The sequence below is a fragment of the Frankia sp. CeD genome (assembly GCF_000732115.1).
Classification (GTDB): domain Bacteria; phylum Actinomycetota; class Actinomycetes; order Frankiales; family Frankiaceae; genus Frankia; species Frankia casuarinae.
In genome coordinates this window covers 57672-115342 of record NZ_JPGU01000007.1, presented here as the reverse complement: position 1 = coordinate 115342, position 57671 = coordinate 57672, and the positions used below count along the sequence as shown (strand labels likewise).

Genomic DNA, 57671 nt, shown 5'->3' with positions numbered 1-57671 from the left:
CCCAACGCCGTGGCACAATGCACCGTCCGCGCATGCTTCGACGGCAGGCCTGCCGTCGACCGGCGCACCGACATCGTCGTCGGCCCGGTCCGGAGGGCCGATGGACGACGGCCGGTTCCGTCGTCCTCCCACCCCTGCGTGAAGCATGCGTGGTCGAGGTCGAAGGCANGGGCTGTCGGANCNCCCGNANGGGCTGNCCCGCCGGTCCGGAGCTTCCGGGCGGTCCAGACGCCGCCAGAGCCACCAAGCCCGACATCGGATTCCTTGATTCATTTTGGTATGATGACCCTTTTGATGTTCACCGAGGAGCGTGACCCGCGTGACGCAGCAGACTTGGCTCACCCAGGAGGCATACGACCGGCTCCGCTCCGAGCTCGACTACCTGACCGGCCCGTGGCGTACGGAGATCGCGACCAAAATTGAGGCTGCCCGCGAGGAGGGCGACCTCAAGGAAAACGGCGGCTACCACGCGGCCAAGGAGGAGCAGGGCAAGCAGGAGGCCCGGATTCGCCAGCTCACGGACCTGCTGCGCGACGCCCAGGTCGGCGAGGCACCCGCGGCGACCGGCGAGGCCGGCCCCGGCACCGTCGTCGAGGTGCGCTTCTCCGGCGAACGGGAGACGGAGAAGTTCCTCATCGGCTCGCGTGAGGACCACAGCACGCCCATCGAGGTCTTCTCCCCGGCGTCCCCGCTAGGCGGCGCGGTGAGCGGGCACAAGGCGGGCGAGACCGTCTCCTACACGCTGCCCAACGGCCGTTCGGCCAAGGTCGAGATCGTCTCGGTGTCGCCCTACTCGGGCTGACTACGCCAGCAGCGGANGAGCGCCGGCCCGGCTGCACGGGTGGCGGCGTCGGCGTACCGTCANCGGGTGGAGGATCTGCCGGCACAGCCCAGTCATTCCATACCACCGACCGTGCCCCCGACCGTGGCATCTGCGGTCCACCCGCCGACGGCCGCCGCCCCGCAGTTCACCACCCTGGGTGGGCTGCGCCGCAGCGGGCACGCGCACCGCCCGGTGCGGACGGAGCTGCGCGACAACCTCGTCGCCCTGATGCAGGGCGACGGCCCCCGGTTCCCGGGCATCGTCGGTTTCGACGAGACCGTCCTTCCCCAGGTCGAGCGGGCCATCCTGGCCGGTCACGACATCGTCTTCCTCGGCGAGCGCGGGCAGGGCAAGACCCGGCTCATCCGCACTCTGGTGAGTCTGCTCGACGAGTGGTCGCCGGCCGTCGCCGGCTGTGAGATCAACGACCACCCCTACGCGCCGGTCTGCGGCCGATGCCGGGCGCTGGCGGCCGATCTCGGTGACGCGCTGCCGGTGGTCTGGCGGCACCGCGGCGAGCGGTTCAGCGAGAAGCTCGCGACCCCGGACACGAGCGTCGGCGACCTCATCGGCGACGTCGACCCGGTGAAGGTCGCCGAGGGCCGCACGCTCNGCGATCCCGAGACGGTCCACTACGGGCTGGTGCCACGCACCAACCGCGGGATCTTCAGCGTCAACGAGCTGCCCGACCTCNCCGAACGGATCCAGGTCGCGCTGCTCAACGTGCTGGAGGAGCGGGACATNCAGGTCCGCGGCTACCTGCTCCGGTTGCCGCTGGACCTGCTGCTGGTCGCCTCGGCCAACCCCGAGGACTACACCAACCGGGGGCGGATCATCACGCCGCTCAAGGACCGGTTCGGCGCCGAGGTCCGCACCCACTACCCGCTGCACCTCACCGACGAACTGGCGCTGATCCGCCAGGAGGCGGTGATGTCCTGGGCGGGGTCCCCGCTCGGCGCACCGGAGATACCCGATCACCTGGTGGAGATCGTGGCCCGGTTCACCCGGCTGGTGCGCGACGCCCCCCAGGTCGACCAGCGCTCGGGGGTGTCGGCCCGGCTGTCGGTGGCCGCGGCCGAGACGGTGGCGGCTTCGGCGGTCCGCCGCGCGGCGCTGACCGGCGAGGAGACGCCCACCGCACGGGTGGTCGACCTCGCCGCGATCGTCCCGGCGGTACGCGGCAAGGTCGAGTTCGACCAGCTGGAGGAGGGCCGGGAGGACGAGGTCCTCGCGCTGCTGTTGCGCCGCGCGGTGGCCGAGACATTCCGGGCAAGGCTGGCCGGCGCGGACCTCACCGGCCTGCAGGCCCGCTTCGACGCGGATGGCCCGGTCGAGACCGGCGACCTGGTAGCGGCGGCCGAGCTGCTGCGCCGGGTCGGGCCGGTGCCCGGGCTCGCGGCGATCCTGACCAGGCTCGGCGTGGACGGGGCGGAGTCGCCGGGGCTCGCGGCGGCCGCGCTGGAGCTGGCGATGGAGGGACTGCACCTCAACCGCCGGCTGGCCAAGGAAGAGCTTCCCGGACGGACCGTCTACGGCACCTGACCCGGCGGCACCTGGCCTCGGCACGGAAGCTTCCAGGAGGAACAGTGAATTCCGGAACATTCCGGTATGGCCCGTGGGACGGCGGACCCGACCCACTCGCCTCTCCCTTCACCGCGTCCGACGCCCTGGATGAGATGTCCCGCCAGATTCTGGAGGGACGCACCCCGCGGGAGGCTCTGGAGTCGCTGCTGCGCCGGGGCATGCCGGGCCGGCGTGGTCTGGACGACATGCGCCGGGCCGTCGAGCGGCACCGGCGGGAGGCCCGATCCCNCGGCCGGNTGGACGGGACACTCCAAGAGGTCCGCCGGCTGCTCGACACCGCCGTGGGCCAGGAACGGGCGGCGCTGTTCCCCGACCCCTCCGACGACGCCCGGCTGCGCGAAGCCGAGCTGGACGCGCTGCCCGCGGACCCCGCCCGTGCGGTGCGCTCGCTCGCCGAGTATGACTGGCGGTCCCCGCCGGCCCGCGAGACGTACGAGAAGATCTCCGAGCTGCTGCGTCGCGAGGTCCTCGATTCCCAGTTCAAGGGGATGAAGCAGGCCCTGGAGGGGGCCACGCCCGAGGACTTCGCCCGGATCCGGGAGATGGTCGGCGCGCTCAACGCCCTGCTGGAGGCGGACGCCCGCGGTGAGGACACCGACGAGGCGTTCGCCCGGTTCATGCGGGAGTTCGGCGACTTCTTTCCGGAGAACCCCGGCTCGCTGGAGGAACTGGTTGACGCGCTGGCCCGCCGGGCCGCCGCCGCCGCGCGGTTGCTGGCCGGGCTCACCCCGCAGCAGCGCTCCGAACTCGCCGATCTGATGTCCACGGCGATGGAGGACCTGGGGCTCGCCGCGGAGATGTCACGACTGGCGCAGGCGCTGCGCGCGTCCCGACCTGACCTCAACTGGGGTGGACGGCTGCGGGGGCGGGCCGGCCGGTTGGGCGACGGCCTGAGCGGCGAGGAACCGCTCGGTCTCGGCGACGCCACCACCGCGCTGGAGGAGCTCGCGGAGCTGGACGAACTGGCCGCCGCGCTGGGGCAGGACTACGCCGGGGCCTCCCTGGAAGACGTTGACCCCGAGGCGGTGGCCCGGGCGCTGGGCCGGTCCGCCGTCGACGATCTGCGAGGGCTGCAGGAGATCGAACGGGAGCTGGAGCGGCAGGGATTCCTCACCCGCCGGGCCGGGAGCCTCGAGCTCACCCCGCGGGCGGTGCGCCGGATCGGGCAGGCCGCACTGGCCCGGATCTTCCGGCAGGTCTCCGCCCGGGGCCGCGGGGATCACAGCGTGACCGACGCGGGTTCCGCCGGGGATCTGCTGGGCACCTCCCGGGCCTGGCAGTTCGGCGACACCCAGCCGATCGACGTCGTCCGCACGGTCCGCAACGCGGTGCTGCGCGGCGGTCCGCCCGGCCGGGGCCACCCGATCCGCCTGGCGGTGGCCGACTTCGAGGTCGCCGAGACGGAGCGCCGCGCCACGGCGGCGGTGTGCCTGCTCGTCGACCTGTCCTACTCGATGGCGCTGCGGGGCACCTGGGGCATCGCGAAGTCGACGGCACTCGCGCTGCACACGCTCGTCAGCACGTCGTTCCCGCAAGACAAGATCCACATTGTCGGCTTCTCGGACTACGCCCGGGAGCTGCGGCCGGTCGAGCTCGCCGGGCTCGACTCCGAGATGGTGCAGGGCACGAACCTGCAGCACGCCCTGCTCATCGCTGGCCGGTTGCTGAGCCGCTACCCGCAGTCGGAGCCGGTCATCATGGTGGTCACCGACGGTGAGCCCACCGCGCACCTGCTGCGCGACGGTACTCCCTCGTTCTCCTGGCCGCCGATGCCCGAGACCCTGGAGCTGACCCTGGCCGAGGTCGACCGGCTCACCCGGCGCGGCGTGACCGTCAACGTGTTCATGCTCGACGACGAGCCACGGCTGGTGCAGTTCGTCGAGGAGATAGCCAGACGCAACGGCGGGCGGGNTCTCTCACCCNATCCCNCCGCCCTCGGCAACTACGTCATCCGGGACTACCTGCGGGCCCGGGGCAGGCACCGCACCGCCCGCTGACCGCCGCGCCACCCCGCCCGGCTCGGCGGCGAGGCGTTCCCAGAACTCGACCGCGAGCTCCTCGTAGCCGAGCCCGAGATCGAGGGTCCGGCGCAGCGACCAGGCCAGGGCGCCCGCGGGCAGCGCGATCAGGGAGCGGTACACCTCCAGGTGAGCGCGATGCGCCGCCGCCTGGGCCCGCGCGAGCCGGCTGACATCACCCGGCCGGCCCAGATCGGCGAATGCCAGCTTGAGCAGGCCGGGATCGCGCAGCTCGGTGCGCCCGGCCTCCGGGACGGTGAGCCACGCGGCCAACCTGCTCCGGCCGGCGTCGGTCAGGCGAAAGATCCGCCGCCTGCGGCCGGACTCCTCCCGTTCCTCCGAGAGGAGTCCGGCCGCGGCAAGGCGGGGCGGCTCCTTGTAGAGCTGGGCGTGCGGAAACGACCAGAAGTTACCGATCGAGCCGGCAACCGCGACCTTGAGCTCGTACGGAGTGGCGCTGCCACGCCGCGCCACCTCCCCCAGGACCAGATACGACACCGGCGTCAGCGCGATTCCAGCCATGGTCTCGATGATATGGCTTGAATGATACGGGTTGAATGATACGGGTTTATAGGTACCGTCTCTTCCGGACTATCTAGCACCTAGCCGTCTTACCCCTACAGCCCTCTCCAACCGGCCCATGGAGAGGGGTCGACAAGGGCGGGAGGCGCGGCCCGCCGACCCACCCGTCCCACAACGCCCGCGAGCCGCCACAGAAGGCGACAGTACTGCTACTCTGCGCTGTCGTGACGTCACGGAGTGCAGACCAGGAGTCCGAGCGACGGGCGGACGCGGCACGCCTCCGCCCACTCCCGCCGGCGGATGTACCCGGCGCCACCCGGGCCCGCCCACGCCCGCCGGCGCGATCGAGGCTCACCGTCGCGATCCTGCTGACGGCGGGCGTCGCGCTGGCACCCGCGGCCCTTCCGGCCAGCCCCGCCCAGGCGGCGTCGGACACCGGGCGAGGGGGCGCGCCGATCGCCGCCACGTACCCGGGATCCACCGCGGGACAGCTCCTCTCGGCGCCGGGGGCGGTGACCCTCGCCGAGCAGCGCGAGGTCGAACGGTACTGGAGCGCGCAGCGGCGGGCCCNAGCCTTCGGGGCCCGCACGAACGACCATGCCGATGCCGCCCCCCNCAGTCCCGGGCCGGCCCCGCCTGCCGCCGGCGACTCCGAAACGGCCGCGAGCGACGCTCCCCCGCCCCCGAGCGCCGGAACGCCCTACACCCGGGGCGGGCTGGTGACCACGACCACCGGCCGGTTGTTCGCCACCATCGGCGGCAGTGACTACGCCTGCTCCGCGAGCGTCGTGTCCAGCCCCAGCCGTGACCTCGTGGTCACCGCGGGGCACTGCGTGCACGGCGGTAGCGGGGAACAGTTCGCGCGGAACGTCATCTTCATCCCCGGGTTCGACAACGGCGCGATGCCCTACGGCATCTGGACCGCCCGCCGGCTTACCGTGACGTCCGGGTGGGCCCGCCAGGACGACTTCGACGTCGACACCGGCTTCGCCCTGTTCAACCCGTCCCCGTCCCGCGGCCGTCATCTCGAGGACACGGTCGGATCCCAGGGCATAGCCTTCGATCTTCCGGGGACGTATCCGCAGTACACCTTCGGCTACCCGCGGCTGCCCCCCTACGACGGCAGCCAACTCGTCTACTGCGCCGGCCCCGGCTTCGGCGACCCCTACGGCAGCCCGTCGATCGGCGTCGCCTGCCGCATGACGGCCGGCGCCAGCGGCGGGCCACTACTCACCGGCCTCGGCCGGCTCGGTTCCGGGCACGGCTGGGNCGACGGGGNGGNCAGCTACGCCTATGCCGGGGTCAACGACAAGCTGTACGGAACTCACTTCGGCGACGTGGTGAAGTCGCTCTACTACCAGTCCTACCGGCTCTAGCGGATCGCCGTCCCCCGGGATACGGCCGACGGACGACGATCGATACCTTCTGCGCATGCCGCATTCGGGCAGCTTCGGGCTCCTCCTGACCGTGCACGTCGTTCTCGGGGTCTTCGTCATCGGTCCGCTGACGCTGATCACCGTGGTCACCCCGCGCCTGCTGCGGTTGGGGGCCGGTGCCCTGCCGATCCTGCGCCTGTGCGTGCGGATGATCCGGGCTCTCGCGCTCGCCTCACTGCTCATCGTCGTGACGGGCCTCGGGCTGGTGCATCAGGGATCATTCGGCAGCGTGCGGTCGCTGGGCGACCCCTGGCTGTCGGGTGCCCTCGTGCTGTGGGTGGTGGCCACCGGGATCTCGCTGGGCATGATCGCGCCCGGGCTCGCCCACGCCGTCAAGGAGATCGACGCGGGCGGTGACACGCGTCGGCGTACCCTTCCAATCATGGGGGGTGTCGCCGTGAGCACCGCCTGCTGGATACTGATCATCGCTTTCATGGTCATCAAGCCCGGGACCTGACGCGGCCGGGCCACCGCGACGATCCGGGCAGGCGGGTCGTCGCTCAGCTCGCCTGCGCGAGCGTCCCGCGACGATCGACTTCCCCGCGATGCACGACATCGTCAAGCTTGTCCAGGATGCGACCCCAGACCTGGCGGGGGAGCTCATGCCCCATCCCGTCGATCTCCAGCAGCTCCGCGAGCGGGATCGCCGCGGCCGTCAACCGACCACCGAGGACCGGGACGAGCGGGTCCGCGTCACCGTGGACGACGAGGGTGGGGACCGGGAGCCGCGCGAGCCCGGGGGTGCGGTCGGGCGCCGCGAGCACGGCGGCGATCTGGCGCATGACCCCGACCGGGTTCGGGCGACGGCCCCATTGGATCTCGGCCCGCCGCCGCAGCCACGCCACGTCCGGCGCGAACAACGGCGAGCCCAGGACCTCCTGCGCCTCGTGCCCGGCGAGGACGAACTCCTCCAGGTCGGCCGGCGCCGGCCGCAGGAACAGCGCGATCGCCTCGGCGGTCGGCTGCACCCGGTGGTCACCCGGATGGGACATCATCGAGGTGAGGCTGCGCACCCGCTCGGGGTTCCCGAGGGCCACGATCTGGGCGATCATGCCACCCATCGAGCTGCCCATCAGGTGCGCCGACTCGATCCCGAGGGCGGTCAGCAGGCCGACCGCGTCCGCGGCCAGGTCCTCGAGCCGGTAGGGAGCGAGGTCGAAGCGACCGCTCAGGATCGCCGCCAGGTCGGGCCGACCGAGCTGGTCGAGATGAGTGGACAGTCCCACGTCCCGGTTGTCGAAGATGATCGTTCGATAACCGCGACGACCGAGCGCGGCCAGCAGGTCCGGGTGCCAGCCGACGAGCTGCTGCCCGAGGCCGCCGATCAGGAGCAGCGGCAACCCGTCCTCGTCGCCGTGGATCTCGTAGGCGAGGTCGATGCCGTTGACTGAGACGATGCCCATGGTCGGAAGGTAGCCATCCCATGGCGCCGGCGCACGAGTTCCACCGGCAATCGGCCGGAGGCTACCCGAAAGGGCCAGGCGGATGCCGGCAGCGCGGCCGTCGAGCGGCGAACACCCCACCCATCAACTACTTTAGGTAGTCGCTCGACTTCCTAAAGCGATTATCCTGCTGGGCGACCCCACCGGACGGGCACACATGATCTTTCCGACGATCGAGTTTGCGGCGTTCCTTGTCGTGGTGCTGGCGATCTCCTGGCTGCTGATGCCCCGGCCGAGGCTGTGGAAGCCGTTCATCCTCGGGGCGTCGTATTTCTTCTACGGCTTCGCGGACGCACGCTTCGTGCTGCTGATCGTGGCCTCCACCTTGATCAACCAGGGTGCCGCCGTCGCGATCCACCGCTGGCGCGACCGCCGCGTCCTCATCGCCGCGATCGTCTGCGACCTCGGCCTGCTCGGCTGGTTCAAGTACTACAGCTTCTTCGCCCTGTCGGTGGACCGCGCGCTGGCCGAGATCGGTCTCCCCACGGCGCTGCCCCTGCTCCAGGTGGCGCTGCCGATCGGGATCTCGTTCTTCACCTTCCAGGCGCTGTCCTACGTCATCGACGTCCATCGCGGCACCAGCACACCCGCGTCGCTGCTGGACTTCGCCGTGTACGAGGCGTTCTTCCCGCATCTGGTCGCCGGTCCCATCGTGCGTGCGCGCGAGTTCATCCCCCAGCTCGCCACGCCACGGGACCCGAACCAGGTCCAGGCCACCCGGGCCGTGTTCCTGATCGTGGGCGGCCTGGTCAAGAAGGTGGTGCTCGCCGATCTGATCGCCTCACGCCTCGTCGACCCCGTCTTCGACGCACCCGGCCAGCACTCGTCGCTGGAGATCGCCACGGCCGGCTACGGCTACGCCGTGCAGATCTACTGTGACTTCTCGGCGTACTCCGACATCGCGATCGGGATCGCCCTCCTGCTCGGCTTCCGCTTCCCGGACAACTTCGACCGTCCCTACGCGGCCGTCACCCTGCAGGACTTCTGGCGCCGCTGGCACATGACCCTGTCCCGATGGCTACGGGACTACGTCTACCTACCGCTCGGAGGGAACCGGAAGGGGCAGCGGCGCACCTACCTCAACATCATGATCACCATGACTCTGGGTGGTCTCTGGCACGGCGCCGCCTGGACGTTCGTCCTGTGGGGAGCGCTGCACGGCGGTGGGCTGGTGACCGAACGCCGGATCCGGGCCCGACGGGCGGACCGGATCCGGGCGACGGAACGGGCCCGAGCCACGGGACAGGAGCAGATCCCGGGACGGGCCCGAGCCACGGGACAGGAACAGATCCCGGGACAGGCCGAATCGGCGGGGCTCTCCGCGATGCCGCTACCCCGGCCGGGATCGGAGAGCCCCGCACCGCTCCTTTCCGCTGGCGGATCCGGCGCCGTTATTGGTCCCGGTCCCGCTGCCGGCTTCGGCATCGCCGGCAGTTCCGCGGGGACGCCAACCACGGCGAGCCGCCGGACGATCATCGCCGCACAGGCCGCGCTTCCCGAAGCGGTCCCCAACCCGGTCCGCGCCTGGGCCGGCCGGCTGGCCGTCTTCCACTTCGTGTGTGCCACCTGGGTCCTGTTCCGAGCGCCCGACCTGGCAACGGCACGCGAGCTCGTCGTCCGGCTGTTCACCGCGAGCGGACCGGCGCCGCTGGTCACTCCGACGGTCCTCGCCGCCATCGGGGTGGGACTGGCCACCGCAGCCGTCCCGCGCGTCTGGTGGATCCACGCGCAGGCCGCCTTCACCCGACTGCGCCTTGGCGCCCAGATCGCGCTGCTCACCCCGAGCATCATGATCATTTATGCGATCGTCGGCCCACAGGACGTCGCGCCGTTCATCTACTTCCGCTTCTGAGTCACGCTCGCCTGCTCTCCCCAGCCCAACCCCGGTCCCGGAGCCTGAGTGTTACCCCGGCCGGGGTAACACTCAGGCCGGACGATACGAGCAACGGCGAGAGGGACTTTAACTTAGAGTAATCTAATAGCAACGCCCGATCACATTCCGGGACATCTGTGACCTGCGTCAACGAAGCCGAGGGGCGATGACTGAGCGTGAAGATTCGGCGCCACCGGGACCCCCGGCGACCGCACCCGCGGCGACCACCGGCGTCGTCCGGGTTCGGCAGGCCTTCCTGCTGGTAGCCGTCACCCTGGGTCTGCTGGCGGTGCTCCGCGCCTCGGCGATGGTGCACGCGGGCGAGGGCATGCGCCCAGGACTCACCCGCACGCTCGTGCTGGGCGTGGCCCGGCCGACCGAACGGATCACCCGGACCGTCCATCTCGACGAACCGGACCGGTGGTTGTCGCGCGCGTTTGGTCACGACGCCAAGTCCGGCGGCACCTTCTCCGAGCTGGCATCGGCGGCCAGCCGAGCTGAAGCCGAGCCCGATCGCCCCGGCGCCCTCGGGCCGGGCGCCGCCGGTTCCCACCGCTCCCCGCTGCCACCGCGCCACCCGACCGCGGCCGATCCGCTGCGCGTCCTGGTCACCGGGGACTCGCTGACGGAATCACTCGGNCCGAGCATCATNAACAGTGCGCCNGCCACGATCCGGGCACAGACCGAGACGCGGTTCGGCACGGGCCTGGTGCGGCCCGACTTCTTCGACTGGGCCACCCATGCCCGGGCGCAGATCACGCAGCGCAACCCAGAGCTGGTGATCGTCGCAATGGGCGGGAACGACGGCCAGGGCATCACGCTTGCGGACGGAACCGTCCTGCCGGCCGGATCGGACGCGTGGACCGCCGAGTACCAACGGCGTGCCATCGTCGTGATGCGGATCTGGAGCGGCGACGGAGCCCGCCGAGTGCTGTGGCTCAGCCTCCCGCCGGCCCGGTCGGACCAGCTTAACGGCTACTTCCGCCGGCTGAACGAGGCGACCCTCGACGCCACGACCAGGGTGGTCGGAGCCCGATATCTCGATCTCACCCCGTGGTNGTCGAAGAACGGCGCATACAGCGACTACCTCACCGGCACGGACGGTAACACCGTCCTGGCCCGAGCCCGTGACGGCGTGCACCTGAGTCTCGACGGCGCGCGGATCGCCGCGGGACACGTTCTGGAAACCGTGCGCAGCACGTGGAACCTGCGGTGAACGACGATCGGACCGACCGACCGAACTGGACGATCAGACCGACCGAACGCTCAACGGGGGCGGAACCCGAAGCCCGCGCCGCCCAGATCCCGGCGGGCCTCCAGGACGGCGGCCCGGGCGGCGGCCAGGACGTCGCGACCGGACGGCGCCGCCGCACCGGACACCGAGATCGCGCCGACGAGCTCGTCGGCGAGGACCGCGAGCTGGTCGGTCAGGGCATGCGGCGCCAGCCGCGGCGGACGAGCGCCGGCCGGCGCTCCCGTGCCGGCCCGCTCGCCGAGCGACGCCAGTTCGTCGAGCAGCCGAACGGCCCGCTCCGCCCTGGTACCACCGGATTCCACCGGAACATCCCATGATGACCCGGACCAACACTGAAGGCGGTGAATCAGCAGGCCGACCTCACGGGTGAGATCACGGACCTCGTCGGACATCCGAGCAGGTTACCTGACGATGACGGGAACGGGTCTTGCTCTCTACTGTGGTATAGGGCACCCTCCAGACATGGTCCGTTGACGTCGGGTTTCACCTCAGGAGGCGCGCATGTCGCTGAACCGCTCCGCCCAGACCCACCNGATCCTCATCGAGCGGATACCGAAGGCAACCGGCCACGACGTGAACCACTGGCTCGATCGGCTCGACGACGGACCCGGCCTGCTCCGCTTCGCAGAGCGCGTCAACTGGCTGCGGGCCGAGCACGACCTGCCGCACTGCTATGCGGCGGCCCTGGTCCATGAGGCCGATCTGCGGCGGCGGGCGATCCGCGCGTAGACACTCGGCGGCCCGGCCGCGCAGGCCCGGCCGCTCGGTGGGGCGTCGAGGTACGGCCCGGCTTCCCGCAGCTGTCCCCCGCCCCATGGCGCCGGGTACCCGGCGCCATGGGGCGGACATGGTCCGCATCGTTGACGCGCCCGGTCGGCCACCGGACACATCACAATGACTGCATGAACCTCGACGCAGCCACTGAGTTCGTACGCGATCACCACCGGGCGGTGCTCAGCACCACCCGCCGGGATGGCACGCCCCAGATGTCACCGGTCACCGTCGGGGTGGACACCGACGGCCGTCTGCAGATCAGCAGCCGGCTCACCGCCTACAAGGTCCGCCACATCGAGCGGGATCCGACCGTACGGATCTGTGTGTTCCCCGATGAGTTCTTCGGGCCCTGGGTGCAGATCAACGGAACCGCCGAGATCGTCCGGCTACCGGCGGCGATGGACCTCCTGATCTCCTATTACCGAGACATCGCGGGTGAGCATCCCGACTGGGACGACTACCGGGCGGCGATGATCCGCGATCAGCGATGCATCATCCAGATCACTGCGCGGTCGGCGGGGCCGGACGTCTCGGGCTGAGGACCAGGCTTGAGGACACCCGCTATGCGCGCGCCCTGACCACGCGCGCCCTGACCCTGCCCGCCCTGACATGATCATCGGCAGGACCCGGCCCCACGACGGACCCGCGCGCTACTGCCGCAGCTTGGAGAGCAGGCGCAGCGTCTCCAGGTAGACCCAGACGAAGCCGATCAGCAGGCCGAATCCCGCCCGCCACGCCTCGGAACGCGGCGCATGGGACGCGATCGCCCGCTCGATGTAGTCGAAGTCGAGGATGAACTGCAGGCTCGCGACGCCGAGCACAAGCAGGCTGAACAGGATGCCGAGCGGCGTCGCATCGTTGATCACCGGCAGGTGGCTTCCGCTGGTGGCCCTGATCACGAGGTCGGTCAGGCCGAGGAGCACGACCCCGAGGAGCACGCCGAACACGATACGGGCCATCCGGGGGGTGGCCCGTAGCCGACCACTACGGTAGGCGACCAGCATCGCGACGAAGATCAGACCGGTCCCGAGCAGGGCCTGCGGGATGATGCCGTTGAAGGCGTTCTCGTAGTAGCGCGAGACCGCCCCGACCGCCACCCCTTCGATCAGGGCGAAGGCGATGATGAGCGGCGGACTGATCAGGTTGCGAAACGAGACGAACAGGCTGATCGCCAGGGCGACGAGGCCGGCCCCCAGCGCGATGCCGGGCGAGTCCGGCGCGAGGGCCCAGCCGACCGCGCCACCGACCGCCAGCAGCGCGAACAGCCCCAGCGTGTGCACGACGACGTCGTCGATCGTGAGGGTGGTGGGCTGGCGGTAGTGGCTCGCCAGCTCCTCGGGGGTCGGCGTGGGAGGAGACGCGAACCCACCGCGACGGAACGCGGGGTTCGAGGAACGAAGGTCGGCCATGGAGCCGGCTCCTCTCGGTCGCCTCCGGGGAGGCATCACCCTCGGTGACTACAGCCTACGTCACCGTCTGGAACGTTCCTTGGGATACGGGAGTTCCCGGCGCACCGGGACACGGTGGATGGCGACAAGGCATCGCGGCGCACGTCCACGCGCGCATCCTCACAGCATCCCACAGCGACGAAGCCTTCCCCTCCTCGGCCGCGGTTCATCGGTCAGATGCCCGGATGACCGAGAAAGGATTGTGCCGGTGGTCGGAGTCGAACCGACACTCGAGCTGTTTTTAGGACAGCCTCCTCTACCAGTTGGGATACACCGGCTCGTCTACATCGCTGATGTTTCTACCACGCTACGTAGGGTCTGGGAATAACACATGCGGAAAAAGTGGTCCGGAGATGGCGGCACGACCGAAAGCGTGACTCATCGTGACGAGGATGCCAACTGTTCGCCATCCCCTTCGATCGGTGGACAGCTCAGATCGCTAAAAGGCGGGTCCACCGTCGGGTTTGGTCCTGACGGCCAGAGCGGAGACGCGGGAAAACACCCCCACCTAAGTGCCGTGAAGCCACGAGGGCCGGTGAACCATCGCAACCGGGCGACGATTCACCGGCCCGCAGGCTCCCGGCGTCCCTACCGTCACACGCCGGCCATGGTGCCGCCGGGCGCTCAGTTCACGTGCCGCGCGGACCGGGCGTCCGGCTCCGGCCGCGGGAGATCCTGCCGGTCGGTGCGGCCCGGACGACATCCTCACCCGGGGACGCGGCCTCACCACCCTCGGCCTCACCGCCCTCGGCATCGCCGGGCGAGTCGGCTGCGACGGCGGACGCGGGGGCGCGAGTGGTCCCGTTCCGCCCGGTCGTCGTGACCGGAGTGCCGGGCGTGCCTGGGGAGATGGCCGCGGCGAACGCGGACGGCATCGCCGCCCGNCGGAACTCGGCCCGGGGATCGGCGAAGGATCCGAGCGAGACGATCTCGCGGCGGAAGAACAGTGCCAACGACCAGTCCGCGACCACCCTGGTCTTGCGGTTGAGGGTGGGAACCCTGCTCAGGTGGTACGTCCGGTGCATGAACCAGGCGGGCCAGCCGCGCAGCTTGACCCCGTAGACCTCGGCGACACCCTTGTGCAGGCCCAGGGACGCCACGCTGCCGGCATAGCTGTGCTCGTATGGTTCGAGGGGCTCGCCGCGCAGCTCGGCGAGGATGTTGAGGGCCAGCCGGCGAGCCTGGCGGACGGCGTGCTGGGCCGAGGGACCGGTCGTGACATCCTCGCCCCTGGTCAGGTCGGGCACGGCCGCGCAGTCACCCGCGGCCCACGCGTCACCCACCCCGTCGATCTGCAGGAAGACGGTCGCGCGCACCCGGCCTTGATCGTCCAAGGGCAGATCCGTGTCGGCCAGCATCGGGTTCGCCCGCACCCCGGCCGTCCACACGATGGTGCCCGCGTCGAACTCCTCACCGTTATTCAGCACAACCCGCCCACCGACCAGGCTCTCCACCCGCGTGTTCAACCTGACGTCGATGCCCCGGTGCTCGAGCTGCCGGAGGGTATAAAGCCCCATTCCGGGTGAAACCTCGGGAAGAATACGGCCGGCGGCTTCAACGAGGACCCAACGCATATCCGTCGGTTTCAGATCAGGATAGAAAGAACACGCATCGCGGGCCATGTCCTCCAACTCGGCAAGAGCCTCTATTCCGGCATACCCTCCGCCGATGAAGAGAAAGGTCAGCGCCCGGCGCCGGACCGCGGGATCGGTCACCGAGGCGGCCGCGTCCAACCGGCTGATGACCTGATTACGGAGATAAATGGCCTCGGCCGCGCTCTTGAAGCCGATGCCCTGCTCCGCGAGCCCTGGGATTGGCAGGGTTCGCGCCACCGATCCCGGACACATCACCAAGATGTCGTACTTAAGATCAAATTTCTCGCCAAGGGATGGTTTGATCACGGCGGTCCGTGTCCCATGCGACACCTGAAGCGCGCTTCCGCTGACAACCCGACAGCCCTTCAGCACCTTACGTAGCGGCACCACCACGTGCCGTGGCTCAAGGTTGCCGGCCGCCGCTTCCGGGAGGAAAGGCTGATAGGTCATGTACGAGTTGGGCTCGACGACTGTGACCAATGCCTCGTCCTGGCGCAGCTTCCGCCGCAGCCGCAGGGCCGTGTACATGCCGACGTATCCTCCGCCGACGATGAGGATGTGCGGTGGTTGCCCGTAGCCCATGGCAAAAACGTACCCACGAGGGCCGTGTTACACCCTGGTCCCGGGCTGGCCGCCCAGCTTTTTTCGTGACGCAGGACACGAATACCGGCGGTCTTCGGCCCGTGGTGCCGATGCGTGGGGACCGTGTTCCNGCTCACCTTCTGTGTCGACGGCCACAAGGACAAAGACTTACCCGGCCCGCTCAACCACTTCCGCGAGCTCCGCCGCCGTGCCAAAAATCGTGTCAAGCATCACTTCGGTGACCCGACCGGTGAAGGTGTTCTGCTGGCTTGGGTGATAGCANCCAACGACCGACACCCCGGATACGGGAAGTTCGACCCGCACGCCGTGCCCGAACGACACCCGGCGCGGAGGAACCGGGAATCCGGCCTGGACCAGGGCGGGCCACAGGGCGGACCAGGCGAATCCACCGAGGACGACGATGACCCGCAGGGTGGACCGGACAAGCTCCAGGTCACGCACCAACCAGGGCCGACAGGTGTCACGCTCCGTAGTGGTCGGCTTGTTCGCGGGCGGAGCGCAACGGACGACGGCGACGATGCGCGTGGCCGTCAGACGCTGACCGTCCCCGGCGGACACCGAGGTCGGCAGCGCCGCCAGCCCGACGCGGTGCAACGAGGCAAACAGCCAGTCGCCGCTGCGGTCCCCGGTGAAGATGCGTCCGGTGCGGTTCCCTCCGTGGGCCGCGGGCGCCAGACCGATGACGAGGATCCGGGCGTCGCCCGGGCCGAACGAGGGCACCGGACGCCCCCAGTAGGCCTGCTCGGCGAAGGCCGCCCGCCGCACCGCCGCGACTTCTTCCCGCCAGGTGACCAGGCGCGGGCAGGCCCGGCAGACGGACATCCGGGCATCGAGCTCCCGGGTGCCCGTCGCGTCGGCGGCCAACGCGCGGACCTCGCCCGGCGTGGCTGCGACCGGTGTGTCGGCGGCGGCGAGGTCCCCCGGCCAACCGCTNCCCGGTCGCACCGGACCCCCTGACCGCACCGGGCCCCCTGACCGCACCGGGTCACCCGTCCCGTCCGTCNCCCCGCCCCACCGGTCCTCCTACAGCTGGTCCTCATACCGACGGGCCGGCGGTGACGGGCGGCGCCGCCCGCCCGGGCCCGGTGGCCGGGGCGCCCGGCGCGGCGGCCAGGGCCAGCGCTATCCCATCGAGGATGTCGCGTTCGCTTGCCACCACCGCCGCGGCGCCCGTTCGCTCGACCAGGGTGCGCAGCACGAGCGCGCCGGCGGCGATGACGTCCACCCGACCCGGGTGCATCACCGGCAGGGCCGCGCGCTGGTCGTGCGTCATCCTCAGCAGCCGGTCCGTGACCTGCGCGACCTGCTCCGCCGTCGTCACGGACAGGTGGATGCGGGTCGGGTCGTACTCGGGGAGATCAGCCGCGAGGGCGGCGACCGTGGTGACGGTCCCCGCGACGCCGACCAGCGTCGCCGCCTCGGTCAGGGGCACGGTACGGGCGGCGAGGTCGAGTGCCGCGTGCACGTCGGCGACGATCGCCGCGGCCTGCGCGCCGGTCGGCGGATCATCGTGCAGGTGCCGCTCCGCCAGCCGCACGCATCCGACGTTCACCGAACGGGCGGCCCGCACCCCGCTCACGTCCCCGAGGACGAGTTCGGTCGAGCCGCCGCCGATGTCGGCGAGCAGGATCGGCGTGGCGACCGGCCCCGTCGGCGCGCCCTCGACCGAACCGGCAGACGAACTGGCGTCGAACGAACCGGCGTCAAACGAACCGGCTCGGCCGACGAGGTCACCGATGGCGCCGCCGAAGGACAGGGCCGCCTCCTCGTTCCCGCTGATCACCTCGGGGTCCACACCGAGGATCGCGCGGACCCCGGCGACGAGCTCATGGCGGTTGCGCGCGTCGCGGGTCGCGCTCGTGGCGACCATCCGCACCCGTGAGGCTCCCAGCCGCTCGATCTGCTCGGCATAGTCCCGCAGCGCGGTGAAGGTGCGGGCGAGCGCCTCCGGCGCGAGCTCACCGGTCCGGTCGACCCCGGCCCCCAGCCGGACGATCTCCATCTGGCGGGTCAGCTCGTGCAGGGTCGATCCCTCGACGTCCGCCACCAGCAGACGGATCGAGTTGGTTCCACAGTCGATCGCGGCGACCCGACTCACGGTCTCTCCTCCCCGGTCAAATCCCCTATCGGATCTCTTTCGGATCCCCCGTCGGGTCCCCTGCCGGATCCCCTGTCGAACGACTGCCGGTCGGTCCGTCGCCCGCCGCCCCGCCGCCCGGGGCGGGTCCGGGCGCCTCGGCCTCGTCAACGCCCGGACATCGGCCACCNGCCACGCACGGCCCCCNCCGACCCCAGTCGGGAACAGCCGCAAGGGCCTCGTCACCGAACGGATTGACTCCCGGACCCACGGCGAGACTGTGCGCTACGAGGACGTGCAGGCACTTGACCCGATCGGGCATGCCACCCGCGCTCGGAGCGGCGGGCAGCACCTCGTGCGCGTCGCGCCGGGCGAGGNAGTCCCGGNGGGCGACGGCGTAGGCGGCGGCGAGCCGCGGATCCTCCGCCAGCCGGGCTGTCATCTCGCGCATCACCCCGACCCCCTCCAGCCGCGAGATCGCCGACGCAGCCCGGGGGCAGGTGAGGTAGTACAGGGTCGGGAAGGGGGTGCCGCCGGCAAGCCGCGGTGCGGTCTCGACCACGTCGGGAAGACCGCACGAGCAGCGATGGGCCACCGCGAGGACGGCTCGCGGCTCGCGGGAGAGCTGACGGCGCACGATCTCGAGATCCTCGGCCGTCACCGCCGGTGCCATACTCACCCCCTCGCCGTCATCGCCGTCATCACCGTCCGCCAAGCCCGTTCCTTCGCCGCACCGGGGTCGGGGCTCCCGCCCCGTGACCGCTACGGCGTCGAGATCTCCGACCAGAGTCGGGCGTACCAGGCCGAGCCCCCGGACGACCCGCCGCGGGTCTCGTCGCCGTCCTTGGTGGGTGCCGGTTTGATCGGCATCAGGTACGCCCGCTCACCGGGCTTGACGTAATGCAGCCGACGGCGCGCCTCGTCCTCGACCCAGGCCTGGTCGTCGTAGCGCTCGACCGTCGCCCGCAGCTCGTTGACCCTCGCCTGGGCCTGCGCGTTGGTCCGGCTCAGCTCGGAGAGCTTGGCCTGCTGCTGCAGGTACAGCCGCAGCGGATAGGCGAGGGTCAGGACCAGCACGCAGATCACGACGGCGAGCAGGGTCGCCCTCGTGGTCAGCGCGGTGTTCCGCGGCGGCATGGGATCAGCCGGCTTGCCTGCGGCGGGGGNANGCGGCGGCGCCCGCGTACCGGGNCGCGNCGTCGAGTTCCTCCTCGATGCGCAGCAGCTGATTGTACTTCGCGACCCGCTCCGAGCGCGCCGGGGCGCCGGTCTTGATCTGACCGCAGTCGACCGCGACGGCGAGGTCGGCGATGGTGGTGTCCTCGGTCTCGCCGGACCGGTGGGACATCATTGCCCGGTAGCCGCTACGGTGGGCCAGGTTCACCGCGTCNAGCGTCTCGGTCAGCGTGCCGATCTGGTTCACCTTCACCAGCAGGGCGTTTGCGGCCTTCAAGGCGATCCCGCGAGCCAGCCGCTCCGGGTTGGTCACGAACAAGTCGTCCCCGACGAGCTGCACCTTGCCACCGAGCCGCTCGGTGAGCGCCACCCAGCCATCCCAGTCATCCTCGGCCAGCGGGTCCTCGATGGAGACGATCGGGTAGGCGGAGACGAGCTCGGCATAGTAGTCGCTCAGGTACTCGGCGCTACGCGAGTTGCCCTCGAAGGTGTACGACCCGTCCGCGTAGAACTCGGTGGAGGCAACGTCCAACGCCAGGGCGATGTCCGTCCCCAGGGCGAAGCCGGCCTTGTCGATCCCCTCGGCGATGAGGTCGAGAGCCTCCCGGTTGGTGGGCAGGCTCGGCGCGAAGCCGCCCTCGTCGCCCACGCCGGTCGCCAGGCCCCGCGCCTTCAGCACGCTCTTGAGCGCATGATAGACTTCCGCACCCCAGCGCAGCGACTCGGCGAAGGTGCTCGCGCCGATCGGAGCAATCATGAACTCCTGAATGTCGACGTTGGTGTCGGCGTGCGCACCACCGTTGAGGATGTTCATCATCGGCACCGGGAGCAGGTGCGCGGTCGGACCTCCCAGGTACCGGAACAGCGGCAGGCCGCTCGACGCCGCCGCCGCCTTGGCCACCGCCAGGCTGACCCCGAGCAGGGCGTTGGCGCCGAGGGCCGACTTGCCCGGGGTGCCGTCGAGGTCGATGAGCGTCGCGTCGAGAAGACGCTGCTCGGTGGCCTCCAACTCCATGATCGCCGGACCGATCCGGTCGATCACCGCGGCCACGGCCTTGGTCACGCCCTTGCCGCCATAGCGGTTGTCCCCGTCGCGCAGCTCGACGGCCTCGAAGGCACCGGTGCTCGCCCCGCTGGGCACCGCGGCGCGGCCCAGCGTGCCGTCCTCCAGGACGACCTCGACCTCGACGGTGGGGTTACCGCGCGAGTCAAGGATCTCGCGGGCTCCGACGGCCTCGATAGACGGCACGGCTTCGACCTCCGGTATGCGCTCTGACACGGAACGATGACGCGGTGGCAGCAGCGGACCGCCACAGGCCGGTGACCGGAAGCCACCNCCCCGCGGCAGGCCACCGGGGCAGACCCTGATGGCCTGCCGCGGATCGTGGCGCGGGACGAGCGGTGCCGTCCGGACGAAACCGGTCGCTGCGAGACTACCGTCGCCCCACGGCGACGCGACGCCGGTCCCGGCCCGGCGCGGCGCGTCCATTCACCCGCGGCGGGTCCGTTCACCGGCCACCCGACGGTCATTTCACCGCCTGCCTGGCCGTCGGGCACCCGGGCGTCGATCCTCCCGCGGACGGCGGTGTCACGCATCCCACAGGCCGGCGAGTTCGTTGTGGGCCACCGGTGCGGACCGGCTAACCGATCCGCCCGATCGGCGGCATGACCAGCGGACCGGCCGAGGGCAGACCAAGCCGCGCCGCCAGCGGTGCCAGCGCCCCCCAACCCGGGACGAAGCCGGCACCGGGACCAGCGCCGAGCAGGCCCAGGGCGGACCCGGCCACCGACCCGGCCACCGACCCGGCCACCGACCCGGCCACCGACCCGGCCACCGACCCGGCCACCGACGCGGCGGCCCCGCGGTCCTCGCTGGACTTCGGCGACCGGACCCGTTCCAGCACCGACGGCTTGGGCGTCAGCCGCACCCGCGGAGTCTCACCGGCCGGCAGACCGGCGCGCGACCAGGCGAGTTCGATCGCCTGCGCCAACCCGCCGAGGACGTCCACCAAGCCGTGCGCATGGGCGTCCGCGCCGGTCCACACCCGGCCGCGGGCCAGCTGGTGCGCCTGGTCCCGGGACAGCCCGCGAGCGACCGCCACCTTGTCAACGAAGTCGGCGTAGACCCGGTCCAGGAACTCCTCCAGTTTCTCCCGCTCCCCCGGGGTGAAGGGCCGCCGCGGCGACATCATCAGCGCATGCTCGCCCTCCGCGACGGCACCGAAGCCCACTCCCACCTTGTCGAGCAGCCCGCTGATCACCTGCTTGCCGGCGAACACCCCGATCGAGCCGGTCAGCGTGCCGGGGTTCGCCACGATCGCATCGGATGCCAGGGCGACGAAGTAGCCACCAGAGGCCGCCACGTCACCCATCGAGACGATCAGCGGCCGGCCGCTGGCCCGGAACCGCTCGGCCTCCCGGCGGACCAGGTCGGAGGCGACGTAGGAACCCCCAGGGCTGCTCACCCGGAACACCGCCGCCGCCACCGCGGGATCACGCGCGGCGGAACGGAAGGCCGCCGCGGTGGCCTCCGCTGCGAGCACCGGCCCGGAGAACGGACCCGGGGCACCGTGTCCGAGGACGACCGGCCCGGTCCCATGGATGAGCGCGATGACCGACTTCTTCGGGTCTCGATGTGGCGCCGTCACGGAGGGGGCCAGCGCACTCGTCCCGCTGCCCGCGGCCTCGTCCGGGTGGAGGTGGGCCTCCCCGGCGCCGTCGGGACGGGAGCCGTCCCGATCATCGGGAACCTCGCGGAAGAAGAAAGCCGCCGGACCGCCGGCCGCCAGCGCCGCCACGCGAAGCGCCGGGAACTTCTCCCGCCGCTCGGCGGACCGCCGGTAGGCGGAGGCGTACATCAAAACCGGCTCCGCGCCGGACCCGCGGCGCGCATCCTCCCGGCCCGCGCCCTCCCCGTCACCCCCGAATCCGGCCGACGGCCCCCGCGTCACCCGTTCCCGTGCCGCCGCGTACACCTCGTCGCGGTAGCCGAGACGGTCGACGAGACCGGTGTCGAGCGCGACGGACCCGGCCAGCGGTCCGAGATCGATCAGACGCCGAACCCGGTCGGTGGACAGCCCGCGTCCCTCGGCGATGCCGGCCACGATCTGGTCAGAGCTGGACTCGATGATCCGGCTGACCGCCTCCAGGTGCGCCGGGGTGAAGTCCCGCTCCACCAGCGTGTTGACGGCGTTCTTGTACTCGTACCGCTGGCCGATCTCGACGGAGATACCGAGCCGGTCGAGCGCTCCCCGCAGGAACGGCGCCTCCATCCCGAGACCGGTCAGGCCGCAGTCACCGGGCGGGGCGAGCCAGATCTCGTCGAACGCGCAGGCCAGATAGTAGGGCGCCGTGCCGCCCCCGAACTCCCCGAAGGTGTCCGCGTAGGCGATGGCGGTGCCACCGGCCGCACGAAACGCGGCGATCGCGGCGCGAATCTCCTGGATACGTGCCAGCGGCATCCCGCAGGCGGCGATATGCGCGACCACGATGGACACCCGGGGATCCTCGGTCGCGTACCGTAGGCCTTCGACGACATCCCGCAGGGTCGTCCGACGCCGGGCGAGCGCCAGGGTGATCGGGTCGGTGGGGACGCCTTCGATCGGGTCGACCGTCAGATCGAGTTCAAGGACGATCGGAGCCGTCCGCCGCGCCGCGATCNGGCGGACGTCGGCCAGCGCCTTACGTGGGATGGCAGCCATGCCCTCAGAGGCTAGCCTTCCCCCGCACGGCGCCTCCGGCGCAGTGCGGGGACCCCTGGCATCGGGCGCCGTACGGGGTCTCCGTCGCCTCGCCTTCGGCGAACCTCCTGGGACAACCCTCAAAGAACCCACGGCGCCTCCGGCGCAAAGAACCCACAGCGCCTCCGGCGCAGTGCGGGGACCCCTGGCGCCGCCGGAAAATAACTTCAAGTTTTGATCTTGGTCTTGCCGGTGCGATGCGCGAGGCCCGCCGCGGTGGGTGCGGTGATCGGTATCCGCGGATCAGACGGTTCCTCCCGACCGTTTCGCGTCGTCGTGCAGCCCGCCGACGAACGACTCCGCGACGCTGACCTGCTCCCGAAGCGTGGAGAGTTTTTCCTCCGCGAGTACCACCCAGGTGCCAAGCCGCTCCTGGAGCTCGGCCCGGACGCCCGCGGCGAGGTCGGGCTCGGCGAGCTCATCACGAAGGGCCAGCAGCGACCGTATCTCCTCCAGGGTGAACCCCAACGGTTTCATCTTCTTGATGAGGAGCAGCCGCTCGATGGCGTCGTCGTCGTAGAGACGAAATCCCCCTACGGTCCGACCTACCGGCGCGAGGAGCCCTGACTCCTCATAGTAGCGGACTGTTCGCAGGGAGAGGCTGACCCGCTCCGCAACGTCCCCGATCTGGTAAACGTCGCCACGGGTCGTGTTCGATCCCGAAACACCACGGCGCTTGGTGGACAACTCGGCCCTTACGTTAGGGTAGATATTGGACGACCGGACCGGACGATTTTGGGCAACCGGACCGGACGTCAGGCAGTCGACTGTACGTCGCTCGGCGATGTGGCGCCCCCTTCGCCGAAGCGGGCGGGACGGGGGAGTGCGGGGCGCCCGAGCGTGCCGTCCGTCGTCCGGTACCGACCGGACCGCGTTGCCGGAAACGTGAGATGCGTCACGTCGGAGCCGTCGCGCTCGCCGATGCGGCCCTGCGGCCGTGTCCACGGCGTCCACCCGGCCGGCCCCGCGTTCGTATGGACGCGCACGTTACCGCGGCCCCGACGAACATGGCGCCGGTCCGAACGGGAGGAGGGTGGGTTGCCGGGGCGGGTGGGAAGGTTGTCGTAGGCTGGACATATCGTCTGTGCCGACAGGGCTGAGCCGATCGAGGTCGATCCGGTATCAAGGTTGACCCGTATTAAGGTCGGCTCGGCATCAAGATCGATTGGGTATCGAGGTTGACCCGCTGCCGGCGCCTGCGGACCGGGGCATCGCCGGGCGGAAGCGTCGTGTGGAGCGGGGCCGGGCCGGACGGTAGATCAGGGCCGGATCGGCCTCGCCGTGTCACGTCGTCGGATCCCAACCATCGGATCCCAACCAACCGAGAGGCACAGGGACGCACCCCATGACCCTCGCGCCGTTGCTCGACGCGCTGATCGCCCGTCCCGGCGGGGACCCTGCCCTGGGCCGGGCGATCGGCGCGGTCGGTGAACCGGTCCTCGACCTCGCTGGTCCCGCGGCGTTGCGGCCCTTCGCCGCCGCGGCCCTGGCGGTCGGGGCCGACCGGCCGGTCCTCGCTGTCGTGGCTACCGGCCGGGAGGCCGAGGATCTGGCGTCGGCGCTCGGCAGCCTGCTCGGTCCCGATGTGGTCACGGTCTTCCCGAGCTGGGAGACCCTGCCCCACGAGCGGCTGTCCCCCCGGGCTGACACGGTCGGGCAGCGCCTCGCCGTGCTGCGCCGGCTCGCGCATCCGGCGAGCACCGGTCGGCCGCCACTGCGGATCGTGGTCGCGTCGATCCGTGCGGTGTTGCAACCCCAGGTGGCCGGGCTCGGCGAGCTCGCACCGGTCACCCTCGCCGAGGGCGATACGGCCGACCTCGACGGCGTGGTGACGCGGCTGGTGGACATCGCTTATCACCGGGTGGACCTGGTCGAGCGGCGCGGCGAGATCGCCGTGCGCGGCGGCATCCTCGACGTCTTCCCGCCCACCGAGGAACATCCGCTGCGGGTCGAGTTCTTCGGCGATGAAGTCGAGGACATCCGCCGGTTCTCCGTGGCGGACCAGCGGGCGCTACCGGAGGATGATGGCGCGACCGGTGGTGGCCGTGTCCTGTTCGCGCCGCCGTGCAGCGAACTGCTACTGACCGCGCAGGTGCGGGCGCGGGCCGCGGACCTCGCGACGCGCCACCCGGAGCTGCTGGACCTGCTCGACAAGATCGCCGACGGCATCCCCGTGGAGGGGATGGAGGCGCTCGCCCCGGTACTCGTCGACGCCATGTCACTACTCCTGGACGATCTGCCGGCCGGCACCCACGTGCTGGTCTGCGATCCCGAACGGGTCCGTTCGCGGGCGAGCGAACTGGTGCGCACGAGCCAGGAGTTCCTCGACGCGNCGTGGAGCGTCGCGGCGCTGGGTGGCGGCGCGCCGATCGATCTCGGCGCGGCCGCCTACCGATCGATCATCGAGGTCCGCGAGCGTGCGGAGGATCTCGGCCTGCCGTGGTGGTCGGTCACTCCCTTCATGTCGACCCCGGCAGGCAGCGACCGGGAACCGGCGGGCACCGGGCTGACGGGCGCCGCCTACGACGGGACCGAGTACGGCGACAACTACGGCGACAACTACGGCGACAACACGGTGGTCGCCAGCCTCCGGCCCGCGCCGATCTACCACGGGGACACCGCGGCGGTCATCGCCGACGTCAAGGGCTGGCTCGCCGAGTCCTGGCGAGTGCTGCTGGTCACCGAGGGGCACGGTCCGGCGCAGCGCCTGGTGGAGATGCTGCGCGACGCCGACCTGGGCGCCGGCCTCGCCGAGGAGGCCACGCTCACTCCGGGCGTCGCCATAGTCACCTGCGGTCGGCTCGCCACCGGCTTCACCAGCGATACTTTGCGCCTCGCCGTTCTTACTGAAAGCGACATCGCGGGTGCCCGCGGGGTGAGCACGAAGGACATGCGGCGCATGCCGAGCCGGCGGCGCAAGGGCATCGATCCGCTCGCCCTGCTCCCCGGGGACATGGTGGTCCACGACGCGCACGGCGTCGGCCGCTACGTCGAGATGGTCACCAGGACCGTCGCGGGCGCCAAGCGGGAGTACCTTCTGCTGGAGTACGCCCGGGGCGACCGACTGTATGTGCCGACCGACCAGCTTGAACAGATCACCCGGTATGTCGGGGGTGACGCGCCGAGCCTGGACCGCATCGGCGGCGCCGACTGGGCCAAGCGCAAGAGTCGGGCCCGCAGGGCCGTCAAGGAGATCGCCGGTGAGCTGATCCGGCTCTACAGCGCCCGGATGGCTGCTCCCGGGCATGCCTTCGCTCCCGACAGTCCCTGGCAGCGTGAGCTGGAGGACGCCTTCCCGTTCCGAGAGACACCCGATCAGCTCGCCGCCATCGACGAGGTCAAGGCCGACATGGAGAAGCCGGTCCCGATGGACCGGGTAATCTGCGGCGACGTCGGCTACGGCAAGACCGAGATCGCGGTGCGGGCCGCGTTCAAGGCGGTGCAGGACGGCAAGCAGGTCGCGGTGCTGGTGCCCACGACGCTGCTGGTCCAGCAGCACTTCCAGACCTTCTCCGAGCGTTACGCCGCATTCCCGGTGGTGGTGAAGGCGATGAGCCGGTTCAACTCGCCCGCCGAACACAAGGCGGTGCAGGAGGGGCTCGCTACCGGCAGTGTCGACGTGGTCATCGGCACCCACCGGCTGCTGTCCGGGGAGAACCGCTTCAAGGATCTCGGCCTGGTGATCGTCGACGAGGAGCAGCGCTTCGGTGTCGAGCACAAGGAGCAGCTCAAGAAGATGCGCACGGCGGTGGACGTGCTCACGATGAGCGCCACACCGATCCCCCGCACGCTGGAGATGTCGATCACCGGCATCCGGGAGCTGTCGACCATCGACACTCCGCCCGAGGAGCGGCACCCGGTGCTGACCTCGGTCGCCGCCTACGACGCCCGTCAGGTGGCCGCGGCGATCCGCCGGGAGCTGCTGCGCGAGGGGCAGGTCTTCTTCATCCACAACCGGGTGGAGACGATCGACCGGGCCGCCGCCCGGCTGCGCGATCTGGTTCCCGAGGCGCGGATCGCCACCGCCCACGGCCAGCTGCACGAGGACGCGCTTGAGCAGGTCATGGTCTCCTTCTGGGAGAAGAAGTTCGACGTGCTGGTCTGCACGANGATCGTGGAGTCGGGCCTGGACATCTCCAACGCCAACACCCTCATCGTCGAGCGGGCCGACGTGTTCGGCCTGTCCCAGCTGCACCAGCTGCGCGGCCGGGTCGGGNGGGGCCGGGACCGGGCGTACGCCTACTTCCTCTNCCCGCCGGACAAGCCGCTGACCGAGACCGCCCACGACCGGCTCGCCACGATCGCCCAGCACAACGACCTTGGTGCCGGAATGGCCGTGGCCATGAAGGACCTGGAGATCCGGGNAGCGGGCAACCTGCTCGGCGGCGAGCAGTCCGGGCACATCGCCTCGGTCGGGTTCGACATGTACGTGCGGATGGTCGGCGAAGCGGTGGCCGAGTACCGCAGGGAGGGGGTCGAGGAGCCCCCGGAGGTCAAGGTCGAGCTGCCGGTCGACGCGAGCCTGCCGCATGACTACGTGCCGAGCGAGCGGCTGCGGCTGGATGCCTACCGGCGGCTGGCCGGCGCCGCCACGGACGCCGACATCGACGAGGTGCGTGGCGAGCTCGTGGACCGGTTCGGTCCGGTGCCCGAACCGGTCGAGAACCTGCTGGCCGTCGCGGGCCTGCGGGTGCTTGCCCGGCGCTTCGGCGTCACGGAGATCATCACCGCCGGTCGCCAGATCCGGTTCGCTCCGCTGGAGCTGCGGGAGAGTCAGACACTCCGGCTGACCCGGCTCTACCGGGGCGCCGTGGTCAAACCGGCGGTGCGGACCGTACTCGTTCCCGCGCCGACCGAGACGGGGCGCATCGGTTCCCGGCCATTGCGGGACCGGGCCCTGCTCGTCTGGGTCGGCCAGCTCCTGCATGCGGTCGCGGGCGACTCGGTCGCCGCCGCGGCGGCCTCGATCTGACTCCTGGCGTAGGGCGCCGTACCGTACGCCACGCTGAGCGGATACCGTCTCGGCTCGTGAAGCTTTCCCGTCTCCTCGCCGGTGTCGGGCTCCTCATGCTCGTCGGTACCGGGTGCACGACCCATGCCGGGGCCGCCGCCCAGGTCGGTTCGCAGACCATCGGGACCTCCCAGCTGCGCGGCATCGTCGACCGTGGGCTCAAGGCCGCGCAGACGGTACCGATCCCGCAGACCTCGCAGTCGGCGTCGCAGAGTCTCAACCGGGGTGAACTCCAGCGACGAACCCTGACCACGCTCGTGCAGCTCGAATTGATCTCCGGTGAGGCGAAGCGGCTGGGGATCTCGCTGACCGGCCAGGACATCGCGTCCTACTACCAGGCGTACGCGATCCTGCAGTTCGGCAGCGTGAAGGCGTTCGAGCAGCGAGCCGCCGCGGCAGGCTTCGCCCAGCAGGACGTGGCGACGATCGTCCGCTCGGGAGCGTTCGAGTCGGCGCTCGGGGACAAGATCAGCCCGGGTGTCCTCGCCTCCGANGCGGACACCCGCGCCCAGTACGACAGCATCGTCGATCAGATCGGGAAGATCCCTCTCAGCTACCGGCAGGCCAAGCCCTACCTGGCTCGGTTCCTGGTGGCGGACAAACGGGCGACGAAGGTGCGTCCGCTACTCGCGCAGGCCGAGTCCCGGGATCCCATCTCGATAAACCCACGATTTGGTACCTGGGACACGAAGCAGTTCGCCGTGGTCGCCGCTGAGGGCTCGATCGCCAGCAAGCCCGCGCCCACGCCGATCCTGGACCTGACCACCCGATCCTGAGCGGACGGCGACATGTTGATGCGGATCACCGTGGTCGTCACCAGCCCCCGGGTGGCACCGGGAATTCTCACGGCCCGGGCGTGGGATGTCGTGCGCACGGTGCCCGTCCTGACCGCGAGCCCCACGCATCCTCAGCTCGCCGCGCTGCGGGCGGCCGGTGCGACCGTCCTGATCGTCGATCCCGGCGATCCCGGCGATCCCGGCGGTCTGGCCGGCGCGGTGACCCTCATCCGGGCCGCCCTGCCTGATCCCGCGGCGGCCGAGGTCGCCTGGCTACCCGATCCGCTTGCGCCGAACATCCTCGACTGCCTCCTCGGCGAGGCGAGTGGATCCGGGGAACGCAACGATGCCGGCGTCGACGGGGTGACCGGGGTCGAAGTGACGAGCCTCGTGGCCACCAGGGAGCTGCCCGGCTCGAGCCTGTTGGACGCCGTCGCGGTCATGGACCGCCTGCGGTCGCCGGGCGGCTGCCCCTGGGACGCCGAGCAGACGCACACCTCGCTCGCACCGTACCTGGTCGAGGAGACGTACGAGGCGTATCAGGCGATCGAGGACGGCGATCTCACCGAGCTGCGCGAGGAACTCGGCGACGTGCTGATGCAGGTGCTCTTCCACGCTCGGATCGCCGCCGAGCGCGCCGACGACGGCTGGGACGTCGATGACATCGCGGCCGGTCTGGTGGCCAAGTTGATCCGCCGTCATCCGCACGTGTTCGGTGACGTGGTCGTGGACGGTCCGGCGAACGTCGTCGCCAACTGGGACGCGATCAAGGCGGTCGAGAAGGGGCGCGTCTCGGTGACCGAGGGTGTCCCACTCTCCCAACCGGCGTTGTCCCTNGCGGCCAAGCTGCTGAAGCGGGCGGCCGGCATCGGCGTCCCGGCGGATCTCGCGCTGACCGGGACGGCCGCGTGGGGTGTGACCGACGCGGGCGATCGGGTCACCGAGATCGCCGCCACGGCCGCCGTACTGGCCCGGTCGGGCACGGCGGGGGNCGACCTGATCGGTGATCTGCTCTTTNCCGCCGTCGCGCTCGCCCGGACGGCCTCCGTCGATCCGGAGCGGGCCCTTCGGGCGACCGCCCGTCGCTTCCGGGACCGGCTGGCCGCCGTCGAGGGCACAGTCCGTGCCGAGGGCGCCGATCCGGCTTCCCTGTCCGACACCCGCTGGCGCGCAATCTGGCGGCAGCTACCCGGGTAAGCACCGATCACCGGCGCCCGATGCCAGGGAGTACCGGGTTGGCGAGCCTGATCGTGGGCGGGGCGTCGTGGCGGGTGCCGCGCTGGCCGGGCTTCTTGACCGGGTACTGGTTGTGGCGGGCGCGGCGGACGCGGCGGACGACGCGGGGTCTAAGATGCCCGTCTTCACCGCCGTGCCCATCGTGCTGAGGACTGCTGTCCGCCCCACGCAAGACCGTGTCCTGCGACACCCCCGCAGCCCGGGCCACCAGGCGAACAGGGACGAGCCAGCCCCGGCAGGGATCAGCCCCCAGGGATCAGCCCCAGAGCCGCTGGTACATCGCCGCCGCCGCGGGATTGATGGTGGGGTCGACCAACGAGGAACGGACGTTGTTCGGCACGGCATCGGGGAAGTACGCCTCGTAGGCGAGAATGTCCGCGTTACGCACAAACGTCTCGTGCATCTTCTCTATATAGACGGGGTTGTCCCCACCCGCGGCCCCGACCCGACCCGCCTTGGTGCCCTGCTGGCTGACCACGCCCCACTCCGGCACCGAGAACAGCTTGTGATGGATCCGCGCAAAGATGATCACCTGACAGAGACCGCCGGTCTCGTTGCACTGGTTGTCGAAGTCAGCGTAGGTCGGGCTCGGCGGGNACTGGTCGTAGCTGTCGACCCCGATGACGTCGACGTACTGGTCACCCGGGTAGAGATCGAAGGCGCCGACCGACGTGGTCGAGCCGTGGGCGTTGAGGTTCCAGTCGATGCGGACCCGCGGACTGGTAGCCTTGATCGCCGATGAGGCGTTACGGAAGCACTGCACCCACTGCTGCGGGTCCGTGGCCGCCCACGCGAACCACAGCCCGTTGAACTCCCAGCCCAGCCGGACGAACGAGTCGCCCCGCTCCATGCTCACCAGCCAGCGGCCGAACTGCCGCCACTCGGCGTCGTAGCGGCCGGCCGCGCAGTCGGCGAGGTTGCCCTTCTCCGGCCCCTCGTCCGGAAAGAGCGGCTGGCTGATGACCCATGTGCCGGAGAACCCGGCGAAGGTCGAGGCGCCGCGACCGATCCAGGGCTCGACGATCGCCCGCCAGCTGGACCGCTCGGTGTACATGACGACGACGTCGTTGGGCCGGCCACGGAATTCCGCCCAGCGGTTCGCCTGCGCCAACGTGTGCGCGGCGACCCCCGTGGGAAACTCACCGGTCGTGGCGGCCCGCTGCACCCGGGGCACGGTGACCGGCGGCTGGACCCCCGGTGCGGGCGAGGGGCCGGAGCTCGGCGACCGCGCGGGTGGCGACTGCGGCGGGGGCTGCGACTGCGGGGCGGACGTCGGGCCGCCGGCCACCGTGTCCGTGGGGTGTCCTCCGGAGGACACCAGAACCCAGGCGGTCAGGGCGGTCACGACCGCGATCGAGACCGCGACAAGCGGGAGACGCGGGATTCGGCCGGCTCGGCCCCCCGGGCGCGCAGCGATCCAACCGGCGACGCGAGACAGACGACCCGGGCCAGGTTCACCGCCGCCGTCCGCCCGAACACGCGCGTCCGGCACCGGCCCGTCCCAGACCGGCACGTCCCGGGCCAGAACGTCCCGGGCCAGAACGTTCGTGTCCGGCGTGTCCAGCCTCTTCCCGGCCGGGGCCTGCCGCCCGTGCCAATGGAACACGGTCGTGGTGGCGCCGTCCGGACGTGCCCGCACCGGGTCCGGCCGGTCCCCGCCGGGGGCTGTGACCGGGCCGCCATCCGCGTCGCGAGGAGCGCCGTCGCGGCGGATGTGGACCAGCTCGGTGGGGGAACCCTCGCTAGGGGAACGGAGGATCCGCGGCGTCGTGTCGCTTCGGCGACGGCGCAGCGGGAGCAGCCGGGCGTCCGGCCACTCGCCCCGGGACGGGGTCGGCATGCCGGCGCTCCCACCGGCGGGCCGCCGATCGGCCGAACGGGGCGGGTCCGTCTCGGAGTGATGCACCGTGCCGTCCTGGTCCGAGGATGGCGATCCGGCCACCGGCCAGCGACCAGCGGCCGGAGGGTCATCCGACCAGGAGCGCCCGCGCACCCGCATCACCCCAGTCGTACATTTCTATCTATAAAGTCATTTTTACTCATGTAGTGCAAAAGTGCGGCCAAGCGCGACACTCTCCCCGATCCGGTGGCTCGCAACGAGGTCCGCCATCACCGTCGACACCTGAGCCGAGGCTCGTTCGGTAATCCGAGAGTGATCGCTAAACAGTAACAACCACCGACGAAGTGCACCTTCGGCGGCCTCGGCTTATCACGCAGTGCAACGATCAGCCATCCGTAGACCAACCCTCCCGCTCCGAGAGAATTGTTCGACACGCGCACCCGACCCACCGAAACCGTCATCCGGTCCCGGAGCCAGGGAAGTCAGGGAAGTCAGACGCGTGGGAGGCCCGCGGGGCTGTGGGGTCTATGCCGCATACGCGGGTTCGTAGGGACACCGCCAGCCGGCAAAGGACCATACGGTACCGTTGCCACGGGTCACGCCCGCACGCACGTTCGCGGGCGAGCAGCGACGTCCTCACCCGCGTGGGAACGCGCCGCCCNCGCAGCCGGACCGCCCGGTGGCTGCCCCCACCGGTCACGACCAGCCGGCCCGCGGGACGGCTGCCCCGGATCACCCGGAGCGCGTCGCGGTCCCGCAACGACCAGGCCATTGACGCCCATCCGCCCCGAGTGCGTCCGGACCGGGGCATGAGCACGGGAGACGCAACAGCCTTGAGCATCGAGATCGCCCAGACCAGCGAGATTCCCGACGTGGCGGACATCCCCGTCGTGATCCTGTGCGGCGGGATGGGAACCCGGCTGCGGGAAGCCAGCGAGAAACTACCCAAGCCGCTGGTGGACATCGGCGGCAAGCCGGTGCTGTGGCACATCATGAAGACCTACGAGCACTATGGCTTCCGTAAGTTCGTGCTCTGCCTCGGCTACAAGAGCGATCTGATCAAGAACTACTTCCTCGCCTACCGTGCGCAGGTCGCCGACTTCACCCTCACGCTCTCCGACGACCACACCCCCCAGTTCCACAACACCGTGGGCGACGAGGCGTGGGAGGTGACCTTCGCCGAGACGGGCCTACTCACCGGAACCGGAGCCCGGCTGCGCCGGGTCGCCCAGTACCTGACCGGCCCGCGGTTCATGCTGACCTACGGCGACGGCGTGGGTGCCGTCGATGTCGGCGCGGTGCTCGCCGACCACCTGGCGTCGGGGCGGATCGNGACGGTCACCGGCGTCCGGCCGTCGAGTCGCTACGGCGAGCTGACCACGGACGGCAACGCCGTCACCCTCTTCGCCGAGAAGCCGCCGCAGACCGGCTGGGTGAGCGGGGGATACTTCGTCTTCGAGCGCGAGTTCATCGACAAGTACCTCGACGACGACCCGGCGCTGCTGCTGGAGCGTCACCCGCTGCAGCAGCTGGCCCGGGACAGCGAGCTGACCCTGCACACTCACGACGGGTTCTGGATGGGTATGGACACGTTCCGCGACTGGACCGAGCTGAACCAGCTCTGGGATTCCGGTGCCGCGCCCTGGCGTGTCTGGGCCGGCTGAGGTTCCGGACGGGTCCAGCGATGAGCGATTCCTCCCGCGGCTCCGGCGGTCCCGAGCCGAACGCTTCCCCCCTGAACGCTTCCCCCCCGAACGGTTCCGAGCCCGCCGACGCCGGCGAGTACGCGGCGACGGCAGGCGCCGACCCGGGTACGTGGCTGCACGACCTGGTCGCCACCCTGCTGCCCCCCATGCGCAGCATCACCGGGGACGGTGTCCGCACGACGCTCGCCACCGTCGCGCGGGCGCTCGGCCCGGAGCCCGCGCTCACGGTGCACGAGGTCCCCAGCGGGACACCGGTCCTGGACTGGACCGTGCCCCGGGAATGGAACGTCGCCTCGGCCCGGTTGACCGGCCCGGACGGCAAGACCGTCGTCGACGCCGCTGACAACCCGCTGCACCTGCTGGGGTACAGCACACCGGTCCGCGCCCGGCTGTCCCTCGACGAGCTGCGCCCGCACCTGTTCTCGATGCCGGACCGCCCGGACTGGGTGCCCTACCGGNCCTCCTACTACACCGAGAACTGGGGCTTCTGCCTGACCGACCGGCAGCTCGCCGCGCTGCCCGACGGCGAGTACGACGTGGAGATCGACACCACCCTCACCGCGGGGTCGCTGACCTACGGCGAGATCGTGCTGCCCGGGACCACGGACGACGAGTTCCTCATCACGACCCACACCTGCCNCCCGGCGATGGCGAACGACAACTGCTCGGGCATCGCCACGNCCNCCCTGCTGGCCCGCNCCCTGGCCGGGCTGCCCCGCCGGCACACCTTCCGGCNGCTGTTCATCCCCGGCACGATCGGATCGATCACCTGGCTCGCGCGCAACCGCGACACCGTCGGGCGCATTCGGCACGGGCTGGTGCTGACCGGCCTGGGCGACCGGTCGGACCCGACCTACAAGCGCAGCCGGCGGGGTAACGCCGCCGTCGACCGGGCCGCGGCGGCGGCGCTCGCCGAGACCGGGCGGCCGCACCGGGTCGTCGACTTCTCCCCCTACGGCTACGACGAACGGCAGTTCTGCTCCCCTGGCTTCGACCTGCCCGTCGGCCGGTTCGGGCGCGGCCAGCACGGCGACTATCCGCAGTACCACACGTCCGCGGACGACCTCGACTTCGTGACCCCGCAGTCACTGGCCGACTCGTTCGCGATCCTGCTGCGGACGATCGACATCTGCGAGCGCGACCGCATCTGGCGCAACACCACCCCGTACGGGGAGCCGCAGCTCGGCCGGCGGGGCCTGTACCGCGCCATCGGGGCCACCATGAACCGCCAGGCGATCGAGATGGGCCTGCTGTGGGTGCTGAACCTGGCCGACGGCACGCGCAGCCTGCTCGACATCGCCGACCGCGCGGACCTGCCGTTCGACACCGTCGCGGCGGCGGCCGATGCCCTGGCGGGCGTCGATCTACTCAGCGACGTCACCAGCAGCGACGTCACCAGCGCCGCGCCCGCGGGAGCCCGGCGGTGACCGACACCGCTGTCGCCGTCGCCAACGGTGCGGGGAGCACCGGGAACAGCGGCCCGGTCTGGACGATCGTGCTGGCCGGCGGCGGCGGCACGCGTTTCGGCGGGCCGAAACAGTTCTTCGACCTCGGGGGTGAGCCCCTGCTCGCCCATCCGGTCGCGGCGGCGCGGCCCGCCAGTGACGGCATCGTCGTGGTCGTCCCCGCCGCCCTGATCGGCCACTGGTCACCGCCGGACGGAGTGCGGATGGTCGCTGGCGGCGCCACCCGGGCCGAGTCCGTCCGGGCGGGGCTGGCTGCCGTGCCCGCGGNCGCCGGGGTCATCGTGGTCACCGACGCCGCCCATCCACTCGCGACTCCCGCCCTGTACCAGCGGGTCATCGACGAGGTCCGCGCCGGCGCCGACGCGGCCGTACCCGGGCTCCCGCTCACCGAGGTCGTCAAGGAGATCCGCTCGACGGTGCTCGGCAGCCCCCCCGACGACACCCCCCGGTTGGTCACCGGGGCCTCGCTGCCGCGGGAGACTCACCGGCTCGTGCAGACCCCGCACGCCTTCCGGGCGGACCTGCTGCGCTCCGTGCACGCGGAGGCCCGCGAGGCCGTCGAGGACTCGGCGATGGTTGCCGCGGCCGGCGGCCTGGTCGTGGTCGTCCCCGGCGAGCCGGCGAACATCCATGTCACCACGCCGGACGAACTCGCCATGGCCCGGCTGCTTCTCACCCATGTTCGTTCCGAGGGGGAACCTAATGAGTTCGGTACTGGTCGAATCCACGCTGTCCGATGACGAGCGGCGGGCGAGGCTCTACGCCGGCGAGCTGTTCGTCTACGCGCCCAGGCCCGCGACGCGGGAGTTCGTCGAGTTCAGCCGCACCCTGATCCGCGAGGCCTTCGGCGATCTCGACCCCGAGACGGCGCAGTACCACATGCCGGTCGAGGACTACGCGGCCCTGCTCGCCGAGCTGAAGCCACGGTTCATCCACCACCCCACCTGCAAGGAACTGCTGCCGGCGATTCTCGCCGAGCACGGCTGCGACCTGTCGAAGACCTACTTCGACGTGCCCCGGCTGCGGACCTCGACGTCGGACGACTACCTCACCTCGGGCATCGCCTATGCCTTCCACCCGCACCGCGACACCTGGTACTCGGCACCGTTCTGCCAGCTCAACTGGTGGATGCCGATCTTCGACATCGTGCCGGAGAACGCCATGGCCTTCCACCCGCGCTACTTCTCCCAGGGCGTGAAGAACGGTTCCCGCGACTACGACTACTACGAGTGGAACGCGAAGAACCGGGCCGACGCCGCGAAGCACATCAAGTCCGACACCCGCAAGCAGCCCAAGCCCGAGGAGGAGGTGGAGATCTTTCCGCAGACCCGGGTGGTCGCCCCCTCCGGCGGCATAATGATCTTCTCGGCGGCCCAGCTGCACTCCTCGGTGCCGAACAACTCCGGCCGCACCCGGTTCAGCATGGACTTCCGCACCGTCCACTTCGACGACGTGGTCAACCACGTCGGAGCGCCGAACGTCGACGCGGAGTGCACCGGCACGACCATGCGGGACTACCTGCGTGGCACCGACCTGAGCCGGATTCCCGAGGACATCTGCCTGACCTACGACACCGCGCCGCCGCGGGAGGACGCGATGCTGGTGTTCTCCCACCAGAACGCATGACGGCGGCCCCGAACGGATCCGGCGCGGGCGACCCGGCGGCGGACGAGGTTCCGCTCGCCGGGCGGGTCGCCGTGGTGACCGGTGCGTCGAGCGGCATCGGCCGGGCCACCGCGCTGCGGCTGGCCTCGGGCGGAGCCACCGTCCTCGCGCTCGGGCGCGACCAGACCCGGCTCGACGCCCTCGGCAAGGAGGCGAGCGGTCCGGGCACCCTGACGCCGGTGCGCCTCGACCTGACCGATGACGCGGCCGTCGTCGCGTTCACCGCCGAGGTCACGGACCGCTACAGCCGCGTCGATCATCTGGTGCACAGCGCCGGCGCCTACGGAAGCGCCCGGGTGGACGCCGTGTCGCTGGCCGATCTCGACGCCCAGTACCTCGCGAACGTCCGAGCACCATACGCGCTCACCCAGCGGCTGCTGCCGGCGCTGCGGGTCGCCGGGGCCGACCGCGGCGCCGACATCGTCATCGTCAACTCCACCCAGGGCATCCGGGCCGGCGCGGGCACCAGCGTGTTCGCCGCCACCCAGCACGCCATGCGGGGGTTCGCCGACAGCCTGCGCCAGGAGATCAACGCCGACGGCATCCGGGTGACCACCATCCATCTCGGCCGTACGGCGACCCCAAGGCAGGAGGCGATCTACGCCCGGGAAGGCCGTGAGTACGCACCCGAGCTGCTCGTCCAAGCGGCCGACGTGGCCGATCTCGTCAATTATCTGATCCGGCTCCCACCCACCGCGGAGATCACCGAGCTGCACCTACGGCCGGCGAAGAAGAGCTACTGACGCACTCACGCTGCGCAACGACTCGGGGCCCGTGGGCGCGCCAGAGCCCACGGGCCCCGAGGCCCAGAAGTCCGCCGACGGCGCGGTCCCGGACTCGGGACCGGAACCCCGGGACCGGAACCAAGATCCGGAAGCAAGATCCAGGACCAGGACGAACCGGCCTCCGCGGCCGCGGCGGAGCAGGTCAGCGGTGTAGCGTCCGGGTCCCGGGTGGCCGAGGGCATGTGTCCGCCCCGCCCCGCCGGAATCCAGATCTGCACGGATACGAACCGATGGCGGTCAAGCCTGACGACCGCTATTATTCATCGCCCGTGCCGGGTTCGAAGAGCCCCCCAGCAGCTGGCTGCAAGGCGTGACGGAGACGCAACCATGCGCTCCGGAAACGGCACGGAGACCNCCTTGCGAGACGGCACGAGGGCCCCGGATAGACTGAATCGCCCACGCCGTCCGCCCGTAGCGCCAGCTAGCCGACCTGCCGACGTGCGGATGGGCTTCCATCGCCGGACCNCCGTCGCCGGACGCGGCGCCCGGGAGCCCACTGACCAGGAACGGGGGGGACGGGAACCAGTGGTCACCACCACGCTCACGACCAGGATTCCACGGTCGTGGGTGATCCCGACCCAGGAGGCCGGCAGCGGGAAGTCGGTCAACGACGCCACCTTCCGGATGCTGACGATCCTGCTCTTCTGCGAGATCTTCCTGCAACGGATCGCTTTCCCGGTGGGCGGTTCACAGGTCCAGGTAATCCTGCCGATCACCTATGTCTGCGCGGCCTTGATGCTGCGCCGCGGAGGTCTGACGTACAACTCCAGCCGGGTGACCACCTACCTCGTCGCGATGACGGCATGTTCGGCCTCGGCACTCGTCTGCTTCCTCCGCGAGAAGGACGACACGTCCTTCACCTCATTGCTGCTGCTGCTGGCGACGTACGTGCCGTTCGTCCTCGGCCTGCGCGGCGCGGACGCCCGCGCTCTCCTGCCCCGGCTGCTGGACCGTTTTCTGATCATGATCACGGTACTCGCCGGTCTCGCGCTGTTCCAGTTCGCCATTCAGCTCGTCGGCGTTCCGTACACCGACGTCGTCAAGGACATCGTGCCGTCGCAGTTCCTGATGCATGGGTTCAACACGTCCTACCCCGTGCAGTACGGCTCGTCGTTGTACAAGTCGAACGCCTTCATCTGCCTCGAGGCGTCATTCTGCTCACAGTTCCTCGGCTTCGGTATCGTGGTCTGCACACTGCGCAACGGCGGCTGGTGGCGCATGATCATGTTTGTGCTGGCCATCCTGAGCACCGTTTCCGGCACAGGTCTGCTCCTGCTGGCCTGCGCAGGCGTCCTGCTGGCCGTTCACAAGGGCGCCCGATTCGCGCTCACCGCCCTGCTCGGAGTGAGCCTCGTGGCGCTGATCATCAGCTTCACCCCGGCATCGAGCATCTTCGCCGCGCGTGCTACGGAGACATCCTCATCGACGTCCAGCGGCAGCCTGCGCTTCGTCCAGCCGTACCAGCGGACCTGGGACGCGCTCGGCAGCGACCCGATGACGGTGGCGTTCGGCTCGGGGCCCGGGTTCGCCGACCGGGACGCGGCCGCGTTCTTCTACCGCACCGGACTGCCGCTGAACTACGCCCTCCTGCCCAAGCTGATCCTCGAGTACGGCGTCGTCGGGACCACCGCGTTCATCGGTCTGGTGGTGGCGATGTTCGTACGCGGCTCGCAGTCGTTCGTGCTCTCCGGGTCGGTGTTGATCTTCTATAGCGTGCTGTCCGGAGGCCTGCTGGCCCCGGTTGTCACCGGGCTCGGCCTCCTGCTCGTCACCTGGTTCACGGTTACCCCCGAGGAGACCGTCAGGCTCCAGAGGGATCCGGGAGCGCCGTCACCGCGGATCCCACCGGCTCCCGCACCGGGCCGGTCCTTCGCCTCGATCTGACCCAGCGCGCAGCAGGCGCGCGACCGCACGCACCACAGCGCACGGATGGCGCCATCCGCCCATACCGCCATCCCTGCCCGTGCTCGTCTCGCCTCTCGCCTCTCGCCTCATCTTGGCAGGTAGGGCCATCGCGATGGCCGGAACTGGGACCGGGCGCCGGGACCAGACCCAGGGACCGGAGATACGACAAGAAGCCGCGACAAGAAGCCGGTACAACGAAGGAGCCGGGCGGTCAGATTACGCTGACCGCCCGGCTCGTCATACCGGCGTTGCGACGCCTGGAATCCAGGGAACCTCGGGGTCCCGGACCCTCGCGGCTACGGGCTCTCTAACGCTTGCCGGGGCGGGCGTAGCGGTCGGTGGCCTCCGAGTCCACGCCGCCGCCCCGCTTGCTCACCGCGGCCGAGTCCCCCACCGGGGAATTGGAGGTGATGGTGTCGACCGACGAACGACGCTCCGGGGCCGCCGCGACGGCCCGGCGGATGCCGGTCCGGCCGTCGTGCACGACGCCCACGACTCGCTCGGCGAGCGCCGGCCAGTCCCGCGGCACCTGCTCAAGCTCCTTGAGGCTGGTTTCGGTGGAGGTGATGACCACGACGGCGTCGGCCTGGATGGCGGAGGCCGCGGTCATCGGCAGCTCGGCCAGCGCCGAGGTGACGAGGATGACGAGGTCGACGACCGGCGCCCGGTCGGCGAGGATCGGGGCGAGGCCACCGGGCCGGGCGGCCCGGGCCGGCGACACGCGGTTGTAGAGGATGTGCCCCCGTCCGGTGCCGGACGAGCGTGCCAGGCAGGTCGGCTCGTGCGCCCAGCGAGGCAGCTCCCCGGAGGTCGCCCGGGGCAGTCCCTCAAGAACTCCCCGCACCTCGGACGACGGCGAGGTGTCCAGGATCAGGACGACGCCCTGATCATCGGACCATGCGGCGGCCACGGAGGCGACGAGATCGGCGGTCAGGTCCCCTCGCGACGCCGGGGNGAACGCGATCACCTTGCTCGTCGGGGACATCACCGCGGACATCGCCGAGACCAGGGTCTCGGCCGCGCTGGCGGTGGTCCGTCCCGGCTCCAGGACGGCGATCAGCGGCACGCCCAGGGTGTCGGATGGGTTGTGCGGGTCGAGGATGGTGGGCCGGCGCTGATACATGATCCAAATCGCCGCGATCGAACCGAGCAACCCGACGATCGCAGCGACCAGCGTGTTACGGAACAGGTTCGGCCCGCTCTGGCCTTCGGCGACGGGTGGCTCGGCCAGTTTGATCGACGCGCTCGCCAGCGCGGAGGCGGTACGGGCGGTGGCGATCTGCGTGTTGAGGTTCGCGATCTGCGTGTTGCGGACGGTGTTGTCGACGCTCCCGGCAATACCGGCTCCCTGGCCCGCAGCGGCCTGCTCCGCCACCAGCCCGTCACGAAGTTTGATCATGGCGCTGATATTCGCCTGGCTGTTGGGGCCATAGGTCGTCAAAAGCTTGCTGTAGGCATCCTCGGCCGACTTGACCAGCGCGTCCGCCGCCTGCTGGCTCGGGCCCGTCCCCTTGATGACGAAGAAGTAGCCCTCGTCGGACGGCGAGGTACTGAGCCGGGCGGCGACGTCCAGCTCGGGCAGCTTGAGTTCCTTCGCGATCTCCGCGACGGCCGCCGAGGACTGGGCGAACTGCGCCTGGGTCTGCACGAAGCGGGTCGCGTCGACCGAGTTGGCGCCGAGCGTACCCGAGTCCGTCGAGAGGAAGACCCGGGCACTCGACCGATAGGTCGCCGTCTGCGTCTTGGAGTAGGCGGCCGCCAGAGCCGCGAAGACGACCACGACGATGGCGACAACCAGCAGCCGTGGCTGGAGGATACGAAGCAGGGACGGGGCGGAGGGAGCCCGGCTGGTCTCGTTGCCCGCCTGCACGTTGCGACTCATGACGCACCCGCCACGGACTCGGAACGAGCGGACCGGGCCCGTACCCGGATCGGAGTGCCGGTGAGACGACGCAACGACTCCTCCAGCGGGACATGAAGCGAACTCAATGTGGCCCCCCACAGGAGCATCCGGCCCGTTTGCCGGACCACGGTCTAGATCTGACGGAACCGATTTGTGAGCATAGCCGATAGCGGATAGTAAACGGTCTATAGCTATGACTGACGCCGCGCGGATGCTCAGGTGCCCCGCCCACCACGCCGCGATCCGGTTCCGCGACCAGGCCGGCGAGGGCCGTGCTCCGGAGCGACATCCATACCCTCGACATCATCCNCGGGATCCATTCGATGGTCAGATTCGCCAGCGTTCGACCGTCTCGACCGACGTGCGTCGCTCATCCCGGCCCGGCGCGGGCGCGGCAGCTCTCGTCCTCCCGGCCCCGCCGGGGCGGGGTCAGGCCCGGAGCCGCCCCGCGCCGCCCGCAGCGCGGCCTGCTCCGCGTCGTGCTCCCGAGCGAGTCGACGGAGCAGCACAAACCACACCGGCGCAATGGACCAGAAAGCAATGTTATAGCCGACGACCGCACCCCGCGCCTCCCCGACAAGCAACCCAATGATAGGAAAACCAAACAACATCGGCGCAAAGACCGCATTGACCCGAAATGTGATCTTGGCTTTTCCGAGTGCGTAGACCATGCAGGCCGGTCCGACCGGGACCGACGCGGCCAGATAGTGCAGAATCGACAGCCCCAGGATGTTCCTGACGCCGTCCCACGAGTCGCCCAACAACGCCTGGCCGTAACGTTCCGGAAGGAGGTAGAAGATCAGGCTCCACGCCGTGCCGATGGCGAGGACGAGGGCCGAGAGAGCGTAGGCGGCGCGCTCCCGGGCGTGGCGGGTCATGGAGGNCCGCTTGGAGAACTCCGGCAACGCGAAGCTCACGACCCCCACCCCGACCACCGTGGTCGGGCCGAGCAGCGTGCGCGCACCTTGCAGGGCGCCCACCGTCGCCAGCGAACCCACCGCTCCGATCACCAGCAGCGAGGTCTGCATCGCGCCCTGGACGGTGATGAACTCCGCCGCCAGATAGGCGGAGTTCGACTTGTTCCTGCGGAGCCATCGAAGGGTCTCGCCGGGCGACGGCCAGAAGCCGGCCTGGGCTATCCCCAGCAGGGCCGCGACGAGAGCCGAGGCCCCCCAGGCGAGCAGCAGCGGCGGGGNTGCGGNCACACCGCGGNGGATGAGCAGGAAGATCCCGAAAATCTGGACGACCGCCCAGACGGTGTCGTTGACGAAGGCGCCGAAGGGCTTCCCCATCGCGAAGAAGACATAGCGCCACGCATCCTGCAGCAGCAGGCCGGGCAGCACGAGGCCCATCGCCGACAACGACGACCCGACCGGGCCGCCGAGGAGCAGACCCGGACCGACGAACGCGATTCCCACGGCCACACCGAAGACGAACGACGAGCCGGTGGTGGCGGTGGCCGCCGCCCGGAAGTCGCTCCGAGTGGCACCCGAGTAGAACATGCTCAGCGGCATGCAGCTTCCGGCGCGGACCAGGCCGATGACGATGGAGAACAACGTGTACGCAATACCGAACGCGCCGTACTCGACGTCGCTGACCTGATGGGCGATCAGGAACGAGACCGCGGCGTTCGTCGCACTGGAGACGGCCTGGTCCGCCAGCGTCCAGATCGCCTTCGACCTGGCTCCGCCACGGCCGCCGGAACCCTCGCGGCCCGGACCCTCGCGGCCCGGACCCTCGTCGCCGGTCAGATCGTCCACCAGGCCGTCGGCCCCGTTACCGGGCCCCGGCCCGAAGGACGCGGCCGCGGCGGCCCGCTCGCCGCCGCCCGTCGCGGCGGGCCTTCGTCGACCGCGGGACCGCGCGGTGCCCGCCCCGGGAAATCGGCCGCCACGCCCGGCGGGGGGCGGCCGCGGAAAGATCTGTGTGCTCTCCGGATCGGTCTCGTCGGTTCGACGCGCCCGCCGGTCCGAGCGGCGATGCCGGGGAGTCTGCCCCTCGACCCGCCGGAGGAGCTCGGTCTTCTCCGCCCGCAGCCGGCGTTGCAGCGCGCTCAGGTCCATCGTGGCGGTGACGACGTCGGGCGGCTGGATCGCGGGCCCGGACCGCCCGGACACCGGCCCCGCGGGGCGGACCGGGTCGACTGGCGGTCTTCCCCCGGCCTCGCCCGACGGTTCTCCCGCCTTCCCGTCTCCCGCCTTCCCGGCCGTTGGCACCCGGCTCACGGAGATCTCGCCCGGGGAAGCGGTGGGCCGTTGCTCCGACGGATCGCCGTGGGGCCGCACCGGGCCGGTCCGCACGGTACCCGGGGGCGGGCGGCGGATCAACGGCAGTCCAGAGACCTTGATGGTCTGCTCGCCCGCCCCGGATTCCGGCCGCGGCGCCGGCGCCGGAGCGGGCTGCGGGCGGATCGGCCCCGTGGACACCTCGAAAACCTCGCCGGGTCGGCGGCCGCCACGGCGTTCGAACCCTTCGCCGAGACGTTCGGTCCGCTCTCCGGGACGCTGCCCGGTCGCCCGCGCGGGACGCTGGGATCGTGGCACGTACCGGGTCTCGTCAGGGGAACCCTCGGGTGGGGAGTCGTCCTCCCCACCCGTGGCTCTCAGGTCCACGTCGATGTCCGTCATACCCGCTCTCTCGACCAGCCCGACCGGCTCAGCCGGCCCAGNGAGCAGGGTCCGCACAACCGCGGACGGAAATAACGACGGCCTGAGACCACGATGGGTTGCCTACAGCACTACGGGCCGGGGAACCGGCACGATGAAGGAGCCACCGCGCGCGGCGTACTCGGCCTGCTGGGCGATGATCTCCTTCTTCACGTTCCACGCCAGCAGCAGCAGGTAGTCGGGCTGCCGCTCCAGCAGGACGGCAGGATCGAGGATCGGCAACCGGGCGCCGGGCAGGTACCGGCCCTGCTTGTGGATGTTGCGGTCGACGACGAAATCGAGCAGGTCGGTACCGATGCCGCTGGAGTTCAGCAGGGTCGCTCCCTTAGCCGCCGCGCCGTAGGCGGCGATGGTCCTACCGTCGGCGCGCAGCGAGCGCAGCAACGCCACCAGCTCGTCCTGCACGGCGCGGACGTCGTCGCCGAAGCTGGCGTACCGGTCGAACGTGTCGAGCCCGGCGGCCCGCTCGGCGTCGAGCACCGCCGCCACCGACTCGGCCGGGTCCGCGGTGGCGGTGTGCTGCATGCTCCACNGCAGGGTGCCGCCGTGCAGCTCGGGGAACTCCTGGACGCCGACGAGCGCGAGGCCGTGCCGGCGCATCAGGGCGTCGACCGCGATCGTGGAGAAGTAGCAGAAGTGCTCGTGGTAGACCGTGTCGAACTCGGTGTGGGCCAGCAACGCGCCGACCCCGGGGTTCTCGACGTCGACGAGGCCGCCGTCGGCGAGCAGGATCGAGAAGCCCTCGACGAAGCTGTTGAGGTCCGGGACGTGGGCCATCACGTTGTTCGCTATGATCACATCGGCCTTGCGACCCTCCGCGACGAGCTGACGGGCGAGCTCCGCGCCGAAGAACTCCTCGCGGGTCGGCACGCCCGCCTCCCGGGCGGCCGCGGCCGGGCCCGGGGTCGGCTCGATCCCGAGGACCGGGATGCCCCGCTCGACGAACGCCTTCAGCAGGTAGCCGTCGTTGCTGGCGACCTCGACCACCAGGCTGTCCGGCCCGAGGTTGCGGCTCGCGATCAGGTCGATCACGTGCTTCTCCGCGTGGCGGACGAGCATGTCGGAGAACGAGGAGAAGTAGGGATAGTCCTCGTCGAAGATCTCGGACGCCGGCAGCTCGTGGGTGAGCTGGACGAGTGCGCAGGCCTCGCAGAAGCCGACCTCAAGCGGGAACGACGGATCGGTCGCGTCGAGGGCGTCGGCGCGCACCAGGCGGTTGGCGATGGGGGTGGACCCCAGGGAGAGGAACAGGCGCGGGGCCGGTCCGCCGCAGGACCGGCAGGCGATTACCGCCGTGGCGATGCCGCCGGGAGCATCCTGCTTCTGGGTCGCCTGCTTCTGGGTCGCGTCGGCCTCGGCGGTGCCACTACCGCGCTGGGCCGGGGTTGCGGATGACATGCGTTCCCCTAGGTGAGGTGTCGACATCGATCTTCACGATCTGGTGGACGGGAATGGCTGTGCCAGTCGGCCGCGAGGCCGAACGAGAGGCCGAACGACATGATGACCGCACATCCGACCAGAAGGATGTGACGGTCCCGCGAACGACATGATCTTCGTGAAGCCGGGACGGGCCCGCCACGCCGCCGGGCGATCGCCGGCGAAGGCAGGAAGGAGAGCGCGGGCACCGGGCATGCGGGCACCGGTCATCGGCCGGACACCCGCCACCCACCGCCGCAGCGGCGACCGCCGGACGAGCGCTCGTTTCCGTCGGCGAGATGCCACCGCCGGCACCGCTGACGGCAGCCCGATGATTTTCCGGCGAAGATCGGCGGTCATGGGGTCTGCGCACGCCGGGTCATGCTAGCCGGTGGGCACCACCCCCCACGTGACCCACAGTCGCCGAGAGGAAGCCGTGGCCCCCCCCCCCGACGCCGCCGAGCCGGCCCCGCCAGCCGTCCCGCCCGGCGGGTATCCGCGGCGTTGCAGGCATTGTCGGCCGTCGGTCGACCGACTGTCGACCGACGGCCTCGTTCAGCCGGTCGGGGGAAACCCCGGTAATCCAACCCTCACGTCCGCGCCTGGTTGTCCAGCTGGCAAGACGTGGGATGCCCTCCAGCACCCGCCCCCGTTCGTGGGCAACACCCCACACCCGCCCACTTTTCCCTGCCAGCATTGATTTTCACTGGTGGAGCGGAGGCCCGGCGGTCGACCGAACCGGGGACGACGGATTCAGGCCGTCGCGCCGACCCCGCCGGATGCGTGAGCTACATCACGTTGGATGCCGGGAGGGCCGGGTGGCGCGGCGTCGCCGGATGGTCCGGCCGGGCCATCGCCGGCCAGCAGCGGCCACGCACGGTCCTTGTCGGAGATCACCGAGACGGGCAGCGGCCAGACGATGCCCAGTCGCGGGTCGTCGAAGCGCAGCCCACGGTCGTGTCCCGGCGTGAACGGGACGTTCATCTGATAGGTCGCCTCGGTGGAGTCGACGAGCGTCTGGTACCCGTGCGCCAGGCCCGCGTCGATGAACAGCGCCCGATGGTTGTCGGCCGAGAGCTCCACCGCCACGTGCCGCAGATAGGTCGGCGAGTCCGGGCGGGGATCGACGACGACGTCGAGCAGGGCGCCGCGGGTGCAGCGCACCAGCTTGGTCTCCCGCACCGGCTCCCCCGCCCAGTGCATCCCGCGGACGGTGCCCGCGGAGGCGTTGTAGGCCACGCTGCACTGGGCGACGTCGACCGTGAGCCCCGCGGCGGCGAACTCGTCGGCACAGAACGTGCGCGCGAACATGCCGCGGGCATCGGGGAACGGCTCGACATCGACGATCATCACCCCGGCGATCGGCGTCGGCGTAATGATCACGAGTGGGCCCAGAACAGGTCGGCGTCGAGCTGGCCGGTGCGGATCAGGTACTGAAGCTGCTTGAGCCGGGTGTGCCCGCGGCCGGTGAACGTCTCGNTGTCGAGCTGGATACGGGTGAAGACGTCGTGCAGCTGCTGGGCGCCCCTGAGCGCGTTCCAGTCACAGGAGAAGCCGGGCAGGGTGGAGGCGATCTTGTCGAACGACNCCNGGTAGCTGCGATTGTCACCGCCGTTGTCACCGAAGCTCAGCGTGCAGCCGGTGAACACCGTGGCGACCGCGTCCGCGATCTCCTTCACCTGGTAATTCTGCTCGCTGTCGCCGACGTTGAAGATCTGGTTGTGCACGATGTCGCGCGGTGCGGTCAGCACCAGGCGGATCGCCTTCGCGATATCGAGCCCGTGGACCAGCGGGCGCCACGGGGTGCCATCCGAGGTCATCGCGATCTCGCCGGTAGTCCAGGCCACCCCGGCCAGGTTGTTGAGCACGATGTCGAAACGCTGCCGCGGGGAGGCACCGTAGGCGGTGGCGTTGCGCAGGAAGGTCGGCGAGAAGGTGTCGTCCGCCAGCGGGGCGACGTCACGCTCCACGTAGACCTTGCACTCGGCGTAGGGGGTCTGCGGGTTCACCGGCGAGGCCTCGGTGACGTCCACACCGGTCGCGACGCCGTAGACGCTGCAGGAGGACATGTAGACGAACCGTTCGACGCCGGCCTGCTTGGCCAGCTTCGCCAGCCGGACCGAGCCGACGTGGTTCACCTTGTACGTCACGTCCGGGGCGAGCGCGCCGAGCGGGTCGTTGGACAGCTCCGCCATGTGCACGACGGCGTCGACCCCCGCGAAGTCCTCGACCGTGAGATGGCGAAGGTCCTTGTCAAGGGTCAACGGGGTCCGGTCGACGCCGCGGTACAGCCAGCCGTACTTGTAGTAGCCGGTGTCCACGCCGATGACCTCATGGCCATCACGCAGCAGCTCGGGCGCGAGCAGGCACCCCAGATACCCCTCCGTGCCCGTCACGAGCACCTTCATCCGCGAGTCCTCCCCATCTCGGCAACGGCACAGGTCGGGTCCAATCGGACACCAGTGTTCCGGCCTCAAACCGTACCGAGTCGATCCCACGAGCCGGTCGCCGACATCCCGCAGTGGCGCGTCGGCAGTCTCAGCGCGCCGGCGGGCGCGTCACCCGGACGGTCTCAACGCCCCGGTGGGCGCATCACCCGCGCGGGAGCGGCGAAGACGGTCGAGCCCGCCGGCACGTCCGTCATCACGATCGAGCCCGGACCGATCCTGGCGTCGTCGCCGATGCTGATCGCCCCGATGAGGTGGACCCCGGGGGCGAGCTCGACCCGCTTGCCGACCTTCGGCACGTCCCGCGGGCCCGCCGTACCGCTCGCGTAGCCGATGGTCAAGTTGTGCCGCAGGGTGCAGTCGTCCCCGATCACGCAGTGCGGCGGGATGAGGATCGTCTGGTGATGGCCGATGTGGACCCGGCGGCCGATCCGCGCCTGCTCGTCGAGCTCGGCCCCGTACAGGTTACGGATGACCAATTTGTTGACCACCTTGTAGAAGACGGTCACGATCCCGCGGACGGGCTGGCTGCGGGTGCGCCGCCACTGCCCGATGCGATAGACGGCGAGCACGTGCAGCCCCGGGTGGGCGAACGATTTGTAGTGCCGGCGCCAGTCCTCCCGCAGGATCTCCCACAGCCCGAGGTCGGAGGCATCCCGGGTGTCCTGGTCGCCGTCCGTCTCGGCTACCCGGGGGGACGGGGCGGCTGCGGGCTGATCGGCTCGGACGGCGCCGCTCCCTGCGGAGTCGCTCCCTGCGGAGTCGGGTCCGGCGGACCCGCCGGACCCGAGAGGGGCACCGGGGCCGGGGCCGTTGACACGCTCGATCTCAGTGGACACCACTCAGCTCCTCGATGTGCTCGCGCAGGTCACCGACGGTGGCGAAACTCGCNAGCCGTTCATCGGCGATCTGGATCGAGAACTCGCGTTCGACCGCGTAGATGAGGTTGATATGCGCGAGCGAGTCCCACCCCGGTACATCGGCGGCGGTCATTCCGTCGCTGATGACGAGGTCGTCGTCACTGAAGATCTCCCGGAAGATCTGCTGTAGTCGCTCCTGCACCATCAGCGAGGCACCTCTTCCATCTTGCGGTCCTGTGGCCGCGGCTGGGGGAACACCTGGGGAGACAGCCCGGCCACGACGCCGGACGGCTCGGCCACGACGACCCGGATGAGCCCAGGCGGCAGGTACGGCGACCGCGCATCACGGCTCCAGCACGTCGTCTCCGCCGCCGGGGTCGTGGCCGGCGCCGGGTCGACCCGCTCGAAACCGAGCCGTTCGTAGAGGCCGGCCACCAGAACGTTCTTCGCCGACGGCCGGTAGTGCCCGGTCACGCGGGCGAGGCCGCGGCGGCGGGCCTCGGCGAGAACAAGCGCGGCCACCTCGTCCTCGAGGGTCCGGCCGATCACCCGGCAGCTCATCAGCCAGGTGTCGATGTCCAGCGCGTCCGCCGACTCCACCGCGATGACCACGGCGACCAGCCCGTGGTCGGCGAACCGGTCGGCGAGCCGGACGCAGAACACCGCCGTGCCGGGATCGGCGGCCAGCCGCTCGATCTCGGCGGCGCCCCGGCGGCGACCGGTCAGGTTGAACTGGTTGGTCTTGCCGACCAACTGGGCGACCCGCGGCAGGGTCATGTCGTCGAGCGGGACCACGGTAGCGGTCATGTCCAGCCCGCGGTGGAAATCCTCCAGCGAGGTCGCCGCCGCGGCGGCGGCAGCCGTCTCGGCCCGGGCCCGGTACGCGGCGGTGCGCGCGGCGTCCTCGGCCGTGAGGGCGCTGGCCTCGAAGAAGGGATAGTCCGCCAGCGCCCGGACGTAGCCGTGCGGATCGGCGGGCAGCGCCACGACGTCCACCTCGGGAACGAGTTGGCGGACGACCTCGCGTTCGGCCGGGTTGTCGTCAACGAAGACCAGCGCGTCGAGGCCGAGGCCGAGCGCGGCGGCGATCCGGCGGATCTGCGTCGGCTTGTCGTCCCAGCAGGCGCTGAACACCGCGATGTCATCGAGGCCGAGCCGCATCCCCGGATGACGCTCGAACGCCTCCCGGGCGTCGGCGTCGTTGTTCTTGGAACAGACGGCGAGCACGACCCCGCGGGCCTTCAACTCGGCGACGTACGTCTGGAACGCGGCGAACGCCTCCCCGACAGCGCCATCGCCGAGCGCGATGCCGGCCAGGCCCTCCTCCCCGAGCACGCCGCCCCACAGAGTGTTGTCGAGGTCGAGGACCAGGCACTTCCGGCTCGTTCCCAGCNGAGCCCCGATCACCGCGGCGGTGTGCCGGGCCAGCAGCGGCACCTGCGCGAGCGACACCGCCTGCTTGGACCGGTGCCAGTACCGCGCGTCGAACCAGGCACGCTTGCCCACGTCGGCGGCGAGCCGCTCGCAGTCGACGAAGGCGACCCCGTCGCCCCGCTCGCCGGACACCCGGCCGAGTTCGGCGTTGACCCGCGCGAGCATCGCCGGCCGGGAGCCGGGAACCCGCAACGCCAGATGGCCGAGCGCGACCTCGCCGGGGATGGCGAAGGTGTGCTGGACGATCCGGGCCCCGCACCGATTTATGATCATGTCCCACAGCGACGTCCAACGCTCGACCTCGGTGGCCACCGCGGCGGCCGGGTCGTCGGCGACCGCCGGCAGGGCGGTCTCCCCGGCGTGCACCGCGAGCACGACGACGTCGGGCCGGAACCGGTAGAGCTCACTCGCGGGGTCCAGGACCTCCTGGCGGTACTGCCCATAGCCGCATTCGTAGACCTCGACGGCGACCCCGGCTCGCGCCGCGGCCAGCGGCAACAGCGCGGCGAACTGCGACGTCGTGTAACTGCCGAGCACGGCCACCCGCGCGGACCTCGGCAGCGGCGCGACCCGCGGCAGGACGCGGCGCAGCACGCCGGCAGCGGCCGACCAGGCACCGAGGTCGCTGCCGGCGTCGGTGAGCGCCAGGGCCCACCGCACGGCCCCGGCGTCGTCGCCGGCCCGCTCGTGCGCGACGGCGAGATCACGGCACAGCGCCGCGGTCGGGATCTCACTCGTGGCGGCACGCGCGGTCAACTCGGCGATCCGCGGATGTTCCGGCGGTGACGCGACGCCCTCGCCGACGTCCGTGCCGACGTCCCTTCTGTCGGTCATTGCTGCGGCCCCTCTCGGTGCGACTCTTCGCGGCGCCCATACGCGGTTCCTCGGCACTCTACCGTCACGTAAGTGTTGGTAGGCGACGGAGCGACCATCAGGCCAGGGCGGCAACCAGGGACGCGAGGAGCGTGCCCCGGTCCGGTGGAGGTTGCGCGTCGACCGGGACCGGGACCGGGGAGGCGGTCACCCGGCAGAGCCACGCCCCACTGGGCATCGATCGTCTCCTGCGCCGTCGAAGGCACTGAAGCCGGGAAAACCACCTCGGGCTATCCGGACGAGCTATCTGCTTTGTAACAGTGGTCTGCATAGACCATGCAATGTGGAAAACTTCCTCAGACAGGGCGCGTAACCGGACACGATCAGCCACGCCCGCCGAGCGGCAGCCCCCGGAGGCAGGACCCCCTCATGCACCACCGCGCCATGCTCGGCCTGCTGGTCGGCCTCGCGCTGCTGGTCGGCCTCGTGATGACGACCGCTCCGGCCGGCGCCGCCGTCCCGCCGCACGCGGCCGGGCCCGGCCCGGCTTCGATCGCGCCCGCCCGAGGCTCGCAGTGGTACCACGCTGTCCTGGGACTCGCCCAGGCGCACCGGATCAGCCAGGGCGCGGGCACGGTGGTGGCCGTCATCGACGGCGGGGTCGACGCCAGCCAACCCAAGTTGTGGGGTCAGCTGCTTCCCGGTACCGGCATCGGCCCCGGGGCGGCGCGGGACGGTTGGCGCGACGATGATCCGAACGGCCACGGCACCGCCATGGCGGGCATCATCGCCGGTCGCAACGACAACGGCCGGCCCGAGGTCCGCGGCATCGCCCCGGCCGCCAAGATCCTGCCCGTCTCGACCGGCGCCGAGGCGAACTCGGAGGAGGTCGCGATCGGCATCCGCCGGGCAGTCGACCTGGGTGCCGACGTCATCAACCTCTCCCTGGGCTCGACGGGGACGGCGACCCCGGACGAGGAGAAAGCGGTCGGCTACGCCCTCGCGCACGACGTGGTGGTGGTCGCCTCGGCGGGGAACGTCGAGNCCGGCGACNCCGCGATCANCNCCCCCGCCAGTATCCCGGGGGTGGTCGCGGTGACCGGATCGACGGCCGCTGGTGGTTTCTGGCGGGAATCGGCCCACGGGCCGCGGGCCGTCATCGCCGCGCCGGCCCCCGGTATCCGGGCCCCCGTCCCGACCCGGGTCTCCCCGGACGGCCTGGACACCGGGGGCGGCACCTCGAACTCCGCGGCGATCGTCGCGGGCGTTGTCGNCCTCATCCGGGCCGCCCAGCCGGACCTGGACGCACCCAACGTCATCGAGCGGCTCGTCTACACCGCGCGGGATGCGGGCTCTCCTGGCCGCGACGACGAGTTCGGCTTTGGCATCGTCGACCCCGTCGCGGCGCTGACCCGGGCCGTGCCGGTGGTCAGGAGCAATCCGCTGCTGTCGGCACCGACACGCTGGGGGGTGGGGGGGCCCGCGCCGGCCGCCGGCCGCATCATGCCCGGCGGGCAGGCCCGGGGGTCCGCCGGCGACGCGACGACCCACGGGGCCGGCGCCACACTCACGAACACCGGTCCGATCGGCGCAGCCGGCCCAGACTCATCGAAACCCTCGCCACTGGTCTGGACCGCCGGGCTCGGGATCGCGGCCTCGTTGGGCGTCCTGCTCGGGATCGTGACACATCTGCTGTACGCCTGGCAGCGCGCGACGCGGGCGGGACCGGGCCGCGCGGGCAGCCGCGTCCGCCCGCGCTCCCCTACCGGGTGATCTCGCGGTGTCACTGCGGACCGGCGCGCCACTTCTACCATGGGCCCATGACACACGCGCTCCTGGACGAGCTGTCCTGGCGTGGACTCCTCCACGACAGCACCNATCCCGCCGAGCTGCGGGAGCACCTCGACAGCGGACGGCGGCGCTGCTACATCGGCTTCGACCCGACGGCCCCCTCGCTGACGATCGGCAACCTGCTGCCGATGACCCTGCTGATCCGGGCCGCACGGGCGGGGATCGGCGCGGTCACCCTGTTCGGCGGTGGCACGGGTCTGATCGGCGACCCGTCGGGCAAGTCGGTGGAACGTAGCCTGCTCACCGCCCAGGAGGTACGGACGAACATGCTCGGACAACAGGAGATCATGGAGTCCGTCTTCGCCCGGGCCCTGGACTCCGGCCAGCTACCACAGTTCGTCGACAACGCCGACTGGCTCGACGGACTCGGAATGATCGAGTTTTTGCGGGACGTCGGCAAGCACTTCCCCGTCACCGAGATGGTCCGCCGTGACTCGGTGCGCCGGCGGCTGGACGATCCCGACGTCGGCCTGACCTACACCGAGTTCAGCTACTCCCTGCTCCAGGCGTACGACTTCCGCCGCCTGTGCGAGGACCACGGGGTCACCCTTCAGATGGGCGCCTCCGACCAGTGGGGCAACATCGTCGCCGGGATCGACTACGTGCGACGGGTGCTGCGCACCCAGGTACACGGGCTGACCTGCCCGCTGCTGCTGCGTTCGGACGGCACGAAGTTCGGCAAGTCGGAGAAGGGTGCGGTCTGGCTCTCGGCCGACCGTACCTCGCCCTACACCCTGTACCAGTTCGTGATCAATCTGTCCGACGACGAGGCACGCCGGTTCGCCCTGTTCTTCTCGCTCATCGACCGTGAGCCGCTGGAGCGGCTGTTCGCCGAGCACGCCGAGGCTCCGGGTAAGCGGGCGTTGCAGCGTCACCTGGCGCGGGAGATCACCGCACTGGTGCACGGTCAGGCCGCGGTGGACGCGGCCGAGGCGGCGTCGGCGGCGTTGTTCAGCGGGGACGTGAAGGCGATCGGCGCGGATCTGCTCTCCGACGTCTTCGCCGACGTGCCCACGGTCGAGGAGCCGGCCGCCCGGCTCGAGGATGACGGCTGGCCGGTTGTCGATCTGCTGATCGCCACCGGCCTCGCCAGCAGCAAGCGGGATGCGCGCGAGCACCTGGGCAACCATGCGGTCCTGGTGAACGGGGAACGGGTCGGCGTGGAAGCCACCGTCGGGACCAAGGATCTGCTGCACGGCTCGGTCATCCTGGTCCGCCGCGGTCGCCGGGAATGGCGGGTGGCCCGCTTCACCTGAGCCCGGGACCAGCGAGCCCGGGACCAGCGAGCCCGGGACCAGCGAGCCCGGGACCAGCGAGTTCACTTCCCTGCCTGGCCAGAGGGACGAATCGGACAAACAGCCCACTGAACAGGCAGGGAACGAACGAGGAACGGGCGCGGCTACTGGGCCGGCGGTCCGACCAGCAGGCCCTTGATATATGCGGCGTGCTCGTCGGCCACTGCCTTCCTGCCCCGGGCCCGAGAGAGCACCGTACGCCCGGCGTAGCCGGCGACGAGCATCGAGCGCATCACGTTCACCCGAGCCGGCGCATTGTGCTTACGCAGATAACGCACCATGGACGCACCGCGCATCTGCAGCATCCATGTCTTACCGGCCCCGGAACCTCCCGCCCCGTNGGGTACCAGCAGATCGGTGCGCAGCTTCTGCCGCAGCCCCGCCTCACGGATCGCCCGGCCGAGCGCCATGTCCTCGTTGTAGACGTAGAACGTCTCATCAAAGGCGCCCAGTTCGAGGAAGGTGGACCGACGGACGGCCATGCAGGCGCCGGTCAGCCACTCGGGGTTCATCGGGCGGCCCGGTGTCGGCCGGGCGAACAGCGCCGAGCTCGGCGCCACCTTGTGCGCTCCCAGCACGTGCAGCAGCACCCGGCGAGGCGTCGGCTCCCAGCCGCCGTTACCGAGCTCGGGCTTGTCGTCGTGCCCCTTCATGGTGGCCGCGCTGGTCACCAGTTCGGGATCGGCGATGAGGTCGTCGACCAGCGTGTCGATGACCTCCACGGTGGGCCGGCTGTCCGGGTTGCCGAGCACCACGTACTCGTAGCGCGACGAACGGATGCCCATGTTGGCGGCCTTCGCGAATCCCTTGCCGCCACCGGAGTCGAGGTAACGGCTGTTGGGCCGGTCCGCGATCAGCTCGTCAACGCGGTCGACGCCCTCCGCGTTATCGATGATCACAACCGGCATGTCCAACGGAAGGGTCGCGAAGAGCTGCTCGAGCTGGCCACGGCTGTGAAAACTGACCAGTACCAGCTCGTACTGCCACCTGGACCGGTTGGACTTCTCGACGGACATGGCGGCACGCTCCTCACTGCGTGTGCTGACGCGCACTCAGGTGGATATCCACGCCTCGTGCGGTGTTGCGGTGTCGCGCCACACGGTATTCCCACCCCACGGCGGGNGGNATTTCGATAGGCGTAGCCGGTGACGGGCCGCGGNGGGTTCTCCGGTCGAGGCCGGTCCCGGCCGGCGTCAGCGGCGTCAGTTGCCGGAGCAGGTCAGTTGCCGGAGCAGGTCAGTTGCCGGCCGGGGCCAACTCGGTCGGCGGGCCAGGCGGCGTCGTCTGCCCCGGTGGCAGGACCGACCCCGGGGGCGCCGGTGACGTCGCGGAGGCCACGGCCGGCCGCTCCGGCTTGGGCCAGACGGCGGGCCGGTCCCGGGCCACAAAGCGCCGCACCCCGCCGAGCGCGACGGCCTGCAGGAAGAAGACCTGCGCGACCAGGCGGGTCGGACCGGGCGGCGTGCGCCCGGTCAGCAGCGCCGCGGTACTCACAGCGCCGACGGCGTTGCCGGCCAGGAACAGCCGGGCAATCCAGCTCCGGCGGGCGGCCGGGAGGGCGAGCCCCACCAGGACGACCTGCGCCAACGGGCCGAATGACGAGCGGACCAGCCGGTGGCCCCACAGTTGCGGGGTGACCGGCAGCGCGCCGGGCACCAGCGCCGCCCGGCGCCGCCAGAGCATGTCGAGGTTGCCAGCGACGATCCGGGTCCGCCGCTCCCACTCCGCCGAGTAGTCCGGGCTCGACGACTCGATCGAGTACGCCTCGGGTTCGTAGACGACCCGCAGCCCCCCTTCGAGGATGTCGAGAGCCAGCCAGNCATCGTCGACGGCCACGTCCGCGGGCAGGGGCCGAAACGCCTGGCGGCGGAAGGCCAGCATCTCGCCGACCACGCCGATGGTCGCCCCGGTCGCCGACTCGCGGCGCTTCAGCCAGGACTCGAACTTCCAGTAGAAGCCCTGGGCGCCGTCGGGATCGTCAACCTGCTTCTCCCCCGCCACCGCGCCGACCGTCTCGTCGGTGAAATGACGGGCGGCTGCCCGCAGGGCACCGGGCGCGAGCACAGCGTTCGCATCGGTGAGCACCACGAGCTCGTGGGTGGCGGCGGCGACTCCCCGGTTGACCGCCCGCGCCTTGCCGAGGCGTTCCCCGGACGACAGCACCCGCACGCCGGGCCGGCGCGAGGCCTCGGCCGTCTCCGGATCGTCGGCCACGACGATGATCTCCATCGGCCCGGGATAGTCCGCGCGGGTGAGTTCATCCAGTTTCGCCCCGATCACCGCCGACTCCCGATAGGCGGAGACGACCACGCTCAGTCCCGGCCAGATCTCAGGGTCCGGCGGTGCCGTCGACTCCAGACCACGGCTGCGCAATCCGATATAGATCGGATACAAGACGTGACCGTAAACGGTTGTGGCTCCCAGCGCCGCCACGGCGGCACCTCGACCGATGGTCCGGACACCTGTCATGGCGGTTACCGTAGCGTTCCGCCGGTCAGCCACAACCAACGGCTCCGTCCTTTGCGGTACGGCGCCATTGACGCCATGACGCCATGACGCCGCGCAGCCGTGACACCCGCACCGCGCCAAAGTCGTCCCGCGGAATCGGATGGACCCCCGGCGGGCCTGCGCGCACCTCGACCCCACCCTCACCTCACCTCACCTCACCTCACGACACTCTTGTCATCTACCTGGAACTGTCCGCGACACCCCGCGCGAGTACCGAGCCCGCAGTCGTTACCCGACCCCACGGTCGTTACAGTTGTCCGGTGAGCGACTCCACACGCTGGATCGTCGTTGTCGAGGAACCGTTTCTCCCGGCGGACGCGGGCGGCCGGGTGGAGACCTTCAGCTTCCTCACCGCGGCTTCCGCGGCCGGCGTTCGGATGCAGGTCCTGGTGCCTTCCCGGGAGAACCTGGATATCGCCGTGTACGAGGAGGCCGTGCCGGGTTCGGCCGTCATCCGGCTGCCTCGTGACGACAGCCCACGGGCACACCTGACGGCCCGGCCATTCATGCACGCATCCCGGCCGGCCGGTCCGTTGCGCCGCGCGCTGGAGTCGACACCGCCACGGGCCGACGCCGTGATCAGTTACAGCTGCCGGACGTCGCATCTCGGCGAGGAGGTCGCCCGGATCTGGAAGCTGCCGCATCTGGTGCGCGCGCACAACGTCGACTCGGAGTTCTTCCGGGTGCTGGCCCGCAACAGCTCGGGGCCGCGCGCCGTCGCCTACGAGCTGGAGTATCACAAACTGCGGCTGGCGGAGCTTTCGATGCACCACTCTCCGCTCATCACCTGCATCGCGGACATCTCGCTGGAAGACCACAACTGGCGGCGTACGCGGGCGAGCATCCCAACGTTCCACCTGCCGCCGTTCCTGCCCGTCGGCGCCCTCACCGCACCGACGGGCACCGGGTCGGCCGGTACCGAGCCGGCCCCGCCGGGCCGGAAGCCGGCGCCTCGGGACAGCGCCGGCAAAAAGCTGATCTTTGTCGGCTCGCTGGACACCCCGACCAACATCGAAGCCCTGCGCTGGTTCCTCGGCGGCTGCTGGCCGACGATCCGGGTCCGCCATCCCGACGCGACCTTCCAGGTGGTGGGGCGGCGTCCGGAGGAGGGCCTGGCGGCATGGCTCGGTGGCTTCGAGGGCGTGGAGTTGCACACCGACGTGCCGAGCGTCGCCGGTTACCTCGCCACCGCCACCCTGTCGGTGAACCCGATGCGTTCGGGATCCGGCGTGAACATCAAGGCGATCGAGGCAATGGCGGCGGGAACGCCGGTCGTGAGCACACCCACCGGCAGCCGCGGCCTCGGCTGGACGCCCGGTACCCACCTCCTCGTCGCCGAGGACGCGGGCGCCTTCGCCGACGCCGCCTGCAGCCTGCTGGAACAGCCCTGGAAGGCGGCCGAGATCGGAACAGCCGGCCAGGCCTACGTGCTACAGGAACTCGACCACACGGCGCTCATCGGTCGCATCCAGGAACATCTGACGCCAGCCTGAGTCCCTGCCCGCCGGGCCTCACCGAGCCGACGGAGCAGACCGGTGGGCGGAAGACCGGTGGGCGGGAGACATATCAGAAGGTGAGCATCACCTTGCGGGCGTCGAACGCCTCCGCGTAGCGCGTCCCGCACTCTACGCCGCGCAGCCGCAGGGTCGCGCGGAAGGTCTCGTCGTCGAACCAGGCGCGGTCCTGCTGGCTGCGGAAATGACGTTTGAGATGATCGAGTTT

General features: G+C 70.6%; 45 protein-coding genes and 1 tRNA gene (1 of these 46 only partly in view). 21 read left to right on the top strand and 25 right to left on the bottom strand.

Going from position 1 to position 57671, the window contains the following annotated elements:
• Positions 1-319: 319 nt before the first annotated feature.
• The 3 genes from greA to CED_RS07130 all read left to right on the top strand — a co-directional run bounded on the left by greA (position 320) and on the right by CED_RS07130 (position 4404).
• On the top strand, positions 320-802 hold the full coding sequence (gene greA / locus CED_RS07140) for a transcription elongation factor GreA (protein ID WP_011438278.1): 483 nt from the start codon (positions 320-322) through the stop codon (positions 800-802).
• Positions 803-925: 123 nt separating this feature from the next.
• Positions 926-2365: a magnesium chelatase gene (locus CED_RS07135; protein ID WP_200875381.1), complete on the top strand. Its 1440-nt coding sequence runs from the start codon at positions 926-928 to the stop codon at positions 2363-2365.
• Between the two features lie 44 nt (positions 2366-2409).
• Positions 2410-4404, top strand: coding sequence for a VWA domain-containing protein (locus CED_RS07130; RefSeq protein WP_035909334.1), 1995 nt, complete (start codon positions 2410-2412; stop codon positions 4402-4404).
• Here the strand turns inward: CED_RS07130 and CED_RS07125 are convergent.
• A complete protein-coding gene (locus CED_RS07125) occupies positions 4324-4947 on the bottom strand; it encodes a PadR family transcriptional regulator (protein WP_035909332.1) in 624 nt (207 codons plus the stop codon). The two genes, CED_RS07130 and CED_RS07125, sit on opposite strands and share 81 nt — an antisense overlap.
• A gap of 224 nt (positions 4948-5171) precedes the next feature.
• Here CED_RS07125 and CED_RS07120 point away from each other — a divergent pair, with 224 nt between their 5' ends.
• Positions 5172-6323, top strand: a complete 1152-nt coding sequence (locus CED_RS07120; RefSeq protein ID WP_035909331.1) for a serine protease — start codon at positions 5172-5174, stop codon at positions 6321-6323.
• Between the two features lie 55 nt (positions 6324-6378).
• Complete coding sequence (locus CED_RS07115; RefSeq protein ID WP_011438283.1) at positions 6379-6840, top strand: membrane protein; 462 nt, start codon at positions 6379-6381, stop codon at positions 6838-6840.
• Between the two features lie 43 nt (positions 6841-6883).
• Here the strand turns inward: CED_RS07115 and CED_RS07110 are convergent, their stop codons facing one another.
• Positions 6884-7786 (bottom strand): alpha/beta fold hydrolase, encoded by a 903-nt coding sequence (locus CED_RS07110; RefSeq protein WP_011438284.1) that lies wholly within the window; start codon positions 7784-7786, stop codon positions 6884-6886.
• Between the two features lie 196 nt (positions 7787-7982).
• Between CED_RS07110 and CED_RS07105 the strand changes: the two genes are divergently transcribed.
• Together CED_RS07105 and CED_RS07100 are read left to right on the top strand one after the other, a co-directional pair.
• A complete protein-coding gene (locus tag CED_RS07105; protein WP_011438285.1) occupies positions 7983-9677 on the top strand; it encodes an MBOAT family protein in 1695 nt (564 codons plus the stop codon).
• Positions 9678-9864: 187 nt separating this feature from the next.
• The gene (locus CED_RS07100) at positions 9865-10914 is read left to right on the top strand and encodes a DUF459 domain-containing protein (protein WP_035909329.1); all 1050 of its coding nucleotides are present in this window, start codon (positions 9865-9867) and stop codon (positions 10912-10914) included.
• A gap of 50 nt (positions 10915-10964) precedes the next feature.
• On the opposite strand, the gene CED_RS07095 is transcribed toward CED_RS07100, so the two are convergent.
• The gene (locus tag CED_RS07095) at positions 10965-11255 is read right to left on the bottom strand and encodes a hypothetical protein (protein WP_235186942.1); all 291 of its coding nucleotides are present in this window, start codon (positions 11253-11255) and stop codon (positions 10965-10967) included.
• Between the two features lie 199 nt (positions 11256-11454).
• Here CED_RS07095 and CED_RS07090 point away from each other — a divergent pair, with 199 nt between their 5' ends.
• Together CED_RS07090 and CED_RS07085 are read left to right on the top strand one after the other, a co-directional pair.
• Positions 11455-11682: a DUF4287 domain-containing protein gene (locus tag CED_RS07090; protein ID WP_035909327.1), complete on the top strand. Its 228-nt coding sequence runs from the start codon at positions 11455-11457 to the stop codon at positions 11680-11682.
• Positions 11683-11855: 173 nt separating this feature from the next.
• Positions 11856-12266, top strand: a complete 411-nt coding sequence (locus tag CED_RS07085) for a PPOX class F420-dependent oxidoreductase (RefSeq protein ID WP_023840079.1) — start codon at positions 11856-11858, stop codon at positions 12264-12266.
• 111 nt (positions 12267-12377) lie between these two features.
• Here CED_RS07085 and CED_RS07080 read toward each other — a convergent pair whose 3' ends face one another.
• The 10 genes from CED_RS07080 to CED_RS07035 form a co-directional block, all read right to left on the bottom strand.
• The gene (locus tag CED_RS07080; protein ID WP_023840078.1) at positions 12378-13136 is read right to left on the bottom strand and encodes a Bax inhibitor-1/YccA family protein; all 759 of its coding nucleotides are present in this window, start codon (positions 13134-13136) and stop codon (positions 12378-12380) included.
• A gap of 242 nt (positions 13137-13378) precedes the next feature.
• Positions 13379-13453 (bottom strand) — tRNA-Leu (locus tag CED_RS07075).
• Between the two features lie 351 nt (positions 13454-13804).
• The gene (locus CED_RS07070; RefSeq protein WP_011438292.1) at positions 13805-15352 is read right to left on the bottom strand and encodes an NAD(P)/FAD-dependent oxidoreductase; all 1548 of its coding nucleotides are present in this window, start codon (positions 15350-15352) and stop codon (positions 13805-13807) included.
• Between the two features lie 168 nt (positions 15353-15520).
• Complete coding sequence (locus tag CED_RS07065) at positions 15521-16318, bottom strand: uracil-DNA glycosylase (protein WP_023840076.1); 798 nt, start codon at positions 16316-16318, stop codon at positions 15521-15523.
• Positions 16319-16409: 91 nt separating this feature from the next.
• Positions 16410-17471, bottom strand: a complete 1062-nt coding sequence (locus CED_RS07060) for a Ppx/GppA family phosphatase (RefSeq protein WP_011438294.1) — start codon at positions 17469-17471, stop codon at positions 16410-16412.
• A gap of 25 nt (positions 17472-17496) precedes the next feature.
• Positions 17497-18123: a DUF501 domain-containing protein gene (locus tag CED_RS07055; protein ID WP_035909393.1), complete on the bottom strand. Its 627-nt coding sequence runs from the start codon at positions 18121-18123 to the stop codon at positions 17497-17499.
• Positions 18124-18212: 89 nt separating this feature from the next.
• Positions 18213-18587, bottom strand: a complete 375-nt coding sequence (locus tag CED_RS07050; RefSeq protein WP_011438296.1) for a septum formation initiator family protein — start codon at positions 18585-18587, stop codon at positions 18213-18215.
• A gap of 4 nt (positions 18588-18591) precedes the next feature.
• Entirely contained in the window at positions 18592-19875 is a 1284-nt protein-coding gene (eno, locus tag CED_RS07045; RefSeq protein ID WP_035909390.1) for a phosphopyruvate hydratase, read from the bottom strand.
• Positions 19876-20266: 391 nt separating this feature from the next.
• The gene (locus CED_RS07040; RefSeq protein WP_035909326.1) at positions 20267-22327 is read right to left on the bottom strand and encodes a S49 family peptidase; all 2061 of its coding nucleotides are present in this window, start codon (positions 22325-22327) and stop codon (positions 20267-20269) included.
• A 282-nt stretch (positions 22328-22609) separates the two neighbouring features.
• Entirely contained in the window at positions 22610-23053 is a 444-nt protein-coding gene (locus tag CED_RS07035; protein WP_011438299.1) for a MerR family transcriptional regulator, read from the bottom strand.
• 658 nt (positions 23054-23711) lie between these two features.
• Between CED_RS07035 and mfd the strand changes: the two genes are divergently transcribed.
• The 3 genes from mfd to mazG all read left to right on the top strand — a co-directional run bounded on the left by mfd (position 23712) and on the right by mazG (position 29350).
• Positions 23712-27338 (top strand): transcription-repair coupling factor, encoded by a 3627-nt coding sequence (gene mfd / locus CED_RS07030; protein WP_035909325.1) that lies wholly within the window; start codon positions 23712-23714, stop codon positions 27336-27338.
• 56 nt (positions 27339-27394) lie between these two features.
• Positions 27395-28153, top strand: coding sequence for a SurA N-terminal domain-containing protein (locus tag CED_RS07025; protein ID WP_035909324.1), 759 nt, complete (start codon positions 27395-27397; stop codon positions 28151-28153).
• A 12-nt stretch (positions 28154-28165) separates the two neighbouring features.
• Positions 28166-29350, top strand: coding sequence for a nucleoside triphosphate pyrophosphohydrolase (mazG, locus tag CED_RS07020; protein ID WP_035909323.1), 1185 nt, complete (start codon positions 28166-28168; stop codon positions 29348-29350).
• Between the two features lie 295 nt (positions 29351-29645).
• On the opposite strand, the gene CED_RS07015 is transcribed toward mazG, so the two are convergent.
• Positions 29646-31229, bottom strand: a complete 1584-nt coding sequence (locus tag CED_RS07015; RefSeq protein ID WP_235186941.1) for a glycoside hydrolase family 26 protein — start codon at positions 31227-31229, stop codon at positions 29646-29648.
• 809 nt (positions 31230-32038) lie between these two features.
• On the opposite strand from CED_RS07015, the gene CED_RS07010 reads away from it, so the two are divergent.
• From CED_RS07010 to CED_RS06985, 6 genes are all read left to right on the top strand, one after another.
• The gene (locus CED_RS07010; protein ID WP_035909382.1) at positions 32039-32893 is read left to right on the top strand and encodes a sugar phosphate nucleotidyltransferase; all 855 of its coding nucleotides are present in this window, start codon (positions 32039-32041) and stop codon (positions 32891-32893) included.
• A gap of 20 nt (positions 32894-32913) precedes the next feature.
• Positions 32914-34362 carry a DUF4910 domain-containing protein gene (locus tag CED_RS07005; RefSeq protein ID WP_035909322.1) on the top strand — a complete coding sequence of 483 codons (1449 nt, stop codon included), beginning with the start codon at positions 32914-32916 and terminating at the stop codon, positions 34360-34362.
• The gene (locus CED_RS07000; RefSeq protein WP_035909320.1) at positions 34359-35141 is read left to right on the top strand and encodes an IspD/TarI family cytidylyltransferase; all 783 of its coding nucleotides are present in this window, start codon (positions 34359-34361) and stop codon (positions 35139-35141) included. Before CED_RS07005 ends, CED_RS07000 begins: the two co-directional genes overlap by 4 nt.
• Entirely contained in the window at positions 35104-36027 is a 924-nt protein-coding gene (locus tag CED_RS06995) for a hypothetical protein (protein ID WP_023840069.1), read from the top strand. Before CED_RS07000 ends, CED_RS06995 begins: the two co-directional genes overlap by 38 nt.
• Complete coding sequence (locus CED_RS06990) at positions 36024-36809, top strand: SDR family oxidoreductase (RefSeq protein WP_011438308.1); 786 nt, start codon at positions 36024-36026, stop codon at positions 36807-36809. The genes CED_RS06995 and CED_RS06990 overlap by 4 nt, the downstream gene beginning before the upstream one ends.
• Before the next feature lie 567 nt (positions 36810-37376).
• Positions 37377-38735 carry a hypothetical protein gene (locus CED_RS06985; RefSeq protein WP_035732519.1) on the top strand — a complete coding sequence of 453 codons (1359 nt, stop codon included), beginning with the start codon at positions 37377-37379 and terminating at the stop codon, positions 38733-38735.
• Between the two features lie 328 nt (positions 38736-39063).
• Here CED_RS06985 and CED_RS06980 read toward each other — a convergent pair whose 3' ends face one another.
• The 8 genes from CED_RS06980 to CED_RS06945 all read right to left on the bottom strand — a co-directional run bounded on the left by CED_RS06980 (position 39064) and on the right by CED_RS06945 (position 50316).
• On the bottom strand, positions 39064-40638 hold the full coding sequence (locus CED_RS06980) for a Wzz/FepE/Etk N-terminal domain-containing protein (protein WP_035909319.1): 1575 nt from the start codon (positions 40636-40638) through the stop codon (positions 39064-39066).
• A gap of 236 nt (positions 40639-40874) precedes the next feature.
• Positions 40875-43286 carry a hypothetical protein gene (locus CED_RS25860; protein WP_035909318.1) on the bottom strand — a complete coding sequence of 804 codons (2412 nt, stop codon included), beginning with the start codon at positions 43284-43286 and terminating at the stop codon, positions 40875-40877.
• Positions 43287-43388: 102 nt separating this feature from the next.
• Positions 43389-44723 (bottom strand): class I SAM-dependent methyltransferase, encoded by a 1335-nt coding sequence (locus CED_RS06970; protein WP_035909317.1) that lies wholly within the window; start codon positions 44721-44723, stop codon positions 43389-43391.
• 771 nt (positions 44724-45494) lie between these two features.
• Entirely contained in the window at positions 45495-46124 is a 630-nt protein-coding gene (locus CED_RS06965) for a dTDP-4-dehydrorhamnose 3,5-epimerase family protein (RefSeq protein WP_011438314.1), read from the bottom strand.
• The gene (locus tag CED_RS06960) at positions 46121-47149 is read right to left on the bottom strand and encodes an NAD(P)-dependent oxidoreductase (protein ID WP_035909316.1); all 1029 of its coding nucleotides are present in this window, start codon (positions 47147-47149) and stop codon (positions 46121-46123) included. The genes CED_RS06965 and CED_RS06960 overlap by 4 nt, the downstream gene beginning before the upstream one ends.
• 164 nt (positions 47150-47313) lie before the next feature.
• Positions 47314-48027: a serine O-acetyltransferase gene (locus CED_RS06955; protein WP_023840067.1), complete on the bottom strand. Its 714-nt coding sequence runs from the start codon at positions 48025-48027 to the stop codon at positions 47314-47316.
• Positions 48017-48253 carry an acyl carrier protein gene (locus CED_RS06950; protein ID WP_011438317.1) on the bottom strand — a complete coding sequence of 79 codons (237 nt, stop codon included), beginning with the start codon at positions 48251-48253 and terminating at the stop codon, positions 48017-48019. The genes CED_RS06955 and CED_RS06950 overlap by 11 nt, the downstream gene beginning before the upstream one ends.
• Positions 48253-50316, bottom strand: a complete 2064-nt coding sequence (locus CED_RS06945; protein WP_051868705.1) for an HAD family hydrolase — start codon at positions 50314-50316, stop codon at positions 48253-48255. Before CED_RS06945 ends, CED_RS06950 begins: the two co-directional genes overlap by 1 nt.
• A gap of 408 nt (positions 50317-50724) precedes the next feature.
• On the opposite strand from CED_RS06945, the gene CED_RS06940 reads away from it, so the two are divergent.
• Both CED_RS06940 and tyrS read left to right on the top strand, forming a co-directional pair.
• Positions 50725-52068 (top strand): S8 family serine peptidase, encoded by a 1344-nt coding sequence (locus CED_RS06940; protein WP_035909315.1) that lies wholly within the window; start codon positions 50725-50727, stop codon positions 52066-52068.
• Between the two features lie 47 nt (positions 52069-52115).
• On the top strand, positions 52116-53402 hold the full coding sequence (tyrS, locus tag CED_RS06935; protein WP_035909314.1) for a tyrosine--tRNA ligase: 1287 nt from the start codon (positions 52116-52118) through the stop codon (positions 53400-53402).
• A gap of 143 nt (positions 53403-53545) precedes the next feature.
• Here the strand turns inward: tyrS and CED_RS06930 are convergent, their stop codons facing one another.
• The gene (locus CED_RS06930) at positions 53546-54457 is read right to left on the bottom strand and encodes a glycosyltransferase (protein ID WP_035909313.1); all 912 of its coding nucleotides are present in this window, start codon (positions 54455-54457) and stop codon (positions 53546-53548) included.
• A 220-nt stretch (positions 54458-54677) separates the two neighbouring features.
• Positions 54678-55910, bottom strand: a complete 1233-nt coding sequence (locus CED_RS06925; protein ID WP_084680718.1) for a glycosyltransferase family 2 protein — start codon at positions 55908-55910, stop codon at positions 54678-54680.
• Between the two features lie 299 nt (positions 55911-56209).
• Between CED_RS06925 and CED_RS06920 the strand changes: the two genes are divergently transcribed.
• A complete protein-coding gene (locus tag CED_RS06920) occupies positions 56210-57442 on the top strand; it encodes a glycosyltransferase (RefSeq protein WP_035909311.1) in 1233 nt (410 codons plus the stop codon).
• Positions 57443-57515: 73 nt separating this feature from the next.
• Here the strand turns inward: CED_RS06920 and CED_RS06915 are convergent, their stop codons facing one another.
• Positions 57516-57671 carry the final stretch of a PIG-L deacetylase family protein gene (locus CED_RS06915; protein WP_011438324.1) on the bottom strand. The gene runs 498 nt beyond the window's last position, so 156 of the gene's 654 nt are visible here — the last part of the coding sequence; its start codon lies off the right edge, out of view; the stop codon is at positions 57516-57518.

Excerpts from the sequence above, each read along its gene's own strand:
- CED_RS07115 (WP_011438283.1), top strand. The coding sequence starts at position 6,379 with ATGCCGCATTCGGGCAGCTTCGGGCTCCTCCTGACCGTGCACGTCGTT.
- CED_RS07110 (WP_011438284.1), bottom strand. The coding sequence starts at position 7,786 with ATGGGCATCGTCTCAGTCAACGGCATCGACCTCGCCTACGAGATCCAC.
- CED_RS07105 (WP_011438285.1), top strand. The coding sequence starts at position 7,983 with ATGATCTTTCCGACGATCGAGTTTGCGGCGTTCCTTGTCGTGGTGCTG.
- CED_RS07085 (WP_023840079.1), top strand. The coding sequence starts at position 11,856 with ATGAACCTCGACGCAGCCACTGAGTTCGTACGCGATCACCACCGGGCG.
- CED_RS07080 (WP_023840078.1), bottom strand. The coding sequence starts at position 13,136 with ATGGCCGACCTTCGTTCCTCGAACCCCGCGTTCCGTCGCGGTGGGTTC.
- CED_RS07050 (WP_011438296.1), bottom strand. The coding sequence starts at position 18,587 with ATGCCGCCGCGGAACACCGCGCTGACCACGAGGGCGACCCTGCTCGCC.
- CED_RS06995 (WP_023840069.1), top strand. The coding sequence starts at position 35,104 with ATGAGTTCGGTACTGGTCGAATCCACGCTGTCCGATGACGAGCGGCGG.
- CED_RS06990 (WP_011438308.1), top strand. The coding sequence starts at position 36,024 with ATGACGGCGGCCCCGAACGGATCCGGCGCGGGCGACCCGGCGGCGGAC.